The following is a 50,133-nucleotide window of genomic DNA, read 5'->3' as shown; positions in this document are numbered from 1 at the left end:
AAGAACCGAAATCTCTTCCGGTCCCGCAAGCTCCGCCGCCCACGTTTCTCTTTCTTCTCATCTTCAATTGTCAAATAACAGACCAGATACCCCGGTCGAATTTCCTCGCCTCAAACCAAAAAGTCCAAGGAACCAATCAGCAACTAAGCCAATCTTAAAAGAAACTTGAGAGCGAAGGACTTCGTCGCCAGCAGCGCCGCCGCCCTCGTTCAGTGAGGGGGCTTATAGATCCTACCCCTTTTCTAAGTCAACAGCGCCAGACAAAGTTTTTTGACATTTTTGTAACAGATTGATTCGATTGAGATATATTCTGGAAGCGCGGTTTCGGATTGCTTTTGGTGCGGAGGCGGCGACCCCTGCCTGTGCTGTTTCGGTCGCCACGACTTTGGGCTGTATCATTTGGGGCTGTTGGGCTCCGCCGCAGTCCGAATGTCGGCATGACTTGCACGCGATAGGGCAGCATCGGTAGTTTCGTTTTCGATCCGACACGTGGGGAATGACCGGCGCTTGTCCTGAATGGTGGGGGCCGGCACCATTCCCGCCAACGAAACGAAGACACCGACGTGACCCCTATGACTTCCTTGCCGGAGCTTCCGGTTTCGCATGTTCTTCCCGAAATCGGGGCAGCACTCGGTGCACAGGGGCGCGCAGTCCTTTCGGCGCCGCCGGGCGCCGGCAAGACGACGCTCGTACCGCTCTATCTGCTGAGGCAGGACTGGCGCGGCGACGGCAAGATCGTACTTCTCGAACCGCGGCGGCTGGCAGCACGCGCGGCCGCCAGCCGCATGGCCTCGCTGCTTGGCGAGACTGTGGGGGAAACGGTCGGCTATCGCATGCGGCTCGACACCAGGGTTTCCGCCAAGACCCGCATCGAGGTCGTGACCGAAGGCGTGTTCGCGCGCATGATCCTCGAGGATCCGGAACTCTCGGGTGTCTCGACCGTCATCTTCGACGAGTTTCATGAACGCTCGCTGGACGCCGACTTCGGCCTGGCGTTGGCGCTCGACGTACAATCCGCCTTGCGCGACGACCTGCGCCTGCTGGTGATGTCGGCGACGCTTGACGTTGCGCGCGTTGCTGCGCTTCTCGACCAGCCGCCTGTTATCGAAAGCATGGGGCGAAGCTATCCGATTGACGTCCGCTACAAGGATCGGCCGGGCGGCGAACGCATAGAGGATGCGATGACACGTGCGATCGTCGACGCCCATGCCAGTGAAAGCGGATCGATCCTCGCCTTCCTGCCCGGCCAGGCGGAGATCGCCCGCACGGCGGAGCGGCTCCAAGGACGCTTCGGGCCGGAGACACTGATTGCGCCCCTCTACGGCAACCTGACACAGAAAGAACAGGACGCGGCAATCCGACCGGCCGAAGGCGGGACGCGCAAGATCGTGCTCGCCACCTCGATTGCCGAGACATCGATCACCATCGACGGCGTACGGATCGTAATCGATGGCGGCTTGCAGCGGCTTCCGGTGTTCGAGGCCTCAACCGGCATCACACGGCTGGAAACGGTGCGCGTCTCTCGCGCCTCCGCCGACCAGCGTTCCGGGCGAGCCGGCCGAACCGAGCCCGGCATCGCCATCCGCCTCTGGCATCAGGGACAGACCGCGGCCTTGCCGGCTTTCACGCCGCCGCAGATTCTCTCCAGTGATCTCTCCGGTCTGGTCCTCGACCTTGCCCACTGGGGCGTTCAGGATGCCCGCGTGCTGTCCTTCGTCGACCAGCCGCCGGAGACGACGCTGGCGGAGGCGCGCGCGCTCCTGTTGCAACTCGGCGCGCTTGACAAGGACGGCGCACTCACCCCGCGCGGACGGATGATGCGTGACCTTGCGCTGCCGCCACGTTTGGCCGCCATGGTGATCTCAGCCGGCGAGACTGGGCAAGCGAGAGATGCGGCCGCCCTTGCCGTGCTGCTGACCGAACAGGCCCTCGGTGGTCCCGGTATTGACCTCGAGGAACGGATGCGACGCTTCCGGTCGGAACGAGGTGAGCGCGCGGAGGGCGCGCGCCAGCTGGCGGCTCGACTGGCCAAGGGTCTCGATGTCGCAAAGTCAACTGAACCGAGCCAGGCGGGACGCCTTCTGCTGCACGCCTTTCCCGACCGAATCGCGCTGCAACGCGGCGGCAGAGGCCGATTCCTGATGGCGAACGGGCGCGGTGCGGAGCTGCCGGAAACCGAGCGACTTGCCGGCACCCAGATGCTCGTCATCGCCGACTTGACCGGCCGGGCGGCGCAGGGGCGAATTCTGGCTGCAGCAGAGGTTTCGCGTGGCGAGATCGAGGAAGAGCTACCTGGCGCCATTTCCACCGACAATCAGGTCTTCTTCGACCGCCAGAGCCGGCAGGTCAGGGCCCGGCGCGCGACGCGGCTCGGCGCCATTGTCTTCGAGGAGACGCCACTGCCGCGTCCAACTGGCGAAGCCGTCAGCCGCGCGCTGGCGGTAGGCGTGCGCGAGCTGGGGCTGGAACTGCTGCCCTTTTCCAAGGAAGCCATGCAGCTGCGTGAACGCATCGGCTTTCTTCATCGCAACATCGGCGATCCTTGGCCTGATGTCAGCGACCAGGCACTGCTTGCGCGGCTGGACGAGTGGTTCGTTCCCTACCAGACGGATGCCCGCGGGATTTCCGACATTTCCTCGAATGCTCTTTCGAACGGGTTGATGGCGCTGATCCCGCACGAGCTGCAGCGGGATCTTTCCCGCCTCGCCCCGACGCATTTCGACGCGCCGACGGGACAGCGACATCCGATCCAGTACGACGGCGAGGAGCCGACTCTGACGATCCGCGTGCAGGAACTCTTCGGCCTCAAGCAGCACCCGGCAATTGGAGGCGGAAGGCTGCCGCTGCTTCTGGAACTGACGTCGCCCGCACACCGGCCGATCCAGACGACACGCGACCTGCCGGGCTTCTGGGCCGGATCGTGGAAGGACGTGCGCGCCGACATGCGCGGCCGCTATCCCAAGCACCCCTGGCCGGAACGGCCGGAGGACGCCCCGCCGACGACAAGGGCAAAACCGCGTGGTACATGAGCCCTAGCATGGCTCAAGGAATGTCAAATGGTCGATACTGTCGAAAGTTCGTCGGAAGAGGACAGGCACAACAGCAGGCGCCTGAGACTGCAGACGCTGGTGCGGCTGAGATGGCTTGCCGTCGGCGGCCAGGCCGTGACGGTGTTCATCGTTGCCTTCTGGCTGACGTTTCCGCTTCCGCTTATTGCCTGCGGGTTGCTGATCGCGGCGCTGGCGGCGGTCAACTTCTACCTGATGATCCGCTATCCGCCGACGCACCGGCTCTACCCAGGCGCCGCCTTCGCACTGCTCGGTTTCGATCTTCTGCAGCTTTGCGCACTGCTCTTCATCACCGGCGGCCTTGCTAATCCCTTCGCCGCGCTCGTCTGCGTTCCCGTGATCATTTCATTCGCATCGCAGCCGATCCGCTTCAGCACGGTGCTCATTTTCATTGCGATGGTCTGCATCACCATCCTTGCCTTTTCACCCTTTCCCTTGCCGTGGTTCGACGGGGTCGAGATCAATGTGCACACGGTGATGCAGTTCGGCGTCTGGTGCTCGATCGCATCGACCATGGCCTTCGCCGCCTTCTATGCATACCGGGTCTCAATGGAGGCGAGCCAGCTCGCCGACGCGCTGGCGGCAACCGAACTCGTGCTGCAGCGGGAGAAACACCTTTCGCAGCTGGACGGTCTTGCCGCAGCAGCGGCACACGAACTCGGAACGCCGCTTGCCACCATCAGCGTGGTTGCCAAGGAAATGGAACGGGAACTGAAGGATGACGATCGCTTTCGCGAGGACGTGCAACTCCTGCGCAGCCAGAGCGAGCGCTGCCGCGACATCCTGCGGCGGCTGGCGACGCTCTCGGCAGAGGGCGAGGCCCATCTTCGGCGGCTGCCGCTCTCATCCATGATGGAAGAGATCGTGGCGCCGCACAGGGAGTTCGGGATCAAACTCGAGCTCATCGAGAAGAGCCCGCGCAAGGGCGAGCCTATCACCGACCGCAATGCCGGCATCATGTACGGGCTCGGCAATCTCATCGAGAACGCCGTCGACTACGCGCGCGACAAGGTAACGGTCACGGTCGAACACGATCTGAGAAAGGTCCGCATCACCATCGAGGACGATGGAGAGGGCTATTCTTCCGATATCCTGACCCGGATCGGCGAGCCCTACGTCACGAAGCGGCAACGGGAGGACCGGGCCGGTGGGCTGGGACTTGGCCTCTTTATCGCCAAGACGCTCCTGGAACGATCCGGCGCGTCGTTGGTCTTCGAGAACCGCATGCCGGAAGCCGCCGGAGCGCGTGTCCGTGTCGAATGGCCGCGCATGCTGATCGATGCGAATTCGACAAAATGACGCTATGGGCATAATGAAAAAGCTGAATAATTGACTTATATCAGGCGGGGCAGCCGCCGGGATTGATAGATATGAACGAGCTTGACCACGAATCCTCCCTCGCCAATGCGGATCATATCGGTCCGGACGCCAGCTTGCTGATCGTTGACGATGACGGTCCCTTCCTGCGCCGTCTGGCGCGCGCGATGGAGACACGCGGCTTCACGGTCGAGACAGCTGAGTCAGTCGCCGAGGGTGTTGCCAAGTCCAAGAGCCATCCACCGAAATATGCCGTCGTGGACCTGCGGCTTGGTGATGGCAACGGTCTGGACGTAATCGAGGCAATCCGCCAGCGCCGCGACGATACCCGGATCATCGTTCTGACCGGCTACGGCAATATTGCAACAGCCGTTACCGCTGTGAAGCTCGGCGCGGTCGATTACCTGGCAAAGCCCGCCGATGCGGACGACGTCTATGCCGCCCTGACGCAGCGGGCGGGCGAGAAAGCAGAGCTACCGGAAAACCCGATGTCAGCCGACCGTGTGCGTTGGGAGCATATCCAGCGGGTCTATGAAATGTGCGAGCGCAATGTTTCGGAGACCGCGCGGCGGCTCAATATGCATCGCCGCACGCTGCAGCGGATCCTCGCCAAGCGCGCGCCGAAATAACCCTAAATATCGTCGACCTCAAACGGCTTGCCGTTTGCCCATTCGGCCATCAGCAGGCGCTGGGCGGCTACGCGGGAGAAATTGAGCGTCACAGATTTACGCGTCGCTGGCGCAAGGCGATGTTCGGGCGCCTCGCGGATCATATGCGCGCCGTAGCCATCCGATAAAAACAACCCGCAGCCCTCGGGGAAAATCTCAAGCGGAACATCCTTGTGCGTGGCGAAAAACAGCCGATCACAATGCAGGCGATAGTCCGGCCACTTGCGGTCGACGCGAAAGTCCTCGATCGAGGTCTTGATCTCGATGATCCAGATTTCGCCCTTCTCCGAAATGGTGATCAGATCCGCCCGGCGTCCGCTCGCAAGCGACAGCTCCGGCAACACGGCGTGACGCATCTCATGAAGTAAAATCTGAGTCCCGCGCCGCACGAGCATAGCTCTGTCCGACTGCCGGCCGTCTATTAACGGATTGTTATTGTAAACACTCAAAATCGTCATGGATAACCGTAGGTCTGGCGCGCGCGTTGTTGCAAAAAAACCATGCGCTTCTAATTTGCCGCTGCGTATTGATTTTGCCGCACTGCAACAGCTTGCAAAGGCAAAGTTAATCGAAAATAAACCATAATCAAAGATGGTTCAAAAGACCGTTTCCTCTTGCCCATTTCCTAAGAGACATCCATGCGTATCCGCAATGCATTTCCTGTATTCGGCCTGATGGCGACGCTCGCTCTGGCCGGTTGCTCTTCGACTACCGAGAGCGCCTCCGTTGAAGACAAGGCCGTGCCGGGCCCGACCGTCCAGACCGCGCAGATCTTCGACGACGCCTATGGCGTGACGACGGATGCCGGATATTCGCTGCCGGCGATCCCGATCCAAAAGGTCAAGCCGCAGTTCCGCCGCCAGATCGTCTCTTACGAAACCACCGAGCGTCCGGGCACGATCATCGTCAACACCCGCGAGCGCTTCCTCTATTACATCCTGCCCGGCGGCAAGGCGATGCGCTACGGCATCGGTGTCGGCAAGCAGGGCTTCGCCTGGGCAGGCACGGCCTATGTCGCATGGAAGCAGGAATGGCCGACCTGGCATCCGCCGAAGGAAATGGCCGAGCGCAAGCCGGAAGTTGCCAAGTATGTCGAAGATGGCATGGGCCCTGGCCTCAGCAACCCGCTCGGCGCGCGCGCCATGTATCTCTTCAACGAAAAGGGTCAGGACACCCTCTTCCGCCTGCACGGCACGCCGGAATGGGCTTCGATCGGCACCGCGGCCTCCTCGGGCTGCATTCGTCTGATGAACCAGGACGTTATCGACCTCTACAGCCGCGTACGTCCGGGCAAGACGACTTCGAAGGTCATCGTTATCCAGTAAGCTGTTGCCGAAATGGGGTATTAGAAAGGCCGCCGGAACATTCTTTCGGCGGCCTTTTCTACTGATTTGTTCTTAAGCCTGCTTGCCCTTCAGTTCGAGGCGGCGGCGATGGAGGACAGGCTCGGTATAGCCGTTCGGCTGTGCCCTGCCCTTCAAGACAAGATCGAGTGCCGCCTGGAAGGCGATCGAACCGTCGAAATCGGTTGCCATTGGCACGTAGGCGGGATCGGATGCATTCTGCTGGTCGACGACTGCGGCCATGCGCTTCATCGTCTCGGCAATCTGCGCTTCGGTCGTGACCTTATGATGCAGCCAATTGGCCATATGCTGGGCGGAGATTCGCAGCGTCGCGCGGTCTTCCATAAGGCCGATATTGTTGATGTCGGGCACCTTGGAGCAGCCGACGCCCTGATCGACCCAGCGGACAACGTAACCGAGAATGCCCTGGGCATTGTTGTCGAGTTCGCGCTGGATTTCCTCCGGCGTCCAATTCGGACGAACCGCTACGGGGACAGAAAGAATATCGGAGAGCTTGGCGCGCGCACGGTCCTTCAGACCCTGTTGAACGCGAGCGACGTTGATGCGGTGATAATGGGTCGCGTGCAGCGTCGCAGCGGTTGGGGACGGAACCCAGGCAGTATTGGCGCCGGCTTTCGGGTGCGCGATTTTCTGCTCCAGCATCGCCGCCATCAGATCCGGCATGGCCCACATCCCCTTGCCGATCTGCGCATGGCCGGAAAGACCGCATTCAAGGCCGATGTCGACGTTCCAGTTCTCGTAGGCGCCGATCCAGGCAGCCTGTTTCATATCGCCCTTGCGGATCATCGGCCCGGCTTCCATCGAGGTATGGATTTCATCGCCGGTGCGGTCCAGGAAACCGGTGTTAATGAAGACGACGCGTTCGCGGGCGGCGCGGATGCACTCCTTGAGATTGACGGTAGTGCGCCGCTCCTCGTCCATAATGCCCATCTTGATGGTATTGCGCGCCATGCCGAGGGCATCCTCGACGCGCGAAAAGATCTCGGCAGCGAAGGCGACTTCCTCGGGTCCATGCATCTTTGGCTTGACGACATAGACCGAACCGGCGCGGGAATTCTTGCGCCGGCCATTGGGGCCGACGTCGTAGAGCGCAATCATGCCGGTGATCATGGCGTCCATGATCCCTTCCGGCACTTCGTTGCCGTCACGATCGAGGATGGCGGGATTCGTCATGAGATGGCCGACGTTGCGCACGAGCATCAGCGACCGGCGATGCACTTCGAAGGGCGTACCGGTCGGGCCGCTGTACTCCAAATCGGGATTGAGCTTGCGGATGAAGCTCGAGCCACCCTTGGACACCTCCTCCTGCAGGTCGCCCTTCATGAGGCCGAGCCAATTGCGATAGACGACGACCTTGTCTTCGGCGTCAACTGCTGCAACCGAGTCCTCGCAGTCCATGATCGTCGTAATCGCCGATTCCAGCCAGACGTCGGAGATGTGCGCCGGATCGCTCTTGCCGATCGCGGTCGAGGCGTCGATGACGATGTCGATATGGATGCCGTTGTTCTTTAACAGGATCTGCGTCGGCGCCGCGGCATCGCCCAGATAGCCGGCAAAATGCGCCGCATCGGTCAGCGAAACATGCTCGCCGTCGGTCGAAGTGATGACGAGTGCACCATCCCTGACAGCAAAGGTCGCGACATCCTTCCAGTTCCAGCTGTCGAGCGGAGCAGCGGTATCGAGGAAATTGCGAACCCAGCCGATGACCTTCTCGCCGCGCTGCGGATTGTAGCTCTTGCCCTTTTCGGCGCCATCGCTCTCGGGAATCGCATCGGTCCCGTAAAGCGCATCGTAGAGCGAGCCCCAGCGCGCGTTGGCGGCGTTCAGCGCATAGCGCGCATTCATGACGGGAACGACGAGCTGCGGACCGGCGATCGAGGCGATCTCGGGATCAACGTTGGCGGTCGATACCTGAAAATCGGAGCCTTCCGGCAGGATATAGCCGATATCCCGCAGAAACGCCTGGTACGCTTCCATGTCGGTCGGCGCGCCATGCTGACGGTACCAATCATCGATTCGAAGCTGAAGTGCATCGCGCTTGGTAAGCAGTTCGCGGTTGCGCGGAGCCAGATCGTGAACGATGGCCGAGAAATCTGCAAAGAACTTGTCGGCATCGATCTGCAGGCCGGGCAACGCCTCCTTCACCAGGAACTCATGAAGGACGGCTTCAACAGCAAGACCGTTTTTATCGATGCGGCTCATTCAATGTCTCCCAAGACCACGGCAGCTTTTTCATGCTGCCACTTTGCGCGGCTTTCATTCATAGTCAATTATGCAATAATTCGAAAGATTTATGCCGCTACGGACAAAGACCGCGGCGTGACGCGCATCGGCAGGCCGTTTTGCGGCTGCGTCGTCAGTTTCTGAACCGGCCATGGCCTTGTCTTGTCCGTCATATCGAAGCGGAACCGGTGCATCAGCACGGCCAGAGCGATAACAGCCTCCTGCAGGGCAAAGGTCGCGCCGATGCAGACCCGCGGACCCGCGCCGAACGGGAGGAACTGGAAACGCCCGATCTTGGCGCGATTATCCGGCAGGAACCGTTCCGGGATATAGGCGCGTGGCTTGTCCCAATAGAGCTCGTGACGATGGAGCGTCCACGGCATGATGAGAACGGTGACTCCGGCCTCGATCTCGACCGTTTCGCCTTTCGCATCGGTCCAGCGATCGGCGGCGATGGCGGCGCGATTGATCGACGGCGCCGGCGGATAGAGCCGCAGCGCCTCCTCGAAGGCGGCACGCGTGTAAGGCATCAGATCGAGCCATTTTACCGGCTCGACATCCTGGGCCAGCACGCGATCGATCTCCTCCTCCATCGCCTCGCGGATGTGCGGCGTGTTGGCGACGCAATAGAGCGTCCAGGCGAGCGCCCGCGCCGTCGTTTCGTGGCCCGCGCCGATGAAGGTGAGAATATTGTCTTCGATCTCGTCGTTCGTCAGCCCGCCGGTTGCAGCCTGATCAAGGAGCAAGGTCAGAAAGTCGTCCGGCGCGGAGGCTCGATCGGCTTGCATACGCGCGAGCCGGGCATCCATGGTCTGGCGCACGATGTTTCGGAACTTGTCCAGCACCTTTTGACCGCCGATGCGGGTGACGCGCGGAACCCATGAGGGCGCGCGCAGGAGATCCATCGGGTCGACGCGCCCCATGCGGTGGAGGAGTGCGTTTACGTCGTCGGCAAAGCTATCGGAGGAGGTGACGATCTCGCCTGAGAACAGCGTATCGGCGAGCATGGCGAAGGTCAGTTCCGTCATGTCGGCGGCAATCTCGAAGACCTTGCCGTCTCTGCCAGCGGATTCGTATTTTATCGCGTAGTCCTCGGACTGGCGAAGCATCTGCCCGGCGAAGCCGTTTGCGTGGCGCGGCGTGAAGACCGGTGATACCGCCTTGCGGGATCGCTTCCAAACCTCTCCTTCCGCCGTCAGCAGGCCGTCACGCAGGATCGGGCGCAAGATGAGTTGGCGAATATCCGACATGCGGTAGTTCGTGGCATTGTCGACGAGAACATGGCGGATCAAACCGGGATCATTGACGATCAGGGTTCTTTCCCGAAAGAACCGTGTCTGGATCCACGGCAGCGTGTAGGAAGGCTCGCCCCAGAGCTCCAGCGGATTGCGCAGGATGGTGCGGATGATCTCAAGGCGGCTCGGTGGCACCGTGCGGGGCAACGGTGCCGGCGGTTCAAAGGGATCCGGACGCATGTCCATGAGAATTCAGCCTTTCGCGGAAGATTCTAAACTCTTCCCGGCAAGGCGGAAGCTAGAGCAGGCGCTCCAACTCGTCCAGCTTGTCGTTGACCAACCAGCCGTAATAGTTTTCCTCCGGCCAGACGGTTTCGCCTGAAGCGCGGTTCTTGGCCGCCAGGGCCGCCGCGCGCTGGCGCGAATTGCCGACATTATAGAGGGTGGCGGTCAGGCCCGGATTCTTGGAAATGTCCATGTCGGCGATCTGTTTGTAATCGTCGATCGAGCGGCGGATGGAGGCAGCGACGAAGGCAAGCGAGATATCGGGCTCCATGATTGCCTTGTAGACGGCACCGGCGTCCCTCTCGTTCACCTTTTCATAACCTGAGACCTTGGAGACGAGATCCGAGAGCATCAGCGCGGTCAGCGGGTTGATCTGGCCGAGGCCGAAGGTCTGACCAGCGTAGAAGGGCTGAAAGAAGACGGCACTGAAGCGGTTGTTCGGGTAGCTCTTGCCACCGACCGTCTTGCCTCGGAAGTCCCTTTCCCAGACGTCCTCACGGCAGCTCCACAACGTGTAGGAATCGCCCTTGCCGCTACATTCAGCAAACTCCGGCCGCTTGACGAAATCGTCCACGTCCTCGCCATCATAGGCGAAACGGAAACTCTGGCCGGCATAGGAAGCGGCCTTCACGTAATAGGATTGCAGGCGGTCATAGGCGTCGACATTGTAGGTATGCTCGCCGACGATCGCACCGACCACGTGGATCGGGTCGATGCCATAAGCGGCCGAAACTTTCTTGATCTTGCCCATCAGTTCGTGATCCGTGGCCAAGAGGTCACGGACCTTCTCGTATTTCCGATCGAACGAGCTCTTCGTGCCTTTGGTGCGACGAACCGAGGCGTCCGGAACATCCGGTTGCTCGGCATGACGATTACCTGACGGCACCACCTGCATGGCAAAAGCAGGCACCGAGGTCAGCACCGCAGCAACAATCAGGAGGCTTGTCATAAGGCGTCGCACGATCAGCATTCCCATCATTTTGGCATTGTCGCGAAGCGCGCTGACTGGACCACAATCTTGGCCGAATAATGCTGGCGCCGATAACGAGACGGGCCCTTCACTAAAAAGTAAAGGGCCCGCTGTCGAGAGTCCAAGCTGTCAAAATCGCGGCGTCACATCAGTAAGGACCGGACCCGATGCTTGTTCATCACAGAATGAACCGGGACAGATCTGTGTTCTGCGCCAGGTCACCGACGTGCTCTCGGACGTAGTCGGCGTCAATCGTCACGGTCGAGCCGCCGCGATCCGGAGCATTGAACGAGATTTCGTCCAGAACGCGCTCCATGACGGTCTGAAGGCGACGGGCGCCGATGTTTTCGACAGACGAATTCAAGTGGACGGCCACATCAGCCAGGGCATCAATGCCATTGTCAGTGAATTCGAGGGTGAGGCCTTCCGTTTCCATCAGCGCCTTGTACTGCCTGATAAGACTCGCCTCGGTTTCCGTCAGGATACGGCGGAAGTCTTCCTTTGTGAGCGCGCGCAGTTCGACGCGGATCGGCAGACGACCCTGCAATTCCGGCAACAGATCGGACGGCTTGGAGACATGGAATGCGCCGGAGGCGATGAAAAGGACGTGGTCCGTCTTCACCGGCCCGTACTTCGTCGACACCGTCGTTCCTTCGACCAGGGGAAGCAGGTCGCGCTGCACGCCTTCGCGCGAAACGCCGGCACCCATGCCGCCGTCGCGAGCGGCGATCTTGTCGATCTCGTCGAGGAAGACGATGCCGTCATTCTCGACCGCACGAACCGCCTCGCGCTGGATAACTTCGTTGTCGATCAGCTTGTCGGACTCGTCGCGGATCAGATCCGTGTAGGATGCCTTGACCGTCGTGCGGACCTTCTTGGTGCGGCCACCCATCGCCTTCCCGAACATTTCGGAGAGGTTGAGCACGCCGATATTTGCGCCCGGCATGCCGGGAATGTCGAAGCCACCCATGCCGGTACCGGTGTCGGCGATCTCGATATCGATCTCCTTGTCATCAAGTTCACCGTTGCGCAGCTTCTTGCGGAAGCTGTCACGGGTCGCCGGCGAGGCCGTGGCGCCGACGAGCGCATCGAGAACGCGTTCCTCGGCGCTCATATGCGCCTTTGCCTGCACTTCGCTCCGCTTCTTCTCGCGTGCGAGCCCGATGCCAACCTCGACGAGATCGCGGATGATCTGCTCCACGTCGCGTCCGACGTAACCGACTTCGGTGAACTTGGTCGCTTCAACCTTGATGAAGGGCGCGCCCGCCAGCTTGGCGAGACGGCGAGAGATTTCCGTCTTGCCGACACCGGTCGGGCCGATCATCAGGATGTTCTTTGGCATCACTTCGTCGCGTAGATCCGGATCGAGCTGGTGGCGACGCCAACGGTTGCGCAGCGCGATTGCCACCGCGCGCTTGGCCTCATGCTGGCCGATGATGTAGCGGTCAAGTTCGGAAACGATCTCGCGGGGGGAAAATGTGGTCATATCGAATATCCCATCGGGGCGTGAATCTTTGAAACCGGGTCAAGCTTCGGCGTCGAGCGTTTCCACCACCACATTATGGTTCGTGTAGACGCAAATATCGGCGGCAATATCGAGGGCGCGACGCGCGACCTCTTCGGCGGATTTGTCTGTGTCCATCAGGGCGCGGGCCGCAGCGAGCGCATAATTGCCACCCGAACCGATCGCCATGGCCCCGTGCTCCGGCTCGAGAACATCGCCGTTGCCTGTTATCGCCAGCGTCACCTGCTTGTCAGCGACGAGCATCATGGCTTCGAGGTTGCGGAGATACTTGTCCGTGCGCCAATCCTTGGCAAGCTCGACGGCGGCGCGCATCAGCTGCCCCGGATATTGCTCGAGCTTCTTTTCGAGGCGTTCGAGGAGCGTGAACGCATCCGCAGTGGCGCCTGCGAAACCGGCAATAACCTCGCCCTTGCCGATGCGCCGCACCTTGCGGGCGTTGCCCTTCATCACGGTCTGGCCGAGGCTTACCTGACCATCGCCGGCCATGATGACCTTACCGCCCTTTCGAACTGTAATAATCGTTGTCATCTATTCACCTTTGCCCGTCTGCCGGGCTTGTTGTGTCGGGCCGAACGCCGGCCCTGTCGAGCCCTATGTAAGTGCGTGAATGCCGATTGCAAATGGCGTCTTTTTCTGCTGCCGCGGTTCTGGATATTTCGCGGCACGCCTGATAAGGAACGCCCGTATTTCCCGATGGAGCAGCCTTATGGCCGAGACCGCAGCAAGCCGCACGGGTACCGTGTCCCGCAAGACGAACGAGACTTCGGTTTCCGTTTCCGTCAATCTCGACGGCACCGGAAAGTCGAAAATTTCGACTGGCGTCGGCTTCTTCGACCATATGCTCGACCAGCTGTCACGACATTCGCTGATCAACATGGAAATCGAGACCAAGGGCGATCTCCATATCGACGACCACCATACAGTGGAAGACACCGGTATCGCGATCGGCCAGGCGATTGCCAAGGCACTCGGCGACCGCCGCGGCATCACGCGCTATGCATCGATCGACCTCGCCATGGACGAGACGATGACGAAGGCAGCCGTCGACCTCTCCGGTCGCCCCTTCCTTGTCTGGAACGTCACCTTCAGTGCGCCGAAGATCGGCACGTTCGACACCGAACTCGTTCGCGAATTCTTCCAGGCGCTTGCCCAGAACGCCGGCATCACCTTGCATATTCTCAACCATTATGGTGCCAACAACCACCATATTGCAGAGACGTGCTTCAAGGCCGTTGCCCGCGCGCTGCGTACGGCGACAGAGATCGATCCGAGACAGGCGGGCCGTGTTCCCTCGACGAAGGGCACGCTCGTCTGAGCCCCCTGAGGGAGCTTGACGACATGACTTCCAGCTATCTGGTTCTGACTGCGCCTAGCGGAACAGACTCCAACCACGAGAAGACGCGCTTCATTCGCGACGGTTTTACCGTGCTCGGGTTTCTCTTCCCCTGGATATGGCTGGCCTTCCACCAGCTGTGGCTCTACGCCATCGCGGCATTTCTCCTGCAAAGCCTTGGCGGTGCGCTGGCAGACCGCGCAGACCTCTGGCCCGTCGGCGTTGCGATCACCTTCGGCACCAGTCTGCTGGTGGCGCTCGAGGGCCAGAATCTTCGCATCCGCAATCTGGTTGCGAAGGGCTGGGCTGAGGCCGACCTCGTTTCCGCCGACTCGCTGCAGACCGCAGAAGAAATCTACTTTTTGAATGTCCAGACCGACGCCGACGACAGCCGCCCGGCGCCGTCGCCGCAATGGGATCCCGCAGCCCATGCCCCGCGACACGGCAACGCCACCTCGCTCGGTCTCTTTGGTTTTGATGGAGGACGCTGAATGCGCGTCGCAATTATAGACTACGGTTCCGGCAACCTGCGTTCGGCGACGAAGGCCTTCGAACGGGCCGCACGGGAAGTCGGCATCGATGCCGTGATCGATCTGACCGACAAGGCCGAGGTTGTAGCCGCCGCCGATCGCGTGGTGCTGCCGGGTGTTGGCGCCTATGCCGACTGCCGACGCGGCCTCGATGCCGTTTCCGGCATGTCGGACGCTCTGATCGATGTGGTTGAGAAGAAGGCCCGGCCCTTCCTTGGTATTTGCGTCGGCATGCAGCTTATGTCATCGCGCGGTCTCGAGAAGACCGTCACGGATGGCTTTGGCTGGATACCCGGCGATGTCGTCGAAATGACGCCAGGTGATGCCAATCTGAAGATTCCACAGATCGGCTGGAATACGCTGGATCTGAAATCCCCCCACCCGTTGTTCGACGGCATTCCGACGGGGCCGAACGGGCTGCATGCCTATTTTGTGCATTCCTACCATCTGGCGGCGAAAAACCCCGCCGACGTGCTCGCGACGGCCGATTACGGCGGCCCGATCACCGCCTTCGTCGGTCGCGACAACATGGCCGGAGCCCAGTTCCATCCCGAAAAGAGCCAGAATCTCGGCCTCGCCCTGATTGCCAATTTCCTGCGCTGGAAGCCTTGAGCTCGCGCATTGCAAGGACTGACAGAATGATCCTATTTCCCGCAATCGACCTCAAGGATGGGCAGTGCGTTCGCCTCAAGCTTGGCGATATGGACCAGGCAACCGTCTACAATCCCGATCCCGGAGCCCAGGCGAAGGCCTTTGAAGACCAGGGATTCGAATGGCTGCATGTCGTTGACTTGAATGGCGCCTTTGCTGGCGAAAGCGTCAACGGCGCTGCTGTCGACGCGATCCTGAAGGCAACGAAGAACCCCGTTCAGCTTGGTGGCGGCATCCGTACACTCGACCATATCGAGAATTGGCTGTCGCGCGGCCTTGCCCGCGTCATTCTCGGAACGATCGCCGTGCGCGATCCTGCGCTCGTGATTGAAGCCTGCAAGAAGTTTCCCGGCCGTGTTGCTGTCGGAATCGATGCCAAGGGCGGCAAAGTCGCAGTCGAAGGTTGGGCCGAGGCCTCCGAGCTCGGCGTCATCGAGCTCGCGAAGAAGTTCGAGGGCGCCGGCGTTGCCGCGATCATCTACACCGACATCGACCGCGACGGCATCCTTGCCGGCATCAACTGGTCGTCGACGCTCGAGCTTGCCGAAGCCGTATCGATCCCCGTCATCGCGTCCGGCGGCCTTGCTTCGATCGAGGACGTGAAGCGGATGCTCGAGCTTGACGCACGCAAGCTCGAGGGTGCGATTTCCGGCCGCGCGCTCTATGATGGACGCATCGACCCGAAAGAAGCGCTGGCGCTGATTTCAGCCGCACGCGCAAAGGAGACTGCGCAATGACCCTCAAGGCTCGCGTCATTCCCTGCCTCGACGTCAAGGACGGCCGCGTCGTCAAGGGTGTCAACTTCGTCAATCTGGTAGATGCCGGAGACCCGGTCGAGGCCGCCAAGGCCTACGATGCCGCCGGCGCCGACGAACTTTGCTTTCTCGACATTACCGCTTCCTCGGACAATCGCGAGACGATCTTCGATGTCGTCGCTCGCACCGCCGAGCAATGCTTCATGCCTGTCACCGTCGGCGGCGGCGTTCGCACCATCGCTGACATTCGCAAGCTGCTGCTTTGTGGCGCGGACAAGATCTCTATCAACTCGGCCGCCGTCAACAATCCGGATTTCGTTGCGGAGGCCGCCGACAAGTTCGGCGACCAGTGCATCGTCGTCTCGATCGACGCCAAGCGGCGGACAGTGCCTGTCCAAGGCGATGTCAGCGCCTGGGAGATCTATACGCATGGTGGCCGCAATGCGACCGGCATCGATGCCGTGGATTTCGCTCGGAAAATGGTCGAGCGTGGCGCCGGCGAGCTGCTTGTTACCTCAATGGACCGGGACGGGACGAAGGTCGGCTACGATCTCGAACTGACGCGTGCCATAGCGGATTCGGTTCGGGTGCCGGTGATAGCTTCGGGCGGCGTCGGCGACCTCGATGATCTCGTGGCCGGGGTCAAGCAAGGACATGCCAATGCCGTTCTGGCTGCTTCGATCTTCCACTTTGGTACCTATTCCGTCGGGGAAGCGAAGCGCTATATGTCGTCGTGCGGCATCGACATGCGTCTGGACTGAGTGGAAAGCGGAATCATGAGCGAATTTACCCTCGCCGACCTGGAAAAGATCGTCGATGCGCGATCGAAGGCCTCTCCGGAAGAATCCTGGACGGCAAAGCTCGTTTCTGCCGGTCAGCCAAAAGCGGCCAAGAAACTCGGCGAAGAGGCGATCGAGACCGTGATGGCAGCGATCGCCGATGACCGCGAAAACCTTACCTATGAAGCCGCCGACCTGCTCTATCACCTATTGGTCGTATTGAAGGTCGCAGGCATTCCGTTGCAAAGTGTCATGGCGGAGCTTGAGCGCCGTACCGCTCAATCCGGCCTGAAAGAAAAGGCGAGCCGGCAAAGTTCATGAGTATCGCAAGACAGCTCATCGGAGCGCCCGAAACGCTCGATCATTTTCAGGCGAATGCCTATTCGCCCTATCACTTCTTTTCTTCCGAGGAATGGGCGCGCTTCCGGGCGGATACGCCGCTCACCCTGAAGGGGGACGAGGTCAAGCGGCTGCGCTCCATGGGCGACCCGATCGACCTCGATGAAGTGCGGCGCATCTATCTGTCGCTGTCGCGCCTTCTGTCGGCGCATGTGGAATCCTCGCAGCTGCTGTTCGAGCAGCGCAATCGCTTCCTCAGCCTCTCCAACGTCGCGAAGACTCCCTTCGTGATCGGCATCGCCGGCTCCGTGGCTGTCGGCAAATCGACGACCGCCCGTATCCTGAAGGAACTGCTGTCGCGCTGGCCGTCCAGTCCAAAGGTGGATCTTGTCACCACGGACGGCTTCCTGCACCCGAATGCCGTGCTGCAGCGTGAAAACCTGATGCAGCGCAAGGGTTTTCCCGAGAGCTACGACACCGGCGCGATCCTGCGTTTCCTGGCCGCGATCAAGGCTGGGCAGCCGAACGTCAAGGCACCGTCCTATTCGCATCTTGTCTATGACGTGCTGCCGAACGAGTACAAGATCGTCGATCGGCCGGATATTCTGATCTTCGAGGGCATCAACGTGCTGCAGTCGCGCGACCTGCCGGCTGGCGGCAAGATCGTTCCGATGGTTTCCGACTTCTTCGACTTCTCGATCTACATCGATGCGGATGAAAGCCGGATTCACGACTGGTATGTGACGCGTTTCCTGCGGCTGCGCGAAACGGCGTTTCGCGATCCCCACTCCTTCTTCCACCGCTATGCCTCGATCAGCGAGGAGGAAGCGCTGACGATTGCCGAAGGCCTCTGGGAAAACATCAACCTGAAGAACCTGCGGGAAAACATCCTCCCGACGCGCCCGCGTGCCGACCTTATCCTGCGCAAGGGCAACAATCACCTGATAGAACAGGTCGCATTGAGGAAGCTCTAGGCCGTTACCCGGCGAAGCGTCAGATTGATCCGGCCGCCACTCTTCAGCAAGGTCGACGTCGATGGATAGATCCTGTCGACGCCATGGAAGCAAAGGCGCCCTTCCGCACCCAAGATCACGACATCGCCGCTTGAGAGCTTGAAGGAAAGCGTGCGGTCGTCGCGCGCGAGGCCACCGACGCGAAACAGGCAGCTATTGCCGAGCGAGATCGACACAACAGGCGCTGCAAGGTCCTGTTCATCCTTGTCCTGATGCAGTCCCATGCGGGCCTCGTCGGAGTAGAAGTTGACGAGGCAGGCCTGTGGCGGCTTGTCATAGCCAGAGACGTCGCTCCAGATCTCGATCAATTCCACAGGCATGTCCGGCCAGGGCTTGCCCGTAACGGGGTGGGTCGGCTGATAGCGATAGCCGCGCTCCTTGTCGGTTACCCAACCGAGCGGTCCGCAATTCGTCATGCGCACTGACATCGGCTTGCCGGTGCCAGGCATGACGGGCACGAAGAGCGGCGCACCCGCCACGATCGACCTGACAATATCCACCAAAGCCTGCTGTCGCGGCCGGTCCAGATAAACAGGACGATGACTGACGCCGTTCGGAAGCTTCAGCATATCAATCTCCGAGCGGTCGCCCGCGCATCTTCTTCACCTCCGCACGGCCCGATTTCTCCTTCAGCCGGCGCTCGACCGACCCCTTTGTCGGCTTGGTTTTCTTGCGCGGTGGCGGTGGCGGTTTTGCCGCCTCGAGAATCAGTTCCTTCAGCCGCTCGCGCGCGTCTTCGCGGTTGCGATCCTGGCTGCGAAAGCGGCTTGCCTCGATCATCAACACGCCCTCTTTCGAGAGGCGCTTCCCGGCCAGTTTCACGGCATTCGCTTTCACCCGCTCCGTCAAGGACGGTGAGTTTGGGATGTTGAAGAAGAGCTGGACTGCTGTCGAGACCTTGTTGACGTTCTGCCCGCCGGGGCCGCCCGCCAGAACGAACTGCTCGGTCAACTCCCACCCGGCGATGATAATTCGATCGTTGATGTAAAGCGGTTCGCTGGCCATACATTTTCTATCTCACATCGGCCGGCCCTTGGGAACAGACAAAGAAACCCGGCGGAGACCGCCGGGTTTCACGTGAATCATCAATGTTTTGGCGCATCATTCAGCGGCGGCGCGAAACCCCGGAGCCGCATCGCGCACCCCGCCATCCACGTGGCCTTCGAACTTCGCGAAGTTCTCGATGAACATCGTCACGAGCTTGCTAGCCTGCGCATCATAGGCGACCGGATCCTGCCACGTAGAACGTGGATCGAGGATGGCCGTGTCAACGCCCGGCACCACAACGGGAACAGCAAAGCCGAAGTTCGGGTCGACGCGGCTGTCTGCCTTGCCGAGCTCACCCGAGAGTGCTGCGGCCAGCAGCGTGCGGGTCGCCTTGATCGGCATCCGCTTGCCGGTGCCGTAAGCCCCGCCGGTCCAGCCCGTGTTGACGAGCCAGCATTCAACGCCGTGGCGACCGATCAGATCCTTCAGCAAATTGCCGTATTCCGACGGATGGCGTGGCATGAACGGCGCGCCGAAGCAAGTCGAGAACGTCGCCTCCGGCTCGGTCACGCCCCGTTCGGTACCGGCCACCTTGGCGGTGTACCCGGAAAGGAAGTGGTACATGGCCTGATCCGGCGTCAGCTTAGCGATCGGCGGCATGACGCCGAAGGCATCGGCCGTCAGCATGATGATTGTCTTCGGGTGACCGGCGAGGCCGGTCTTGGAGGCGTTCGGAATGAAATCCAGTGGGTAGGCGCAGCGTGTGTTCTCCGTCAGCGAGCCGTCGTTGAAGTCGGGTTCGCGTTCATCGTTCAGAACGACGTTTTCGAGAATCGTGCCGAAGCGCTGCGTCGTTGCGTAGATTTCCGGTTCCGCTTCCGCCGAGAGACGGATCGTCTTGGCGTAGCAGCCGCCTTCGAAGTTGAAGATGCCATCCTCACCCCACCCGTGCTCGTCGTCGCCGATCAGCGTGCGGGCAGGATCCGCCGAAAGCGTCGTCTTGCCGGTGCCCGAAAGGCCGAAAAAGACAGCGGAATCCCCAGCCGGACCGACATTGGCCGAGCAGTGCATTGGCATGACGCCCTTTGCCGGGAGCAGGTAATTCAGCACGGTAAAGACCGACTTCTTCATCTCGCCGGCATAGAAGGTGCCGGCGATCAGCACTTCGCCATTCGTCAGGTCGCAAGCGATGACCGTTTCTGTGCGGCAGCCGTAACGCGCTGGATCGGCTTTGAAGGTCGGCAGGTTGATGATCGTCAGCTTCGGGACGAAGGATTCGAGCGTCGGGCGCTCTGGGCGGATCAGCAGGTTACGAATGAACAGCGAATGCCAGGCCAGCTCCGTGACAACACGGGTCGGCAGCGCGTTGTTTTCGTCAGCACCTCCGATGAGGTCCTGAACGAACAGATCCTTGCCGGCGGCATGCGCGAGCATGTCCTGCTTCAACAGCGCGAAGTGCTCCGGCGACATCGGCTTGTTGTTGTCCCACCAGATCTCGCCATCGGTTTTGGCGTCACGTACGACGAACTTGTCCCTCGGCGAACGGCCGGTGTGCTGGCCCGTCAGGGCCCGCAAGGCGCCATGGGCGGTCAGCTCAGCCTCACCCCGGCGAATCGATTCTTCATAGAGGGAGGCGGCGGTAAAGTTATAGCGAGCGCTGTTTGCGCTCCCCAAACCGATCGTCGCCAGCTCTATCGCCGGGTTGTGGACTCCGAACAGCTCCATGGTCTTTCCCTTCCCTTGAGGCTCGTGCCGTTAAGAACTGAGGCTGACCGTACGGGCTGGTTTTTTAAAACGCAAGAGCCGAAAATCTATAAAATGTAGTAATATCAAACTATTAATCGATTTAAATTTTTCCGCTTTATTTTAAATCGTTTGAATCAGAAGTCGCTCGTCAAATTGACAACACAGCCTTTGGTTGTCTTCAAAACTTTGCGACAATCCCACCCTTTATCTTTGCCACAATTTGTTCCACCTTTATCCCCATAAGCGCATCCGGTTCAGAAAGGCCGCCTGGGGGACCTTCAAAATTCCTGGAGACGCGCATAGATGACGGAGACGAATACCATGCCGACAATCGCGCTCGTTGATGACGACCGCAACATCCTCACCTCGGTGTCGATCGCACTTGAGGCTGAAGGATATAAGGTCGAGACTTATACGGACGGCGCTTCCGCCCTCGATGGTCTTCTCGCCCGCCCGCCGCAGCTTGCCATCTTCGACATCAAGATGCCGCGCATGGACGGCATGGAACTCCTGCGCCGCCTGCGACAGAAATCCGACATGCCGGTCATCTTCCTCACTTCTAAGGATGAGGAGATCGATGAGCTGTTCGGCCTGAAGATGGGCGCGGATGACTTTATTACCAAGCCATTCTCACAGCGCCTGCTGGTCGAGCGGGTGCGCGCTGTTCTGCGCCGTGCATCGAGCCGCGAGGCTGCCGCCGCAGCCGGCGGTGCCGCTCCAAAGCCGGGCACGGCACAACAGCTCGCTCGCTCACTCGAGCGCGGTCAGCTGGTCATGGACCAGGAACGCCACACCTGCACCTGGAAAGGCGAGCCGGTGACGCTAACGGTCACCGAATTCCTCATCCTGCATTCGTTGGCCCAGCGTCCGGGGGTCGTCAAAAGCCGTGACGCGCTGATGGACGCGGCTTATGACGAGCAGGTCTATGTCGACGATCGCACCATCGACAGCCACATCAAGCGGCTTCGCAAGAAATTCAAGATGGTCGATATCGACTTTGATATGATTGAAACGCTTTACGGAGTGGGATACCGCTTCCGCGAAGCAGCCTGACGCCCAAGCGGCGCGGCATCTGAGAATTGTCGAGAGTGGTGATCGCGAAAGCGACCCGCTCTCCGAAAGGGCCTATCGTTGGCGCAGTTGGTGCAGGAAAGGGATCTGGATGAGGCGGAAGGCGTAAGCAGCCGCCGCGTCAGGGGACGCCGTTGGTCGCATCCCTTCACGATCATCCGCCGCATCTTCGGCAACGCCGTCTTTTCGAGCCTCACGCGTCGCATCCTGTTCTTCAATCTCGCGGCGCTTGTCGTTCTCGTCGGTGGCATTCTCTATCTCAATCAGTTTCGCGAAGGGCTGATCGATGCCCGCGTCGAAAGCCTTCTGACGCAGGGCGAAATCATCGCCGGTGCCGTCTCGGCCTCGGCCTCAGTCGACACCAACTCGATCACCATCGACCCGGAAAAGCTGCTCGAACTGCAGGCCGGGCAGAGCATTACGCCAGTTCCGAACGACGAGGACCTCGAGTTCCCGATCGATCCGGAGAAGGTCGCGCCGGTCCTGCGCCGTCTGATTTCGCCGACCAGAACCCGGGCGCGGATTTTCGACGCTGACGCCAACCTGCTGCTCGATTCGCGCCACCTCTATTCACGCGGTCAGGTCCTGCGCTTTGATCTGCCGCCGGTCGATGACGAAGAACAGACCTGGGGCCAGTGGTTCACGACCATCTTCAACAAGGTCCTGCAGCCTGGAAATCTGCCTCTCTACAAGGAAGCCCCGGGCGGCGACGGCTCTATTTATCCGGAAGTGATGAACGCGCTGACCGGCGTGCGCGGCGCTGTGGTTCGCACCACCGAGAAGGGCGAGCTGATCGTGTCGGTCGCCGTTCCGATCCAGCGCTTCCGCGCCGTCCTTGGCGTGCTGCTATTGTCGACGCAGGCCGGAGATATCGACAACATCGTCCACGCCGAGCGCCTGGGCATCATGCGCGTGTTCGGGGTCGCGACCCTCGTCAACGTTCTCTTGTCTCTCGTCCTCTCGTCGACGATCGCCAATCCCTTGCGGCGTCTGTCGGCGGCCGCCATTCGTGTCCGCCGCGGCGCGAGGGAGCGCGAGGAAATCCCGGACTTTTCGGCACGTCAGGACGAGATCGGTAACCTTTCCATTGCTCTGCGCGAGATGACGACGGCTCTCTACGATCGCATCGACGCGATCGAAAGCTTCGCGGCCGACGTCAGCCACGAACTGAAGAACCCGCTGACGTCGCTTCGCAGCGCCGTCGAGACGCTACCGCTCGCCAAAACGGACGAGTCCAAAAAGCGGCTTCTCGATGTTATCCAGCACGATGTTCGCCGCCTCGACCGCCTGATCAGCGACATTTCCGACGCCTCCCGCCTCGATGCGGAATTGGCGCGGGTCGATGCAGGTTCGGTCGATCTGGAGATTTTGCTTCGCGACCTCATCGACGTGTCGCGGCAAATCCGCAATCGCAAAAAGGAAGTGCAGATCGAATTCGCGATCGAGCGCAAACCGGGCGTCAAGACGCGCTTCGTGGTAAACGGCCACGACTTGCGCATCGGGCAGGTCGTCACCAACCTCATCGAGAACGCCCGCTCCTTCGTTCCTGAACACGATGGCAAGATCACCGTGCGGCTGGTCAGAACCCGCTCGCGCTGCATTGTCTATATCGAAGACAACGGCCCTGGCATCCAGGCAGAGAATATCGATCGCATCTTCGAGCGCTTCTATACCGACCGACCGGAGTCGGAAGGCTTCGGGCAGAATTCGGGCCTCGGCCTATCGATCAGTCGCCAGATTGCCGAAGCGCATGGTGGTTCGCTGCGCGCGGAGAACATTATCGATCCCGAGAGCGAGAAGCTGCTTGGAGCACGCTTCATTCTCGCTCTTCCCGCCGATACCACCGTATGACGGGCGCGCCTTCAAACATCCACGCAACGGCCATCGTCGTCGGCACGACCGGCCTTCTCTTCATGGGTCCCTCCGGCTGGGGAAAGTCGATGCTGGCCTTCGCCTGCATCAATGAAGCACAGCGCATGGGCATCTATTCCGTGCTCGTCGCCGACGATCAGGTGCTCATCTCCAAAGGAGACGAAACCGTGATTGCGACCTGCCCCGCGTCGATCTGCGGTTTGATCGAACTCCGCGGCACCGGCATCGTCCGAGTACCTCATATTGCAAGCGCCGTGATGCATTACGCTGTGCTTCCGGCAAGCGCGTCGGGAGAGAAACGGTTGCCGCCGGAAGGAGAGCAGACAACTATTGCTGGCAGCATAAATCTGCCGGTCATTCGGTTGCTGGCTAATACTCCGTTGCCGCTGGCGATACTGATGGCAAAAGCGCCCGATATTGGCCAGTAATGCCCGCGAAATTGGCAAATCCTGCCCTAAAAGTCGTATTTTTGTCTTGCACTTCGGCTTTTCATCGCCAAGATGTGCCCCCACGGTGGACGCGATTGCTGCATTGCGATATTGGGGCCACCGTTTGCATACGCCACTAGGAGCAGTAATATCATGATCGGACTTGTGCTTGTCACTCATGGCAAGCTGGCTGAAGAGTTTCGTCATGCGGTCGAACATGTCGTCGGTCCTCAGAAATTCATCGAAACGGTCTGTATCGGTCCCGAAGACGACATGGATCAAAGGCGACAAGACATCCTGGAAGCAGTGTCACGCGCCGACGACGGCCACGGAGTCGTCATCCTCACCGACATGTTCGGGGGCACCCCCTCCAACCTGGCAATATCCGTCATGAGCAGTGGCCACACCGAAGTCATCGCTGGCATGAATCTGCCGATGCTGATCAAACTTGCCGGGGTACGCGGCGAGAACAATATGGAAAAGGCACTTGTCGAAGCGTCCGAAGCCGGACGGAAATACATCAACGTCGCCAGCCGCGTCCTCAGCGGCAAATAGTGAGCACATTGCGCCCATGACGGCACTCTCCCGAGAAATTCTGATCATCAACAAGCGCGGACTGCACGCACGCGCTTCGGCAAAGTTCGTACAGCTGGTCGAGAATTTCGATGCCGCGATCACCGTATCGAAAGACGGAATGACGGTCGGCGGGACATCGATCATGGGATTGATGATGCTGGCCGCGAGCCCCGGTTCCAGCGTCCTAGTCTCCGCCAGCGGCAATCAGGCCGCACAGGCGCTTGATGCTCTCGACGAACTGATCCAGAACCGGTTCGGCGAGGAAATTTGAGCCGCTTGCAGCTCATATAAACATATAAAGACTTCTTTATATCATTATTGCCTTCGTCATAGAAGCCTGCTAAACGGCCATCCTAGCCGCGCATGCCGCGTGGATGCTTTCTGGCGCACATACGCTTGCGCCTTCGAATTTTGAGCCGCTTTTCAGCCTGGAGAACCCAATGAGCACTGAAAAAGATTATGTCGTCGCCGACATCGGCCTCGCGGACTTCGGCCGCAAGGAAATCACGATCGCAGAAACCGAGATGCCGGGCCTGATGGCCTGCCGCGCCGAATTCGGCGAAGCAAAGCCGCTGAAGGGCGCGCGCATCACCGGCTCGCTGCACATGACGATCCAGACGGCCGTTCTCATCGAGACGTTGGTCGCGCTCGGCGCCGAAGTTCGCTGGGCTTCGTGCAACATCTTCTCGACGCAGGATCATGCCGCAGCCGCAATCGCTGCTGCCGGCGTTCCGGTTTTCGCCATCAAGGGCGAGTCGCTGGAAGACTACTGGGTCTACACTGACAAGATCTTCCAGTGGGCCGATGGCGGCCTCTCCAACATGATCCTCGATGACGGCGGCGACGCCACCATGTACATCCTTCTCGGCGCCCGCGCCGAAGCCGGCGAGGACGTGCTCTCCAAGCCGCATTCCGAAGAAGAAGAAATCCTTTTCGCACAGATCAAGAAGCGTCTTGCCGCTTCGCCGGGCTGGTTCACCAAGCAGCGCGATGCGATCAAGGGCGTAACCGAAGAAACCACGACCGGCGTGAACCGTCTGTATCAGTTGAGCCAGAAGGGCCTCCTGCCCTTCCCGGCGATCAACGTCAACGACTCGGTCACCAAGTCGAAGTTCGACAACAAGTACGGCTGCAAGGAATCGCTAGTCGATGGCATCCGCCGCGGCACCGACGTGATGATGGCAGGCAAGGTCGCCGTCGTCTGCGGCTACGGCGACGTCGGCAAGGGCTCGGCTGCTTCGCTCCAAGGCGCTGGCGCCCGCGTCAAGGTCACGGAAGTGGATCCGATCTGCGCGCTGCAGGCTGCCATGGACGGTTTCGAAGTCGTCACTCTCGAAGACGTGGTGTCTTCGGCAGACATCTTCATCACCACGACCGGCAACAAGGACGTCATCCGCATCGACCACATGCGTCAGATGAAGGACATGGCAATCGTCGGCAACATCGGCCACTTCGACAACGAAATCGAAGTTGCGGCACTGCGTAACCTCAAGTGGACCAACATCAAGCCGCAGGTCGACCTCATCGAGTTCCCGAAGGGCAACCGCATCATCCTTCTGTCTGAAGGTCGCCTGCTCAACCTCGGCAACGCCACCGGCCATCCGTCCTTCGTCATGTCCGCGTCCTTCACCAACCAGACGCTGGCCCAGATCGAGCTTTTCACCAAGCCCGGCCAGTACCAGAACCAGGTCTACATCCTGCCGAAGCATCTCGATGAGAAGGTTGCACGCCTTCATCTCGACAAGCTTGGCGTGAAGCTGACGCAGCTTTCGGAAGAACAGGCCTCCTACATCGGCGTGAAGCCACAGGGCCCATTCAAGGCCGACCACTACCGATATTAATCACGAGATCAATATCCACAACATCTAGAGGGCGTCGCATTGACAAATGCGTCGCCCTTATTTTTTGGCACACATCTTCCCGCAGATTCCCTTCCGAAGTATTGTTTTAACACTCGATTCGTGGCCACGGACGTGTCCGTTTGCTTCGAAAATGGGATGTCTTGTCGTGATGGCGGCACATTAAGGGACGGAGACATACCGCGCATGTCGGAAATGATGCACAGCCTGGTCGAACAGGCAGAGGATGGCGTTCACGCTGACCCCTGCCCGCTCCGTTCGGGCGAACGGAAACCTGCCGGCACTTCAAGGGCCGTCGCCGAGAAGCCGGGACTATTGGCTCATGTGGCGCGGATTTTTGCGGCCGGCACTGCAATGACATCGATTGCGCAGCCGGTTCTAGCGCAGGTCGAAGCCGAGGCTGTCACATCCGCGCATCTTTTCACCTCGTCGCAGGTTGTCGGCCTTTCCGTCGTCATCGGCGTGATCTCCGCCGCGCTGCTTTCCACCCTTTGGGTCGTGCGGCAGCGTGGGAATATGGAAAGCGAAAGCCGGGAGATCCGCTCGGCACTCTCCGATGCGCAGCAGCGCATCTCGCAATATCAGGCACTGATTGCAGACAAGAATCGCCGGATCGTGATCTGGGATGGCAACGAGCGCCCTGAGCTTATCGGTCAGCTGCCTCCCGAAACCGGCGCGCCGCAGGACAACGAATTCCTCGCCTTCGGCCTGTGGCTGAAGTCGCGCTCCGCATCTGAGCTCGAGCGCGCGATCGACCGTCTGCGCGGGGCAGCCCATAGCTTCGACATGGTCGTTGAAACTCACCGGGAGGAGATCCTGGAAGCGCAAGGCCGGGTTTCCGGAGGCCGCGCATTCGTCCGTTTTGTAGCGCTGAACAATCTTCGCGCCGAGCTTGCTGAGCTTAAGATCGAGCGGGACAGACTGTTGTCCTCGATCTCGGCGTTTCAAAGCATGCTCGACGCAATCGATCTTCCGGCATGGCAGCGTGACACCGAAGGTCGGCTGACCTGGGTCAATCACGCTTACGGCGACGCGGTCGAGGCGCCCACGCCAGATCAGGCGGTCAACGAGGGCCGCGAGTTCCTGACCACCGTTGCCCGCGAGCGCATCCGTGCCACGGCGACGGCCGAGTCACCATTCCACGACAAGATCTCGACCGTGGTGCGCGGCAACCGCACCTTCTTCGACGTTGTCGATGTGAAGGTCCCAAGCGGCTCCGCCGGCATTGCCGTCGACGTTTCCGGCATCGAGACTGTTCGCGCCGAGCTTGAGCGGACCCTGAAAAGCCACGCCGAAACACTCGACCATCTCGCAACGCCCGTTGCAATTTTCGACGGCGACCGACGGCTGCAGTTTTACAATCAGGCCTTCGTCTCGCTCTGGGAGCTTGATATCGCTTTCCTCGAGAGCCGGCCCGACAATGCGGAATTGCTGGAGCGCCTGCGCGCCGCGAAGAAGCTGCCGGACCAACTGAACTGGAAATCCTGGAAGGAAACCGCGCTCTCTGTCTATCGAGCGATTGATACCCAATCGGATTTGTGGCACCTGCCGAACGGCCAGACGCTCCGCGTATTCGCGACAGCGCATCCGCAAGGCGGTGCCACCTGGGTATTCGAAAACCTCACCGAGCAGGTCGACCTCGAGACGCGCTACAACACGCTTCTCAAGGTGCAGGGCGAGACGATTGACCACCTTTCGGAAGGCGTTGCCGTCTTTGGACCTGATGGGCGCATGCGCCTTTCCAATCCCGCCTTCCGTGCGCTCTGGGGAATCACGGAAGCGGAGGCCAAGCCCGGCACGCATATCCGCGCCCTTGGCGAGGCGTGCTCTCAATCATATGACCGTCCGGACGGATGGAGGACCTTCGCTGAGCTGATCACCAGCTTCGACGACGAGCGCCGCTCCAGCCAGGGAACGCTCGAGCTGTTCTCGGGTCTCGTGCTCGACTATGCTGTCATCCCGCTGCCGAATGCGCAGACGATGCTGACCTTCGTCAACATGACCGACAGCGTCCGTGCTGAGCGCGCCCTGACGGAAAAGAACGAAGCACTGCGCAAGGCAGACGAGCTTAAGAACGACTTCGTCCAGCATGTCTCGTATGAGCTGCGCTCGCCGCTGACCAACATTATTGGTTTTACCGACCTGCTGCGCACGCCGGGACTCGGACCGCTGAACGACCGGCAGGCTGAATATATCGATCACATCTCGACCTCTTCTTCGGTGCTGCTGACGCTGGTCAACGACATCCTCGATCTTGCCACGGTCGACGCCGGAATCATGCGGCTGAGCTACTCGTCGATTGATCTTGGCGACCTGCTCGACGACGTATCGATGCAGATTGCCGACAGGCTGCAGGAAAGCGGCGTGACGCTGGAGATTACCGCTCCGGCGCATCTGGGCTCGATCGTCGCTGACCCGCAAAGACTGAAGCAGATCCTCGTCAAGCTGCTCTCCAACGCAGCCAATTTCTCTCCGGAGGGTTCGTCAATCTCGCTCGAATGCCGGCGTGAAGGGATGGATTTCGTCTTCTCCGTCAGCGATCGCGGTCCTGGTATTTCGCAGGATATGATCGCCAATGTGTTTGATCGATTCGCGACCGGCGCTAAGAGCGGCAAGAGGGGCGGCGCGGGACTTGGGCTGTCGATCGTCGACAGCTTTGTCAGCCTTCACCATGGGACGGTCACCATTGACAGCCAGCCGGGCAAGGGCACGATCGTGACCTGCCGGATTCCTTCGGTCGATCTTCCGACGTCCGTCGCAGCCGAATGATGTCGGGCACTCCTGTCATTTCTCTCTTCCTGAAGGATGAGGCGGAAACAATCCGCTTTGGAGAGGACCTGGCGTTGGCGCTGAAACGCGGCGACTGCCTTGCCCTTTCGGGCGACCTCGGGGCCGGGAAATCGTCGCTCGCGCGCGCATTCCTGCGTGCGATGGCGGATGATGACGAACTCGACGTGCCAAGCCCCACCTTCACCCTGGTGCAAGCCTACGACCTGCGCATACCGGTCGCGCATTTCGACCTGTACCGTCTCGGCGATCCGGCCGAACTCACCGAACTCGGCTTCGACGAAGCACTCCAGGACGGCATCTGCCTCGTCGAGTGGCCTGAGATGGCAAGCGACGAGCTGCCGGCAGACCGCATTGCGCTCAAGCTGGAGCACGAGGGCCTGGGTCGAAGGGTGACCATTGCGGCCCCGGAAAAACAGGCTGCCCGGATCCGACGCGTCCTGGCCATACGTGATTTCATCGATACAGCGGGATACACCAATGCGAAGCGTCGTTTTCTGACAGGCGATGCCTCGCTTCGAGCCTACGAGGCAGTCTATGCCGGTGATGGGAATCGACGCGTGCTGATGGATTGGCCACCGTTGCCGGAAGGGCCGCCGGTCCTGGATGGCAAGCCATATCCGAAGGTCGCGCATATCGCCGAGAATGCCTATCCTTTCGTTGCCATTGCCAATGTGCTCCGACAGGAGGGTTTTGCTGCACCGGAGATCTACCAGGTCGACTACGACCAAGGCATCCTGCTTCTGGAGGACCTTGGCACCGACGGCGTCCTGGATTTGCAAGGTCAGCCCATCGCCGACCGCTACCGGGCGAGCGTTGCCTGCCTGGCGCATCTGCACTCGCTGACGATCCCGCAGGACATTCGCGTCACCGACAGCCACGTCCACCACATCCCCGACTTCGATCGGACGGCGATGAAGATGGAGGTACGTCTCGTTCTCGATTGGCATTTGCCCTGGAAGCGTGGCCGTACCGCCGCCAGTGGCGCCGAGCGCGATGAATACCTCGCGATCTGGGACAGGCTGATCGACGAACTTGAAGCCTCCGAAAAAAGCCTTCTCCTCCGCGATTTCCACTCGCCGAACATTATCTGGCGCGACAACGAGCGTGGGATAGCGCGCGTCGGACTGATTGATTTCCAGGACGCGATGATCGGCCCCACAGCCTACGATCTCGCTTCAATCGTGCAGGATGCGCGCGTCACGGTCCCGCCCGATCTGTTCCGGCAATTGATGGACGACTATCTATCTCTGCGCAGAACAGAGGGTGGCTTCGATGAGGCTCGTTTCCTGAAGAGTTGGGCAATCATGTCTGCACAACGCAATTGCAAGCTTGCCGGCCTCTGGGTTCGCTTGATGCAACGAGACGGAAAACCTGGCTATATGAGGCATATGCCGCGCACCCTGTCCTATCTTTCCGTTGCGCTGGAACATGAAACGCTTGCCCCCTTGCGCGACTGGTGCGTAAGGGCTGGAATAGTACCAAGCGAATCATAATTTCTCGGATCAGATGAGCATCAAGCAAGCCATGGTTCTCGCTGCAGGTCTTGGAACCCGCATGCGGCCGATCACCGACACCATCCCGAAGCCGCTCGTGAAGATCGACGGCAAGGCGATGATCGATTACGCGCTCGATTCGCTTGCGGAAGCCGGTGTCGAAAGGGTCGTGGTCAATATTCATCACCACGCCGATCAGATGCTGGCGCACCTGGCTTCATACAAAGACCTCGAGATCATCATCTCCGACGAACGTGAGAAGCTGTTGAACAACGGCGGCGGCCTTGCGAAGGGCTTGAAGCTGCTTAATCCCGGCAAGGTTTTTGTCACGAATGCCGACCTCTTCTGGATCGGAGAACGCCGCGGCGTTCCCAGCAACCTGACACGCTTAGCCGGATTCTTCCGACCGGAAGAGATGGACATGGCTATGCTTTGCGTGAAACTGGAAGACACGACCGGGCACAACGGAAAGAACGACTTCAACATGGCGCGGGATGGCCGGTTGACGCGTTTCTTCGACTCGGGTCCCTGCCCAATTGTCTATGCCGGCGCCATTGCAATGGACACGTCGTTTCTCGATGACGCGCCAGCCGATCCATTCAACCTCAATCTCTATTTTGACAAGGCGATAGCTCGCGGCCGGCTCTACGGTACCGTACTCGAAGGACACTGGCTTACTGTCGGCACGCCGGAAGCGATTGGTGAAGCGGAGGAAACGATCCGGCGATACCGGACGTTTGCATGACGGATGGCCGAGCATCACCGGCCGAGGGTCTTGAGCATCCCCGCAGGGCTTCCCTTCCTGAAGAGCCTTGCCGAAAGCCTTTGTGACGGCCGACTGACACCGCATTTCCGGTATGATCCCGGCGATCCCCTATCGCTTTCGAAAACCACGATCTATCTGCCAACGAGGCGCGCAGCACGCGTGCTCCGCTCGGAGTTCGTCGATCTCCTCGGCGGACGATCCGCAATCCTCCCGGTTATCCGACCGCTCGGCGAGACCGACGACGATAGCGGCTATTTCGACGAAGCCCTGCCCGCGACCCTGGATCTTGCTCAGCCGTTATCCAACACCGCCCGCCTGCTGGAACTCGCGCGCCTTATCCTCGCCTGGCGAAACAAGCTGCCGGAGATTGTGCGCAGCATCCATTCCGATTCGCCGCTCGTCGCGCCCGCAAGCCCCGCCGACGCCATTTGGCTTGCGCGCAATCTTGCGGAATTGATCGACGCCATCGAGACCGAGGATCGGGATTGGAACGAACTGTCTCGCCTGAATGCGAAAGACTATGCGCTTTGGTGGCAACTGACGGCCGAGTTCCTGCAGATTGCCAGCGCCTTCTGGCCGGAGCGGCTGAATGAGCTCGGCAAATCATCGCCCGCAAAACACCGCAACGCAATTCTTCGTGCCGAAGCAAATCGCCTGGCGACAGCCCGGCCGATGGGACCCATCATCATTGCAGGATCGACAGGCTCTGTGCCGGCGACGGCCGACCTTATCGCAGCGGTCGCCAACCTTCCGGAAGGCGTCATCGTTCTGCCGGGGCTCGACCTCGGCATGCCGGATGAGCATTGGCGAATGGTGGCGCCCGACATTCGGATAGATCAGCCCGCCGACCCGGCGAGCCGCAGCCACTCGCAATACGGCCTCGCGCAGTTGCTAAAGCGACTGAAATTGACGCGGCAGGATGTGGTGCAGCTTGCCGCGCCGCCCGAGGAATTGCGACAGCGTAGCGAAATCCTCTCACATGCGCTCTCCCCTGCCGAAGCAACCAGCGACTGGGGCACATGGAAGGCGAAACTATCCGACGCTACGATCTCAGCGGCATTTGCAGATGTCTCGCTGATCGAGGCGGGCAATGAGCGCGAGGAAGCCACTGCAATTGCAATCGCCCTCCGCTTGGCGCTCGAGCGCGCGCCCGGCAATGACGGCGAGAGCCGGGCGGCATTGATCACACCGGATCGAAACCTAGCCCGCCGCGTGACGACGGAACTATCGCGTTTCGGCATCGTTGCGGACGATTCCGCAGGCACGCCGCTTTCCGCCACCCCACAGGGAACGCTGTTGCAACTGCTGCTGGAAGCAACCCTTCGCCCTGGCGATCCCGTCGCTATCGTCGGATTGCTGAAGCATCCCCTGGCGCATTTTGGGCTGGAGCGTGGCGCGCACGTGGCAGCGGTAGCAGCTCTGGAGCTGCTGGCACTGCGTGGTGGTGTGGCCGACGTCGACATCTCAGCGTTGGAACCGCTTCTTGAGCAGCAGCTGTCTGAGCAGGCGTTGGATCGTCACGCGCCGCAGTGGCGAAAATCCCTTCCCGCCGATGCGATTGACCACGCGCGTGCTCTTGCCCGACGGGTTGCCGAAGCGACCGAACCGCTAGCGTCGGCGCTTGTTCGGCGCCTTCCCGAAGAGCCGGGGCTAACGGCCAGCTTTGGGCTCGCCGATTGGGGGGAGCGAACCGGGCGCGTATTGGAGGCGGTAACCCGCGACGCGCGCGGCGATCTTGCTGGTCTCTGGTCCGGCGAAGCGGGCGACACCCTGGCGTCGATGCTCGGCGAAGTGATCGAAACCGAAGGGCAGATCGACGCGGATGGCCCGCAGTGGATCGACATCGTCACTGCGCTATTGGCTGGCCAGGCTGTAAAGCCACGGGCGCTAAGCCATCCGAGAATTTTCATCTTCGGCACGCTAGAAGCGCGCCTGCAGAACGTAGACACATTGATCCTGGGCGGCCTGAACGAAGGCTCATGGCCGGGTCAAACATCCAATAACCCCTTCGTTTCTCGGACAATGAAGACCGAGATCGGGCTGGAACCTCCAGAACGGCGCATCGGCCAGCTGTCGCACGATTTCGAAATGGCCAATGGCACGCGCCATCTCATCTATTCGCGAGCCCTTCGACAAGGTTCGACGCCAACCGTCGCGTCGCGCTGGTTGCAGCGGCTGCTCGCATTCGGCGGGCACGAGTTCGAGGCACAGCTCAAGGCCCGCGGAGACAATTTTGTGCATTGGGCGAACCTCATCGACCAAGGCGACAGCCAAGCGCCCGCGCAACGTCCAAGTCCAATACCGCCGCTGGAGATTCAGCCTAAGTCCTACTCTTTCAGCGAGGTCGGGCGCCTTCGTCGCGACCCCTATGCAATCTATGCACGCCGCGTTCTGCGCCTTGACCCGGTAGCACCGTTCAATCGAGACCCTGGCGCCGCGGAGCGAGGAACGCTCTATCACAAGATCATCGACCGCTTCGTCCGTGAAGGTCACGTTGCCGGAACGCCGGCAGCTGAAACGGCGATGGAGAACATTCTGAACGAACTCTTCGATACGGAGCAACTTCCTGCACATATCGATGCAGTCTGGCGCCCGCGTTTCCGTGAAGTTGCCCGCGCGTTTCTCGAGTGGGAGGCGCAGCGACAGCCAGGCATTCGAAGAACATTGACCGAGGTGCGTGGCGGGGTGGAGTTGGAGGCGATCAATGTCCGCCTGAGCGGCGTCGCCGACCGGATCGACATCACCGGCAGCGGTACCGCCGACATCATCGACTACAAGACCGGATACAATCCCTCCGCCCCTCAGGCACGCGCGCTTCTTGATCCCCAGCTGGCACTGGAGGCCGCCGCGCTTCACGCCGGCGCCTTCCGAGATGCTGGCAGTCTTGTTCCACAAGATCTACTCTACGTGCGCCTGCGGCCGGGCAATCGCTTTAAGGTCGACACCGTCAACAACGAGACTTCGACCAGAACCGACAAGGCAAAGTCGGCCATGGACCTGGCCACCGACTCGATCGACCAACTCATAAAGTTCGTCTCGCTCCTGCAGTCAGGCGAAAAGGGCTTCACCTCGCGGCTTGTGCCGGCACAGCAGTTCGATTTCGGTGGTGATTACGATCATCTGGCGCGCGTTTCCGAATGGTCTGCCGCAGAGAGCGACGAGGAAACCGGCGATGAATGACGACGCAACGCTGCCTGAGGGCGATGATCCCGTTGCCTGGACGAGTTGGACGACCATCCAGCAATCGATCGCATCCGATCCGCAACGCTCAGCCTGGGTTTCCGCCAATGCCGGCTCCGGAAAAACGCACGTCCTGACGCAGCGTGTTATCCGGCTCCTGCTGGCCGGAGCACGTCCGTCAGCAATCCTCTGCCTGACCTATACGAAGGCGGCAGCCTCCGAAATGTCGAACCGCGTTTTCGAGCGGCTTGCCGAGTGGGCGGTTCTGCCGGACACGGAACTTGAAGAACGCATCACGCGGATCGAAGGCAAGGCGCCGGATAGGGTGAAGCTTGCGGAGGCGAGGCGCCTCTTTGCAAAAGCACTGGAAACGCCGGGCGGGCTGAAGATCCAGACCATTCACGCGTTTTGCGAAGCTTTGCTGCACCAGTTTCCGTTAGAAGCTAACGTCGCCGGCCACTTTTCCGTGCTCGACGATCGGGCTGCCGCGACGCTTCTTTCGGATGCACGGCGATCGCTGCTTACGGCCACTACACCGGAGGACGATCCGGCGCTCGCGGACGCCTTTGCTTACGTGCTCAATCTCGGCGATGAGCCAGGCCTCGAAAACCTTCTTGAAGAAATCATCGCGAACCGCACTGCGATCCGCACTTTCACGCAGGATGCGGAGCGGAAGGGTGGCCTCGATGCGGTACTGCGCACGAAGCTTCACCTCTCTGAAGACGATACTGCGACCGGGATCGCCGAGTCGTATTGGCCGCTTCCTGGTCTGCGCGGCGGGGTGCTCGACCGGTACCTAGACCTTGCGGATCAGAAAGGCGGGGCAAAGGCGCACGATATCGCAGCCGGCTTGCGGTCGGCAGCGCGCGAACGAGACCCCGCGCGCCGGGCGTCGGTGCTGGAGAAAATCTTCCTTACCGTAAAGGCTGAACCAAAGGCGGATTCGCAGTTTTTCGTGAAGGCCATGCTGACTGAAGCACCGGAGCTCATCGATGCCGTGGCAACGGCCCGAGCGCACGTGGTATTGTGTCGGGATCGGTTGAAAACGGCCCGCATGTACGAGGCAACACGCGCAGCGCTGATCCTCGCCGACCGCCTCAACAAAGACTACGACGACCTCAAGAAGCAGCGCAGCCAACTCGATTTCGAGGATCTGATAACGCGGACTTCCGAACTCTTGCACAAAAGCGACGTTGGCCCCTGGATCCACTACAAGCTCGACCAAGGGATCGACCATATCCTTGTCGACGAGGCACAGGATACAAGTCCAATCCAGTGGAGCGTGATCCAGTCGCTGGCCGAGGATTTCTTTTCCGGCGAGAGCGCCCGCAATGTGGTGCGTACCCTTTTTGCCGTCGGCGACGAAAAGCAATCGATCTATTCTTTCCAGGGCGCTCGGCCCGAACGCTTTTCAGAAGAAAGCCAGCGGACGCGTCGGCGCGTCTCGCAGAGCGGGCACGCCTTCTCAACGGTGCGGCTGCCGCTCTCATTCCGATCGACCTCGGATGTCCTTGCCGCAGTGGACCACATCTTCACACCGGCTGAAAATGCCCGCGGGTTAAGTGCGGCAGGCGAGCCGGTGGTGCACCGTTCTAACCGCATAGGCCACCCGGGCGCAGTCGATCTCTGGGAGATGGTCGCGCCTGAAGCGACGATCAAGGAAGAAGATTGGACCGCACCCTTTGACGCCACGCCGGAGAGCGCCCCAGCATCCGTTCTCGCCCGTCGCATTGCTCATGCGATCGGCAATCTGGTGGGCAAGGAAGCGATCGTCGAGAAGGGCAAGGAGCGACTGATCGAGGCCGGCGATATCCTCGTCCTCGTGCGCAAGCGCGACGCCTTCGTCAACGCGCTGACACGCGCCTTGAAGCGACGCGGCGACATACCGGTTGCAGGCGCCGACCGCCTGCGCCTGACGAGCCACATTGCCGTGCAGGACCTCGTGGCGCTCGGCCGCTTTCTACTGTTGCCCGAGGACGACCTCTCCTTGGCAGCGCTGATGAAGAGCCCGCTTCTCGATCTGAGCGAAGACGACGTCTTCGCAATTGCCGCCCTGCGTACGGAGGGCGAGAGTGCCTGGGCTCACGTGCAGAAGTTCGCCGCTGATGGAAATGCGCGCTTTGAAACAGCCGTCTCTCGCCTCAGGCTCTTCCTGGACGAATCCGAGACGCTGTCGGTTCACGATTTCTATGCTCGTGTTCTCGGATGCCACGGCGGCCGACGACAATTCCTTGCCCGGCTCGGAACCGAGGTCAGCGATATTCTCGATGAATTCCTGACATTCGCGCTTGATCACGAAAGCTCGGGCCTGCCCGGCCTGCAATCCTTCATTTCGACGCTTGAAATCGAAGCACCGGAGGTGAAGCGTGAGCAGGACAAAGGCCGGAATGAAGTCCGGATCATGACAGTCCACGCCTCAAAGGGCTTAGAGGCACCGATCGTGTTCCTCGTCGACGGCGGCTCGAAGGCCTTCACCCATTCGCACATGCCGAAGCTGCGGCTGCTTGAACAGGGGAGCGGCGAGCCGCCCATGCCGGCATGGGTTCCGATCGGCGATCTCAGCAACTCGCTGACCCAGGCCGACGCGACGCGCATCCAATCGCTGGCGGAACAGGAATATCGCCGGCTGCTCTATGTTGCGATGACCCGGGCCGCCGATCGCCTTACCGTTTGCGGCTACAGGGGCATTCGTCCCAACACCGATACCTGGCATGCCATGATTTCCGCTGCGATGACCGACAGCCATCCGCATGTATCTGCTGCGACATTTTCTGGGCCTGACGGGACATGGGCTGGCATCGAATGGCGCGTACCACGGATAGAGAGAAGGTTCGAGCGCCTTGAACGCAGCGCGGAGACCGCCAGACAACAGACGGTCCCGCCTGGCCTCGACAGGCCACTGCCACCGCGCAGGCAATTGCCGCGCCCGCTCAGCCCATCCGGCGTCGGAACGATCATCGACGATGGCGCCGATGACCTCCTCGTCGCCTCCCCGCTTTTCACGGAAACGGGAAAGCCGGATCGCTCGCTGCAAAAAGGGCGGCTCCTCCACCGCATGTTGCAGGTGCTGCCGGATGTGCCGCGCGGCGATCAGCCAGATGCAGCATCACGATACGCCAAGCGTGCGGCGCCATTCTGGCCCGAAGCAGAGCGGCGGCAATTGGTCGACTCGGTCCTGAAGCTATTGGGCGCAGCCGACCTCGAAGCCGTCTTCTCGACTCATGCACAGGCTGAGGTCTCCGTCATGGGGACGCTGACGATCGCCGGCCAGGACTATGCCGTTTCCGGCCGTGTGGACAGAATGGCGGTCTTCGACGATCGCGTCGTCGTGCTGGACTACAAGACCAATCGCGTCCCGCCGCAGACGGCAGAGGCCATCCCATTTGCACACAAGGCGCAGCTTACGATTTATCGCGAGATCCTGGCGCCGCTCTATCCCGGCAAGCGCGTCGATTGCGTCCTTGTCTACACTGAAAATGCTTCGGTTCACATTCTGACGCCGGATGCATTGGCGTCGGCGCTTGCGCAACTCGAGACAAAGTGAAATACGGGCATTGAAATTCCCGCACCGCACGCTCACATGTATTTCAACAGGAATCCGTAAAGGAGCAGCCTATGGCTACCGTAAAAGTCGATATCAACAACTTCCAGTCGGAAGTTCTGGAATCCGCAGAACCCGTCGTCGTCGATTTCTGGGCTGAATGGTGCGGCCCGTGCAAGATGATCGCCCCCAGCCTCGAAGAACTCGCTGTCGAGTTTCAGGGCAAGGTGAAGGTCGCCAAGCTCAATATCGATGAAAACCCGGAACTCGCCGCCCAGTTTGGCGTCCGTTCCATTCCGACGCTCGCCATGTTCAAGGCCGGCGAAGTTGCTGACATCAAAGTTGGCGCTGCCCCGAAGACCGCTCTTTCGAGCTGGATCTCGAGCGCCGCTTAATTTATCCATAAGCAGATAGGAAAAAGCCCGGCATTCGACCGGGCTTTTTTCATTTCGGGGGCGTCCCGTTGTCGGCAAGCACATCGCCGACGAGATAGAGAGAGCCGCCGATCAGGATGCGCGGTGGGTGGTCCTGTTCAAAGGCGCCCTCCTTGATCGCCTCCAACGCATCGCTGACCGTCGACATCGGTTCCGCGACGAGGCCGGCATCATAGGCGGCGTTTGCAAGGATCACCGGATCGATCATCGCGTCGCTGCCGCGGATCGGCACGCAATAGACCTTCTCGGCCAATCCCTTGAAAGCCTTGAAGTAGCCAACCGGATCCTTGGTGTTGATCATGCCGATGATCAGGAAGAGCGGGCGCGGCTGCTTTTCCTCGAAATTCGCCATGGCCTCGGCGATAACTTCACCGGCGCCGGGGTTGTGGCCGCCATCGACCCAGATCTCCGCTTTAGCCGGAGCACTGGCCATCAGATTGCCGTCGTTCAGACGCTGGAGACGGCCCGGCCACTCGACCGACAGCAGCGCCTTTTCCATCATCGTTTCGGTGACCGCAAAGCCGGCGGCCTTGACGGCGCGGATCGCAGCGGCGGCATTGGCATATTGGTGGCGGCCGGGAAGGCGGGGCAATGGCAGGTCGGCGAGACCGAACTCGTCCTGATAGACGAGACGCCCATATTCCTCATGCGCCATGTAGTCCTGGCCGAAGACTGCGGTCGGGCAGTTCAGCCGTTCGGCGGTAGACATCAGCACGTCGAGCGCGGCATCATATTCCTGCTTGCCGATCACAACAGGGTGCCCGCGCTTCATGATACCGGCTTTTTCTGCCGCGATCAGTTCGACGCGATCGCCGAGGTAAGGCTGATGATCCAAGGAAATCGGCATGATGACCGAAACGGCCGGGTCGGAGATGACGTTCGTCGCGTCGAAACGACCGCCGAGACCAACCTCGATGATCGCGGCATCGGCCCGATGCTCTGAGAACAGAATGAAAGTGACTGCGGTGAGGATCTCGAAAACGGTGATCTTCTGCCCGTCATTGGCGGCCGCCACGCGCCGCACCGCCTCGGCGAAGACCGCATCGTCCACCAATTGCCCGCGACCGCCCTTGGCGCCGATCCGATAGCGTTCGTGCCAGTTGACGAGATGCGGAGAGGTATGGACATGCGCGCTGTAGCCACCGGCTTCCAGCAAAGCCCGGCAAAACGCCGTCACGGACCCCTTGCCGTTCGTGCCCGCCACATGAATGACAGGCGGCAATTTCTTCTGCGGATCCCCGAGGACGGAAAGCAGTCGGGTAATGCGATCCAGTGATAGATCGAAGCCCTTGGGATGCAGGCCCAAGAGCTTGTCGATTTCCTGTGCTGCTTCACTCACTACGGCTTGGCCCCTGGGTATCATCGCTCACCCCGCCTGTGATGGGTTCTGTCAGGCGCTTGCAGCGATAGCAAGCGTCCCGCTGTTTTCCTTGGATAGGTTCGCAACCGGCTTCTTCGTCAGGATCTTCAAGACGCGCGCGAGCGTATCCGGAATATCGTGGCGCTTGACCACCATGTCCACCATGCCGTGTTCCAGCAGATACTCGGAGGTCTGGAAGCCTTCCGGAAGCTTCTCGCGGATCGTCTGCTCGATAACGCGCTTCCCGGCGAAGCAGATTTCAGCCCCGGGTTCGGCCAGATGCAGGTCACCGAGCATCGCGTAGGACGCGGTAACACCGCCAGTGGTCGGATTGGTCAGCACGACGATGTAAGGCAGTCCTGCTTCCTTCAGCATGTCTACCGCCACGGTCGTCCGTGGCAGCTGCATCAGCGACAGGATACCTTCCTGCATGCGGGCACCACCAGATGCCGGGAACATGACCAGCGGGCACTTCTCCGCAATGGCGCGTTCGAACGCCTTGACGATCGCCTCGCCCGCGGCAATGCCGAGCGAACCGCCCATGAAGTTGAACTCATGAACGACCGCGACGATCTTCAGGCCGCGCATCTTGCCGACGCCAGCGAGAATGGTGTCTTCCTGCTCGGTCTTGATGCGGCTGTCCTTCAGACGGTCCGTGTATTTCTTGGAATCACGAAATTTCAGCGGATCCTGGGCGACCTTTGGCTGCGGCAGAGCCTCATAGAGGCCATCGTCGAAAAGGTCGGCAAGGCGAGCCTTTGCCGGCATCTTCATGTGATAACCGGAGGCCGGAATGACCCACTTGTTGTCTTCCAGATCCTTATGGAAGACCATCTCACCCGTTTCCGGGCACTTGATCCAGAGGTTCTCCGGCACTTCGCGGCGGCCCAGCATGGAATTGATGCGGGGGCGGACGTAGTTGGTGATCCAGTTCAAGTCGAAAACTCCTGATTGACTCTTGCCAATGTGGGGAAATTATTCGGCAGCAACAAGGCGCGCCGAACGTGTACCCGTTGACAGTCCACGAACGAGGGTGGCGACGGCCTGGACGGTATCGGCTGTCGCCTTCCCATCCTTGGTGAGGCTCGTTGCCACCTGATTGACAATTGCTGTGCCGACAACCACGCCATCGGCCGAGCTGCCAATGACCTTTGCATGGTCGGCGGTCTTGACGCCGAAGCCGACGCAAACAGGCAGGTTGGTGTGCTGCTTGATGCGCTTGACGGCGCCCGAGACCAGAGACGGATCCGGCAGAGCAGAGCCAGTGATACCCGTCATCGAAACATAATAGACGAAGCCGGACGTGTTCCGAAGAACGGTCGGCAGGCGCTTTTCGTCGGTCGTCGGCGTCGCCAGGCGAATGAAGTTGATCCCCTTCTTGATCGCAGGGATGCAGAGTTCGTCATCCATCTCGGGTGGAAGGTCGACGACGATGAGGCCATCGATGCCGGCTGCCAGCGCGTCGTCGAGGAACTTCTCCACGCCGTAGACATAGATCGGGTTGTAATAGCCCATCATTACGATCGGCGTCGCATCGTCCGTCTTGCGGAAATCGCTGGCAAGCTGCAGCGTCTTCTTCAGCGTCTGGCCGCCCTTCAGAGCGCGCTGGCCAGCCATCTGGATCGCCGGACCATCGGCCATCGGATCGGAGAACGGCATGCCGAGTTCAATAACATCGGAACCCGCTTCCGGCAGAGCCTTCATGATGCCGAGCGAGGTTTCGTAGTCGGGGTCGCCTCCCATGAAATAGGTGACGAGTGCCGGCCGGCCTTCCGCCTTAAGATCGGCGAAGCGTTTGTCCATACGTGCGGTCATGCTTACTCACCCATTCCCAGAATCTTGCCGACAGTGAAGATGTCCTTGTCGCCGCGGCCGGAGAGATTCATCAGAATGATCTCGTCCTTGCCCATCTTCGGCGCGCGCTTGATGACTTCGGCCAGCGCGTGCGACGGCTCCAGCGCCGGAATGATGCCTTCGAGGCGGGTCAGCGTCTGAAAGGCTTCGAGCGCCTCATGGTCCATGATCGGCACATATTCGACGCGACCGATGTCGTTCAGGTAGGAATGCTCGGGGCCGATGCCGGGATAGTCAAGACCAGCGGAAATCGAATGGCCTTCCTTGATCTGGCCGTCGCCATCCTGCAGAAGGTAGGTCCGGTTGCCGTGGAGAACGCCGGGCGAACCCGCCGTGATCGAGGCGCAGTGCTCGTCACCATTGAGGCCCTTGCCGCCGGCTTCGACGCCAACCATCTTGACGCTCTCGTCATCAAGGAACGGATGGAAGATGCCGATCGCGTTCGAACCGCCGCCGACGGCTGCGATGACGAGATCCGGCAGCCGACCTTCGGCTTCCAAAATCTGCTCACGGGCCTCGGTGCCAATGACGGCCTGGAAGTCGCGAACCATTTCCGGATAGGGATGCGGACCGGCGGCCGTGCCGATCAGGTAATAGGTGTCGTCGACGTTCGTGACCCAGTCGCGCAATGCCTCGTTCATGGCGTCCTTGAGCGTGCCGTGACCGGCGGTCACCGGCTTTACCTCGGCACCAAGCAGCTTCATGCGAAACACGTTCGGGGCCTGACGCTCGACGTCGGTTGCGCCCATGTAAACGACACAGGGGAGACCGAAGCGGGCGGCAACCGTTGCCGAGGCAACGCCATGCTGGCCGGCACCAGTTTCCGCGATGATACGGGTCTTGCCCATGCGCTTGGCGAGCAGGATCTGGCCGATGCAGTTGTTGATCTTGTGCGAGCCAGTGTGGTTCAGCTCTTCGCGCTTGAAATAGATCTTCGCGCCACCGAGTTCCGCCGTCAGACGCTCGGCGAAATAGAGCGGGCTTGGGCGACCGATATAGTGGGTGCCAAGCTGCTTCAGCTCCGCCTGAAATTCCGGATCGTCCTTTGCCTTGTTCCACTCGTCCTGCAGGTCGAGGATCAAAGGCATCAGCGTTTCGGCGACGAAACGGCCGCCGTAGATGCCGAAACGGCCGTCTTCATCAGGGCCGGAACGGAAGGAATTCGGTTTTGGCGTCTGGTTCACTCTCAACTCCCTGAGGTCGTTTCGGGCTGACAAGCCGTTTGGACCGCATCGAAAAACTCATCGATCATTGCGACGTTCTTGACGCCGGGCGCGCTTTCGACCCCCGAAGATACGTCGATCCCCGGCGCCTTGGTGATGCCGAGCGCCTCGGCAATATTGCCCTTGTTCAGGCCACCGGAAAGCATGTAATCCACGCTGCCGTCAAGCCAGGTAAGCAGGCTCCAATCGAAGGACACCCCGTTGCCACCCGGCAAATCCGACCCTTTTGGCGGCTTTGCGTCGAAGAGGAAGCGATCGGCAATGCCGACATAGGCCTCCACCCGCTTCAAATCATCAGCGGTACGCACCGAAAAGGCCTTCATGACCGGCAGACCGTAGACCGCCTTTATCGTCAAAACGCGCTCCGGGCTCTCGTCGCCATGTAGCTGCAGGATATCGGGCCGAAGCAGCGCCACGATTTCATCAAGATCGTCGTTGCTCGGATTGACCACGACCGCAACGATCTTGGCCTTGCCGCGGGCCGGCTCCGCTAGCTTGCCGGCGATATCAGGCTCGATGTAGCGGGGACTCTTTTCGAAGAAGATGAAGCCGATATGTGTTGCACCGCGCGCGAGGGCGCGATCGATCGCCTCAGGCGTCTTCAGTCCGCAGATTTTGATATCCGGTTTCATGGCAGCGAAGTGACACGAAAAGCACTTGGAGTCGAGCCAAATCACGACAAAAGCTGATTTTTGCGAGGCGTCGCTCAGTCGAAATCGATGGCATGCAGTTGACTGCCGTGCCGCTTCAACCAGAGCTTCGCCTCTTCCATGTGGGGGCACAGCTTCTTGCAGAGCGCCCAGAAGCGTGGCCCGTGGTTCATTTCCTTGAGATGAGCGACTTCATGGGCCGCAAGGTAGTCGACCACTGACGGCGGCGCCATGACGATGCGCCACGAAAAGCTCAGGTTTCCCTCCGAGGAGCAGGAACCCCACCGACTGCGGGTGTCCTTCATGGCGATCGACCTGATCGGCGCATTGATCGAGCGGGCATGGAACGTTGCCAACCTCTCGAGATCGGCTCGCGCTTCCTTCTTCAGGAACGTGGCAATCCGGCGTCCGAGATGCTCGGGCATGCCGCTGACCTTGAGCACGGGTTTGCCATCAACGACGACGGCTTCTGTCAGGCCGCGCAGGCTGCCGGTGTGGTGAACGCGATGGGATACGCCCCGAAAGAGAATGGTGCCGCCATCACGAAGACCACTGTCGGGCGTGAATTTGGCAAGCTTGGTCAAGAGCCAGCCCTGATGGCGGTCGAGGAAGGCGTTTACCTCGCGCTGTGCCAATCCGCTCGGGATCGTCATCTTCAGGCCCCGACCACCAGGCTCGATCCGCAAGGTAATGCGGGTTGCCCGCTCGTGCTGCTTGATCGTCAGCGGCATCAGGCGTCCGGCGACGTCAAGCGTTCGCGTTTCCGGCGGAGCCGGTTTTCGAACGCTGCGGCGTGGCTTTGCAAGGAGCGGGAACATGGGCATTTTCTATATGATTCGCTGGAATTCTTGGCAAAGAAAAGCCGGCATCGATGATGCCGGTTCAAGTTTCGGTGCTGAACGGTCCTGGGAATTACGGAGTCTGGTATTCTGCTACCGGACCATTGTCGTCGCGCTTGCCGTTCTTGCGGTCGCGCATGAAGCGGTCAAACTCTTCCTGGTCCTTGGCGCGGCGTAGTTCGCGCATGTAGGAGTCGAAATCCTCGCGCATTTCATCAAGCTTGCGACGCTCTTCTTCCAGCCGGTCGAGCTCGGCCTTGCGCCAATCATCGAAGGCAACATTGCCCGTCGAGAAATGAGGGCGATAGCGGCCATGTGAACGTCGGCAGCCGGCGAAGAATCCATCGGCGGCGCTGTTGGCGTCGCGCTTGAAACCGCGCAAACGCTCCCCAAAGATGATGTAGGCGAGCATGGCGAGACCCAGAGGCCAGAAAACCACGAAGCCGAGGATCATCAGGGCAATGGTAGCCGGAGTCCAATCCGGGCGAAGCAATGCTGACTGGTTCATCGTGCGGTGTCCTCGCATTTTCCGCGTCCGGCGAGATACCGAACGCTGGAATCGATGTGGTTACACGCCTGGCCCGCTTCAAGGCAGCGCCCGCCCAAATCGGACAACGCCTTGAAATACAATCGCTAATTCAGAATATACTAAATCAGGCGGATTTTCCGCCCTTGATCACCCGCTTCACCACGGGCTTTCCGGAACGGGCATGTTCCTTCACGAAGCTGATGATCCGCGGCGCAATCTCCCGGCGGAAGCGTGAGCCGTTGAAGACGCCATAGTGGCCGACGTCGGGCTGCAGGTAGTGCATGCGCATGTTGTCGGGGATGTTGACGCAAATGGTCTGGGCAGCCTTTGTCTGGCCGACGCCGGAGATGTCGTCGTTTTCCCCCTCGACGGTGAGAAGTGCCACGTTGCGGATGGCGGCGGGATCGACAAGCTTACCACGGTGGAGCAGCTCGCCCTTCGGCAGCGCGTGCTTGATGAAGACCTGTTCGACCGTCTGAAGGTAGAACTCCGCCGTCAAGTCCATGACCGCGAGGTACTCGTCATAAAAGTCGCGGTGCTTTTCGGCCGGCTCGCCATCGTTCTTCACCAGATGCATGAAGAACTCCTTGTGAGCGATCACGTGCCGATCGAGGTTCATCGACATGAAGCCGGACAACTGCAGGAAGCCGGGATAGACCGGACGCATGAAGCCCGGCTGCGGCCAGGGCACATTCATGATCACATTATCCGCGAACCATTCCAGCGAGCGTTCCTTGGCGAGCTGGTTGACGGCTGTCGGGTTGATGCGCGTGTCGATCGGTCCGCCCATCAGGGTCATCGATGAGGGCGAAAACGGATCGTTCTCCGCTTCCATGAGGGCGACGGCAGCCAAAACCGGCACGGAAGGCTGACAGACGGCAATCACATGCGTATCCGGGCCCAGGAAGCGAAGCATCTCGATGACGTAGTCGATGTAGTCGTCAAAATCGAAGGTGCCTTCCGCCATCGGCACCATGCGCGCATCGATCCAGTCGGTAATGTAAACGTCGGCGCTTGGCAGCAACGCTTCGACCGTGCCGCGCAGCAGTGTCGCGTAGTGGCCCGACATCGGCGCGACGATGAGAATGCGCGGGTCTGGCGCATGGCTGCTTGGAACATTGCGCGCGAAATGGAGCAGATTGCAGAAGGGATGCGACCAGACGATCTCTTCCCGTACGGCCACCTTTCCTTCCTCGACAACAGTGTCATGCAGACCGACGGCCGGTTTGCCGTAGCGTCGGGTCGTCCGCTCGAACATCTCGAGACTCGCCGCCATCGTACGCCCCCAGGGCGTCTGCGAAATCGGATTGAGGGGATTGGCATAGACCATGCGCATGATATCGGCGAAAGCCCGATAAGGCGCCAATGCGGCATGGTTCAATTCATAAAGCTGATAAAACATGAGATGCGCCACCTTTCTCTAACCTGGAAGACGACGCCGATTGAAAGGCATCGGATTCTTTCCAACGACGTGCTGGCACCTCAACGCAGATTAACAGGTTTTTGTTGCGCAGCAACATTGCCATCCGCACCGCAAAAAGAAATGCCGGGGAATTTACCCCCGGCATGATGGTGCGCTCGAATGCTTAATGATCGCAGAACGGACCTTATCGATCAGCCAGGAAGGTCTGCTTCTGCGTACCCAAGCCTTCAATGCCGAGCTCCACGACGTCGCCAGCCTTGAGGAAGCGCGGCGGCTTCATGCCCATGCCGACGCCCGGAGGCGTGCCGGTCGAGATCACGTCGCCCGGATGCAGCGACATGAACTGGCTGAGGTAAGACACCACATGAGCGACACCATAGACCATGGTTTTCGACGAGCCGTTCTGTATGGTTTCGCCGTTGACCTTCAGCCACATGCCAAGATTTTGCGGGTCGGCAATCTCGTCCTTGGTGACGAGCCAGGGTCCGATCGGACCGAATGTGTCGCAGGACTTGCCCTTGGTCCACTGGCCTGCACGTTCCGTCTGGAAGGCGCGCTCCGAAACGTCGTGGGAAACACAGTAGCCGGCAACATAATCAAGCGCTTCGGCTTCGCTGACGTACTTTGCCGTCTTGCCGATGACGACGCCGAGTTCGACTTCCCAATCGGTCTTTTCGGAGCCACGCGGGATCAGGACATTGTCGTTCGGCCCGACGATGGCCGATGTTGCCTTCATGAAGATCACGGGCTCCGGCGGAACAGTCGCGCCGGTTTCAGCAGCGTGATCAGAGAAATTGAGGCCGATGCAGATGAACTTTCCGGTGCCGGCAACGCAGGCGCCAATGCGACCCGAGGCGAGTTCCGGCAGGCTCTTCGGGTCAAGAGCCTTGAGTTTCGACAGGCCCTCGGGCGAAATCGCTTCGCCGCCGATGTCCGAGACGTGCGCTGACAGATCGCGAATCTTGCCATCGGAATCGAGCATGGCCGGTTTCTCGCGACCAACCTCTCCAACACGCATGAGCTTCATAATATTTCCTCCTAAGCAGCATCCACGTTTTGATCACCTATGAACGAGATATTCACCGGTGTCATTATGGCTTTTTGCCGAAGCGGTACGCTGCTTCAGAAAATTTCGCCTAGATCGGGACCCGCAGGCACGATGCTTGTGGGGTTGAGGCTTTCGATCGAGTAGTAGCCGCGCTTTATATGGTCGAAGTTGACGGTCTCGACGACACCGGGCCAATCGAGCATTCGCCGGCAGAAGCGGCGAAGATTCTTGTAATCCGAGAGACGGCGCAAATTGCATTTGAACAGGCCGTGATAAGCGATATCGAAGCGCACGAGCGTGACAAAAAGACGAACGTCACTTTCAGTCGGATGGTCTGCAAACAGGAAGGGCCGATCGCCAAGCTCTGTTTCCACCCAGTCGAGGCACTTGAATACACCGGCAAACGCTTCCTCGTAGGCAAGCTGCGTTGTGGCAAAGCCCGCGCGGTAGACGCCATTGTTGAGGCTCGGATAGATCCGTTCGTTGAAGGCGTCGATCTCGGTGCGACGCGCTGCCGGATAAAGGTCGATCGGATTGCGAGCAAGATCGCCGAAACCTTCGTTCATCATCCGCAGGATATCAGCCGACTCGTTGTTGACGATCGTCTGCAACTGCTTATCCCAAAGCACGGGCACGGTTGCGCGGCCGGTAAAGTCGCGTGCCGCACTCGTATAGATCTCGTGCATATACGTTGCGCCGTGAATGTGATCCTGCGTGGCGCCCGGATAGTCGCCGAACCGCCAGCCCTGCTTCGTCAATACCGGCTCGACGACTGAAACCGAGATGGCCGATTCCAGCCCTTTCAGCTTTCGACCGATCAGCGTCCGCGATGCCCAAGGGCAGATATAGGCCACGTAAAGATGATAGCGTCCTGCCTCGGCCTTGAAGCCGCCCTCTCCCGAAGGGCCCACGGCGCCGTCCGGGGTGACCCAATTGCGGAAGCTGGAGATCTGACGGACAAAGCCGCCCCTCTCGTCCTTCGCCTGAACCGGCTGCCAATCTTCCGTCCATTTTCCGTTTACGAGCAAGGCGTTTTTCCTCTGACGCTGATTTTGGGGGAACTTAGCGCGCCTTTACGCGCGTGGGAGGCCACTATTGTTGAAACAGACTGTGCACCACCGGAGATGGCGGAGTTGCTTGCCAAACGCATCGGATGGGGCCTAAGGAAGGCAGGAAGGAGCTTGATATGCCTGTTTCGACCTCGACTGTCGCCACCGAACACGCCAGCAAGTATCTCCAACAGCTCTGCAAACACTGGAGCCACAAGTTTACCGTGGAATTCACGGCGAAAAGCGGGCGTGTACCCTTCAGTGATACCGCCGAAGTCACGTTTTCAGCCGATCACGCGGCGCTTTATATGAGATTGTCGGCCGCTGACCCGGCCCAGATAGAGCGATACGAGAATGTCGTTGCCGACCACCTGAAGCGATTTGCTTTCCGCGAAGAACTCCACATCACCTGGAATGCCTGAACAGCACTTGGAAGAGCCATGACAAAGAGCAATAGCCGTGAATCCCAATATTCGATCGACCCCTTGTTTCTCGAGCGCTGGTCACCGCGTGCTTTCACCGGCGAAGTGATCGATGAATCGGAGCTCCTGACGATACTGGACGCCGCGCATTGGGCACCGTCGTCCGCGAACCAGCAGCCGTGGCGCTTCATCTATGCGCTCAAAGGTTCTGAGGACTGGGACAAGTTCGTTGGTCTCCTCGTCGAGTCAAATCAAGAGTGGGCAAAGAACGCCTCGGCGCTGATCTACGTCGTCTCAAGAGGCTTCAGCGGCGACTTCTCCGAAGGCAGGAAAAGCTACACACACTCGTTCGACGCTGGCACTGCTTGGGGTTATCTCGCGCTTCAGGCCCGGCTTTCGGGTTTCTACGCTCACGGGATGGGCGGCATCAAGCACGAAGAGATCCAGCAAACTTTTGCTATTCCCGAGGGTTACCGGGTGGAGGCGGGGGTCGCGTTGGGACGTCTTGCCGATAAGAGCGTCCTTTCGGAGCGGAACCAGGAGCGGGAAGTTCCGAGCCAGCGCAAGCCTCTTTCAGAGGTCGCCTTCCGCGGCAAGTTTATCGCCAACTAGTTCTCACGCAAAAGCCCCGCGTCGATGCGCGGGGCTTATACATTGCGAGGCCGGTGCATCGGTTATGATGCACCGGCCTCGTTTGCCATTGAGGTGATTGCAACACCGCAGTGACGATGCGCAGAGCGGTTGGTCCTAGCGGGCCTGAACTTTCGTTCGTAAAAAAGCAGAACCCTTTGCGCATTTCGAGGCTTCGTCGAACCGTTGAGAGAGCTTCGCGCTCGCGTATAAGGGAGACATCGCCTCATGACCTATACTAGCCGCTTTATCGGCATCGACATATCGAAATCGTCCTTCGACATCTGCGTGCTTCCCGACATGCACTC

45 protein-coding genes are annotated in these 50,133 nt (G+C 60.2%); 25 read left to right on the top strand and 20 right to left on the bottom strand.

Annotation, left to right across the window (positions count from 1 at the left end; all coding sequences use genetic code 11):
- Window positions 1-563 precede the first annotated feature (563 nt).
- From hrpB to AF71_RS27845, 3 genes are all read left to right on the top strand, one after another.
- On the top strand, window positions 564-3,029 hold the full coding sequence (gene hrpB, locus AF71_RS27855) for an ATP-dependent helicase HrpB (protein WP_169683920.1): 2,466 nt from the start codon (window positions 564-566) through the stop codon (window positions 3,027-3,029).
- A 27-nt stretch (window positions 3,030-3,056) separates the two neighbouring features.
- Window positions 3,057-4,367 carry an ActS/PrrB/RegB family redox-sensitive histidine kinase gene (locus AF71_RS27850; protein WP_169683919.1) on the top strand — a complete coding sequence of 437 codons (1,311 nt, stop codon included), beginning with the start codon at window positions 3,057-3,059 and terminating at the stop codon, window positions 4,365-4,367.
- Between the two features lie 71 nt (window positions 4,368-4,438).
- Complete coding sequence (locus tag AF71_RS27845; RefSeq protein WP_018859449.1) at window positions 4,439-5,014, top strand: ActR/PrrA/RegA family redox response regulator transcription factor; 576 nt, start codon at window positions 4,439-4,441, stop codon at window positions 5,012-5,014.
- A gap of 2 nt (window positions 5,015-5,016) precedes the next feature.
- Here the strand turns inward: AF71_RS27845 and AF71_RS27840 are convergent, their stop codons facing one another.
- Complete coding sequence (locus AF71_RS27840; RefSeq protein WP_026372086.1) at window positions 5,017-5,511, bottom strand: MmcB family DNA repair protein; 495 nt, start codon at window positions 5,509-5,511, stop codon at window positions 5,017-5,019.
- Window positions 5,512-5,691: 180 nt separating this feature from the next.
- On the opposite strand from AF71_RS27840, the gene AF71_RS27835 reads away from it, so the two are divergent.
- Entirely contained in the window at window positions 5,692-6,378 is a 687-nt protein-coding gene (locus AF71_RS27835) for a L,D-transpeptidase (protein WP_018859447.1), read from the top strand.
- A gap of 72 nt (window positions 6,379-6,450) precedes the next feature.
- Here AF71_RS27835 and AF71_RS27830 read toward each other — a convergent pair whose 3' ends face one another.
- The 5 genes from AF71_RS27830 to hslV form a co-directional block, all read right to left on the bottom strand.
- Entirely contained in the window at window positions 6,451-8,619 is a 2,169-nt protein-coding gene (locus AF71_RS27830; protein ID WP_169683918.1) for a malate synthase G, read from the bottom strand.
- Window positions 8,620-8,708: 89 nt separating this feature from the next.
- Window positions 8,709-10,121 (bottom strand): cytochrome P450, encoded by a 1,413-nt coding sequence (locus AF71_RS27825; protein WP_169683917.1) that lies wholly within the window; start codon window positions 10,119-10,121, stop codon window positions 8,709-8,711.
- 52 nt (window positions 10,122-10,173) lie between these two features.
- A complete protein-coding gene (locus AF71_RS27820) occupies window positions 10,174-11,121 on the bottom strand; it encodes a DUF1402 family protein (RefSeq protein ID WP_169683916.1) in 948 nt (315 codons plus the stop codon).
- A gap of 187 nt (window positions 11,122-11,308) precedes the next feature.
- Window positions 11,309-12,616 (bottom strand): ATP-dependent protease ATPase subunit HslU, encoded by a 1,308-nt coding sequence (gene hslU / locus AF71_RS27815; RefSeq protein WP_018859443.1) that lies wholly within the window; start codon window positions 12,614-12,616, stop codon window positions 11,309-11,311.
- Between the two features lie 39 nt (window positions 12,617-12,655).
- On the bottom strand, window positions 12,656-13,183 hold the full coding sequence (gene hslV / locus AF71_RS27810) for an ATP-dependent protease subunit HslV (protein WP_018859442.1): 528 nt from the start codon (window positions 13,181-13,183) through the stop codon (window positions 12,656-12,658).
- 178 nt (window positions 13,184-13,361) lie between these two features.
- Here hslV and hisB point away from each other — a divergent pair, with 178 nt between their 5' ends.
- The 7 genes from hisB to coaA are packed head-to-tail and all read left to right on the top strand — an operon-like array spanning window position 13,362 to window position 18,016.
- Window positions 13,362-13,970 carry an imidazoleglycerol-phosphate dehydratase HisB gene (hisB, locus tag AF71_RS27805; protein ID WP_018859441.1) on the top strand — a complete coding sequence of 203 codons (609 nt, stop codon included), beginning with the start codon at window positions 13,362-13,364 and terminating at the stop codon, window positions 13,968-13,970.
- Window positions 13,971-13,993: 23 nt separating this feature from the next.
- Window positions 13,994-14,479: a DUF2628 domain-containing protein gene (locus tag AF71_RS27800; protein WP_169683915.1), complete on the top strand. Its 486-nt coding sequence runs from the start codon at window positions 13,994-13,996 to the stop codon at window positions 14,477-14,479.
- Window positions 14,480-15,130, top strand: coding sequence for an imidazole glycerol phosphate synthase subunit HisH (hisH, locus tag AF71_RS27795; protein ID WP_018859439.1), 651 nt, complete (start codon window positions 14,480-14,482; stop codon window positions 15,128-15,130).
- A 26-nt stretch (window positions 15,131-15,156) separates the two neighbouring features.
- Window positions 15,157-15,906, top strand: a complete 750-nt coding sequence (gene hisA, locus AF71_RS27790) for a 1-(5-phosphoribosyl)-5-[(5-phosphoribosylamino)methylideneamino]imidazole-4-carboxamide isomerase (protein WP_018859438.1) — start codon at window positions 15,157-15,159, stop codon at window positions 15,904-15,906.
- Entirely contained in the window at window positions 15,903-16,685 is a 783-nt protein-coding gene (hisF, locus tag AF71_RS27785) for an imidazole glycerol phosphate synthase subunit HisF (RefSeq protein ID WP_018859437.1), read from the top strand. Before hisA ends, hisF begins: the two co-directional genes overlap by 4 nt.
- Window positions 16,686-16,700: 15 nt before the next feature.
- Complete coding sequence (locus tag AF71_RS27780; RefSeq protein WP_018859436.1) at window positions 16,701-17,024, top strand: phosphoribosyl-ATP diphosphatase; 324 nt, start codon at window positions 16,701-16,703, stop codon at window positions 17,022-17,024.
- Window positions 17,021-18,016 carry a type I pantothenate kinase gene (gene coaA, locus AF71_RS27775; RefSeq protein ID WP_018859435.1) on the top strand — a complete coding sequence of 332 codons (996 nt, stop codon included), beginning with the start codon at window positions 17,021-17,023 and terminating at the stop codon, window positions 18,014-18,016. Before AF71_RS27780 ends, coaA begins: the two co-directional genes overlap by 4 nt.
- Here the strand turns inward: coaA and AF71_RS27770 are convergent.
- The 3 genes from AF71_RS27770 to AF71_RS27760 form a co-directional block, all read right to left on the bottom strand.
- Window positions 18,013-18,624, bottom strand: coding sequence for an alpha-ketoglutarate-dependent dioxygenase AlkB (locus AF71_RS27770; RefSeq protein WP_169683914.1), 612 nt, complete (start codon window positions 18,622-18,624; stop codon window positions 18,013-18,015). The genes coaA and AF71_RS27770 overlap by 4 nt on opposite strands.
- 1 nt (window position 18,625) lies before the next feature.
- Window positions 18,626-19,060: an alternative ribosome rescue aminoacyl-tRNA hydrolase ArfB gene (gene arfB, locus AF71_RS27765; RefSeq protein WP_018859433.1), complete on the bottom strand. Its 435-nt coding sequence runs from the start codon at window positions 19,058-19,060 to the stop codon at window positions 18,626-18,628.
- A 96-nt stretch (window positions 19,061-19,156) separates the two neighbouring features.
- Window positions 19,157-20,767, bottom strand: coding sequence for a phosphoenolpyruvate carboxykinase (locus AF71_RS27760; protein WP_018859432.1), 1,611 nt, complete (start codon window positions 20,765-20,767; stop codon window positions 19,157-19,159).
- A gap of 342 nt (window positions 20,768-21,109) precedes the next feature.
- Here AF71_RS27760 and AF71_RS27755 point away from each other — a divergent pair, with 342 nt between their 5' ends.
- The 12 genes from AF71_RS27755 (at window position 21,110) to trxA (ending at window position 38,759) form a co-directional block, all read left to right on the top strand.
- On the top strand, window positions 21,110-21,841 hold the full coding sequence (locus tag AF71_RS27755) for a response regulator transcription factor (protein ID WP_192241849.1): 732 nt from the start codon (window positions 21,110-21,112) through the stop codon (window positions 21,839-21,841).
- A gap of 105 nt (window positions 21,842-21,946) precedes the next feature.
- On the top strand, window positions 21,947-23,710 hold the full coding sequence (locus AF71_RS27750; protein WP_245268010.1) for a sensor histidine kinase: 1,764 nt from the start codon (window positions 21,947-21,949) through the stop codon (window positions 23,708-23,710).
- A complete protein-coding gene (locus AF71_RS27745; RefSeq protein WP_018859429.1) occupies window positions 23,707-24,159 on the top strand; it encodes a serine kinase of the HPr protein, regulates carbohydrate metabolism in 453 nt (150 codons plus the stop codon). The genes AF71_RS27750 and AF71_RS27745 overlap by 4 nt, the downstream gene beginning before the upstream one ends.
- Window positions 24,160-24,312: 153 nt before the next feature.
- A complete protein-coding gene (locus AF71_RS27740) occupies window positions 24,313-24,714 on the top strand; it encodes a PTS sugar transporter subunit IIA (protein WP_007528763.1) in 402 nt (133 codons plus the stop codon).
- A gap of 16 nt (window positions 24,715-24,730) precedes the next feature.
- Entirely contained in the window at window positions 24,731-25,006 is a 276-nt protein-coding gene (locus tag AF71_RS27735; RefSeq protein ID WP_018859428.1) for an HPr family phosphocarrier protein, read from the top strand.
- A gap of 169 nt (window positions 25,007-25,175) precedes the next feature.
- Complete coding sequence (gene ahcY, locus AF71_RS27730) at window positions 25,176-26,576, top strand: adenosylhomocysteinase (protein ID WP_018859427.1); 1,401 nt, start codon at window positions 25,176-25,178, stop codon at window positions 26,574-26,576.
- Between the two features lie 204 nt (window positions 26,577-26,780).
- Window positions 26,781-29,363 (top strand): PAS domain-containing sensor histidine kinase, encoded by a 2,583-nt coding sequence (locus AF71_RS27725; RefSeq protein WP_018859426.1) that lies wholly within the window; start codon window positions 26,781-26,783, stop codon window positions 29,361-29,363.
- Window positions 29,363-30,877, top strand: coding sequence for a bifunctional tRNA (adenosine(37)-N6)-threonylcarbamoyltransferase complex ATPase subunit type 1 TsaE/phosphotransferase (locus tag AF71_RS27720; RefSeq protein WP_018859425.1), 1,515 nt, complete (start codon window positions 29,363-29,365; stop codon window positions 30,875-30,877). The genes AF71_RS27725 and AF71_RS27720 overlap by 1 nt, the downstream gene beginning before the upstream one ends.
- Before the next feature lie 13 nt (window positions 30,878-30,890).
- A complete protein-coding gene (locus AF71_RS27715) occupies window positions 30,891-31,622 on the top strand; it encodes a nucleotidyltransferase family protein (protein ID WP_018859424.1) in 732 nt (243 codons plus the stop codon).
- 3 nt (window positions 31,623-31,625) lie between these two features.
- Entirely contained in the window at window positions 31,626-34,823 is a 3,198-nt protein-coding gene (gene addB / locus AF71_RS27710) for a double-strand break repair protein AddB (RefSeq protein ID WP_018859423.1), read from the top strand.
- Complete coding sequence (addA, locus tag AF71_RS27705) at window positions 34,816-38,367, top strand: double-strand break repair helicase AddA (RefSeq protein ID WP_169683913.1); 3,552 nt, start codon at window positions 34,816-34,818, stop codon at window positions 38,365-38,367. Before addB ends, addA begins: the two co-directional genes overlap by 8 nt.
- A 71-nt stretch (window positions 38,368-38,438) precedes the next feature.
- On the top strand, window positions 38,439-38,759 hold the full coding sequence (gene trxA / locus AF71_RS27700) for a thioredoxin (protein ID WP_007528746.1): 321 nt from the start codon (window positions 38,439-38,441) through the stop codon (window positions 38,757-38,759).
- Window positions 38,760-38,808: 49 nt separating this feature from the next.
- On the opposite strand, the gene AF71_RS27695 is transcribed toward trxA, so the two are convergent.
- From AF71_RS27695 to AF71_RS27650, 10 genes are all read right to left on the bottom strand, one after another.
- A complete protein-coding gene (locus AF71_RS27695; RefSeq protein WP_169683912.1) occupies window positions 38,809-40,161 on the bottom strand; it encodes a folylpolyglutamate synthase/dihydrofolate synthase family protein in 1,353 nt (450 codons plus the stop codon).
- A 27-nt stretch (window positions 40,162-40,188) separates the two neighbouring features.
- The gene (accD, locus tag AF71_RS27690) at window positions 40,189-41,094 is read right to left on the bottom strand and encodes an acetyl-CoA carboxylase, carboxyltransferase subunit beta (protein WP_169683911.1); all 906 of its coding nucleotides are present in this window, start codon (window positions 41,092-41,094) and stop codon (window positions 40,189-40,191) included.
- A gap of 39 nt (window positions 41,095-41,133) precedes the next feature.
- A complete protein-coding gene (gene trpA, locus AF71_RS27685; protein WP_026372083.1) occupies window positions 41,134-41,973 on the bottom strand; it encodes a tryptophan synthase subunit alpha in 840 nt (279 codons plus the stop codon).
- Window positions 41,974-41,975: 2 nt separating this feature from the next.
- Window positions 41,976-43,196 (bottom strand): tryptophan synthase subunit beta, encoded by a 1,221-nt coding sequence (trpB, locus tag AF71_RS27680; RefSeq protein WP_018859418.1) that lies wholly within the window; start codon window positions 43,194-43,196, stop codon window positions 41,976-41,978.
- Window positions 43,197-43,198: 2 nt separating this feature from the next.
- Window positions 43,199-43,867 carry a phosphoribosylanthranilate isomerase gene (locus AF71_RS27675; protein WP_112825374.1) on the bottom strand — a complete coding sequence of 223 codons (669 nt, stop codon included), beginning with the start codon at window positions 43,865-43,867 and terminating at the stop codon, window positions 43,199-43,201.
- Window positions 43,868-43,941: 74 nt separating this feature from the next.
- Window positions 43,942-44,703: a M48 family metallopeptidase gene (locus AF71_RS27670; RefSeq protein ID WP_018859416.1), complete on the bottom strand. Its 762-nt coding sequence runs from the start codon at window positions 44,701-44,703 to the stop codon at window positions 43,942-43,944.
- A gap of 94 nt (window positions 44,704-44,797) precedes the next feature.
- The gene (locus AF71_RS27665; RefSeq protein WP_018859415.1) at window positions 44,798-45,232 is read right to left on the bottom strand and encodes a DUF2852 domain-containing protein; all 435 of its coding nucleotides are present in this window, start codon (window positions 45,230-45,232) and stop codon (window positions 44,798-44,800) included.
- Window positions 45,233-45,377: 145 nt separating this feature from the next.
- Complete coding sequence (locus tag AF71_RS27660) at window positions 45,378-46,655, bottom strand: polyhydroxyalkanoate depolymerase (RefSeq protein ID WP_169683910.1); 1,278 nt, start codon at window positions 46,653-46,655, stop codon at window positions 45,378-45,380.
- 205 nt (window positions 46,656-46,860) lie between these two features.
- Window positions 46,861-47,703: a fumarylacetoacetate hydrolase family protein gene (locus AF71_RS27655; protein WP_169683909.1), complete on the bottom strand. Its 843-nt coding sequence runs from the start codon at window positions 47,701-47,703 to the stop codon at window positions 46,861-46,863.
- A gap of 95 nt (window positions 47,704-47,798) precedes the next feature.
- Window positions 47,799-48,752 carry a glutathione S-transferase family protein gene (locus AF71_RS27650; RefSeq protein ID WP_113469652.1) on the bottom strand — a complete coding sequence of 318 codons (954 nt, stop codon included), beginning with the start codon at window positions 48,750-48,752 and terminating at the stop codon, window positions 47,799-47,801.
- 158 nt (window positions 48,753-48,910) lie between these two features.
- On the opposite strand from AF71_RS27650, the gene AF71_RS27645 reads away from it, so the two are divergent.
- On the top strand, window positions 48,911-49,195 hold the full coding sequence (locus tag AF71_RS27645) for a DUF2218 domain-containing protein (protein WP_026372082.1): 285 nt from the start codon (window positions 48,911-48,913) through the stop codon (window positions 49,193-49,195).
- A gap of 18 nt (window positions 49,196-49,213) precedes the next feature.
- Window positions 49,214-49,807: a nitroreductase family protein gene (locus AF71_RS27640; protein ID WP_062373739.1), complete on the top strand. Its 594-nt coding sequence runs from the start codon at window positions 49,214-49,216 to the stop codon at window positions 49,805-49,807.
- A gap of 135 nt (window positions 49,808-49,942) precedes the next feature.
- Here the strand turns inward: AF71_RS27640 and AF71_RS31380 are convergent.
- A partial coding sequence (locus tag AF71_RS31380; RefSeq protein WP_210258411.1) for a hypothetical protein occupies window positions 49,943-50,133 on the bottom strand: 191 nt, incomplete at its 5' end.

This window comes from Rhizobium sp. 57MFTsu3.2 (assembly GCF_012932765.1).
Lineage (GTDB): Bacteria > Pseudomonadota > Alphaproteobacteria > Rhizobiales > Rhizobiaceae > Rhizobium > Rhizobium altiplani.
Note: the sequence above shows the minus strand (reverse complement) of the source record. Positions and strands in the feature narration are given on the sequence as shown.

Coding starts and splice junctions, on each gene's coding strand:
- AF71_RS27850 (WP_169683919.1), top strand. CDS start 3,057: ATGGTCGATACTGTCGAAAGTTCGTCGGAAGAGGACAGGCACAACAGC.
- AF71_RS27845 (WP_018859449.1), top strand. CDS start 4,439: ATGAACGAGCTTGACCACGAATCCTCCCTCGCCAATGCGGATCATATC.
- AF71_RS27840 (WP_026372086.1), bottom strand. CDS start 5,511: ATGACGATTTTGAGTGTTTACAATAACAATCCGTTAATAGACGGCCGG.
- AF71_RS27835 (WP_018859447.1), top strand. CDS start 5,692: ATGCGTATCCGCAATGCATTTCCTGTATTCGGCCTGATGGCGACGCTC.
- AF71_RS27830 (WP_169683918.1), bottom strand. CDS start 8,619: ATGAGCCGCATCGATAAAAACGGTCTTGCTGTTGAAGCCGTCCTTCAT.
- AF71_RS27825 (WP_169683917.1), bottom strand. CDS start 10,121: ATGGACATGCGTCCGGATCCCTTTGAACCGCCGGCACCGTTGCCCCGC.
- hslU (WP_018859443.1), bottom strand. CDS start 12,616: ATGACCACATTTTCCCCCCGCGAGATCGTTTCCGAACTTGACCGCTAC.
- hslV (WP_018859442.1), bottom strand. CDS start 13,183: ATGACAACGATTATTACAGTTCGAAAGGGCGGTAAGGTCATCATGGCC.
- hisB (WP_018859441.1), top strand. CDS start 13,362: ATGGCCGAGACCGCAGCAAGCCGCACGGGTACCGTGTCCCGCAAGACG.
- AF71_RS27800 (WP_169683915.1), top strand. CDS start 13,994: ATGACTTCCAGCTATCTGGTTCTGACTGCGCCTAGCGGAACAGACTCC.
- hisH (WP_018859439.1), top strand. CDS start 14,480: ATGCGCGTCGCAATTATAGACTACGGTTCCGGCAACCTGCGTTCGGCG.
- hisA (WP_018859438.1), top strand. CDS start 15,157: ATGATCCTATTTCCCGCAATCGACCTCAAGGATGGGCAGTGCGTTCGC.
- hisF (WP_018859437.1), top strand. CDS start 15,903: ATGACCCTCAAGGCTCGCGTCATTCCCTGCCTCGACGTCAAGGACGGC.
- AF71_RS27780 (WP_018859436.1), top strand. CDS start 16,701: ATGAGCGAATTTACCCTCGCCGACCTGGAAAAGATCGTCGATGCGCGA.
- coaA (WP_018859435.1), top strand. CDS start 17,021: ATGAGTATCGCAAGACAGCTCATCGGAGCGCCCGAAACGCTCGATCAT.
- AF71_RS27770 (WP_169683914.1), bottom strand. CDS start 18,624: ATGCTGAAGCTTCCGAACGGCGTCAGTCATCGTCCTGTTTATCTGGAC.
- arfB (WP_018859433.1), bottom strand. CDS start 19,060: ATGGCCAGCGAACCGCTTTACATCAACGATCGAATTATCATCGCCGGG.
- AF71_RS27760 (WP_018859432.1), bottom strand. CDS start 20,767: ATGGAGCTGTTCGGAGTCCACAACCCGGCGATAGAGCTGGCGACGATC.
- AF71_RS27755 (WP_192241849.1), top strand. CDS start 21,110: ATGCCGACAATCGCGCTCGTTGATGACGACCGCAACATCCTCACCTCG.
- AF71_RS27745 (WP_018859429.1), top strand. CDS start 23,707: ATGACGGGCGCGCCTTCAAACATCCACGCAACGGCCATCGTCGTCGGC.
- AF71_RS27740 (WP_007528763.1), top strand. CDS start 24,313: ATGATCGGACTTGTGCTTGTCACTCATGGCAAGCTGGCTGAAGAGTTT.
- AF71_RS27735 (WP_018859428.1), top strand. CDS start 24,731: ATGACGGCACTCTCCCGAGAAATTCTGATCATCAACAAGCGCGGACTG.
- ahcY (WP_018859427.1), top strand. CDS start 25,176: ATGAGCACTGAAAAAGATTATGTCGTCGCCGACATCGGCCTCGCGGAC.
- AF71_RS27725 (WP_018859426.1), top strand. CDS start 26,781: ATGTCGGAAATGATGCACAGCCTGGTCGAACAGGCAGAGGATGGCGTT.
- AF71_RS27720 (WP_018859425.1), top strand. CDS start 29,363: ATGTCGGGCACTCCTGTCATTTCTCTCTTCCTGAAGGATGAGGCGGAA.
- AF71_RS27715 (WP_018859424.1), top strand. CDS start 30,891: ATGAGCATCAAGCAAGCCATGGTTCTCGCTGCAGGTCTTGGAACCCGC.
- addB (WP_018859423.1), top strand. CDS start 31,626: ATGGCCGAGCATCACCGGCCGAGGGTCTTGAGCATCCCCGCAGGGCTT.
- addA (WP_169683913.1), top strand. CDS start 34,816: ATGAATGACGACGCAACGCTGCCTGAGGGCGATGATCCCGTTGCCTGG.
- trxA (WP_007528746.1), top strand. CDS start 38,439: ATGGCTACCGTAAAAGTCGATATCAACAACTTCCAGTCGGAAGTTCTG.
- AF71_RS27695 (WP_169683912.1), bottom strand. CDS start 40,161: ATGATACCCAGGGGCCAAGCCGTAGTGAGTGAAGCAGCACAGGAAATC.
- trpA (WP_026372083.1), bottom strand. CDS start 41,973: ATGACCGCACGTATGGACAAACGCTTCGCCGATCTTAAGGCGGAAGGC.
- AF71_RS27675 (WP_112825374.1), bottom strand. CDS start 43,867: ATGAAACCGGATATCAAAATCTGCGGACTGAAGACGCCTGAGGCGATC.
- AF71_RS27670 (WP_018859416.1), bottom strand. CDS start 44,703: ATGTTCCCGCTCCTTGCAAAGCCACGCCGCAGCGTTCGAAAACCGGCT.
- AF71_RS27665 (WP_018859415.1), bottom strand. CDS start 45,232: ATGAACCAGTCAGCATTGCTTCGCCCGGATTGGACTCCGGCTACCATT.
- AF71_RS27660 (WP_169683910.1), bottom strand. CDS start 46,655: ATGTTTTATCAGCTTTATGAATTGAACCATGCCGCATTGGCGCCTTAT.
- AF71_RS27655 (WP_169683909.1), bottom strand. CDS start 47,703: ATGAAGCTCATGCGTGTTGGAGAGGTTGGTCGCGAGAAACCGGCCATG.
- AF71_RS27645 (WP_026372082.1), top strand. CDS start 48,911: ATGCCTGTTTCGACCTCGACTGTCGCCACCGAACACGCCAGCAAGTAT.
- AF71_RS27640 (WP_062373739.1), top strand. CDS start 49,214: ATGACAAAGAGCAATAGCCGTGAATCCCAATATTCGATCGACCCCTTG.